Origin of the sequence: Amycolatopsis roodepoortensis (assembly GCF_014873915.1) — a bacterium.
Taxonomy (GTDB): domain Bacteria; phylum Actinomycetota; class Actinomycetes; order Mycobacteriales; family Pseudonocardiaceae; genus Amycolatopsis; species Amycolatopsis roodepoortensis.
In genome coordinates this window covers 226,070-280,851 of the sequence record NZ_JADBEJ010000004.1, presented here as the reverse complement: position 1 = coordinate 280,851, position 54,782 = coordinate 226,070, and the positions used below count along the sequence as shown (strand labels likewise).

The window sequence follows — 54,782 nt, the reverse complement described above, 5'->3', positions numbered from 1 at the left end:
CCGCGCTGGTCGTAGACGAGCATGCTGCGACCGTCGCCCAGTGAGTCGAAGTCGAACAGCTCCAAGCTTCGTACGGCTTTCCGGCTCAGCGGGACGCCATGGGCGTAACCGAGCGGAGGTCCTGATCCCTCGAACTGGTAGGCGATCGACGCTCCTGCGCGTTCGAAGTACTTGTCGGATGGCACAAGCACTCCTTCCTATACTTATAGGGGGTATGTGTACCGTAGCGTGCTGGGCGAGCTGTCGACAAGCGGTCCGAGCAGGAGGGAGTGGGGTTGGGGTCGTCTGGCGCCCGGTCTCATGGAAGGGTGTGGGCATGACCAGCAGTGCGACTCGGCTTCGTGACGGCGCCATCGGCGTCGGATACGAGGGACAGGAGATCTCCGAGTTCATTGACGGGCTCGTGCAGCGTGGTGTGACGCGTCTGGTCGATGTCCGGCTGACGCCGATTTCGCGCAAGAGGGGGTTCAGCAAGACGGCGTTACGTGCCGCGCTGGCCGAGGCCGGTATCGAGTACGACCACCGCCGCGAGCTCGGGAATCTCAAGACGAATCGTGCCGGCTTCGCCGGTGACGAGACCGAGCTCAAGCAGGCGAAGGATCGGTATGTCGAGCTGCTGGAGAACGCCGAGGCCCAAGCCAGCCTGGATGAACTCGCTCGCCTGTCTGTCGGCGAGCGAGTCGCTGTGCTGTGCTTCGAAGCTGATCAGCGGCGGTGTCATCGTGACGTCGTGCTGGCGGAGATCGCCGGCCGTCTACCTCGGAACTGACCGCGGCGGCCAGTAAACGCCGAGGACACTGAATGTCCGGGGATGCGCCGCGACGTTGCCGACGTAGAAGGCGACCTCGCGGTCAGAGCCGCAGACCTCGTGCAAAAATCGTTGCTTGAGCAGTTGGACGGCGTCGGCGTCGTTCATGCCGCGGAGGTTCCGGATCTGGAACGCGACGAACTCCCAGTCGATGAACCCCTGTTTGTGGCCGTTGCAATCGCGCTCTTCGCACTCGTAGTGGTAGGTGCCGGCGAACCGCGGCGCCCGTAGCGGCGTCCGGTCCTCGTTGCCGAACAGGTCGAGCTGGCCGACGTAGGTGTCGATCTTGACTTGCTGAGCCTTCGACCAGCCCTGATGCCGGGTAATCCGCAGTGCCGTGATCCTCTTCGGGCGGATGAGGGCCAGCGACTGCGTGCTCATGGTGGCGCCGCGAACGAGGCGGCACATCGTGATTTGTTCGCTGATCGCCGGATCGATCCATGGGCGGCGGTGCGACCACTTGGTCAGGTGTTTCCCGACCCTCAGGGTGGGCATCCGGGGCCGCCAGCTCTCCTGCCTGCTGTCCTGCCTGGCCGGTACAGCCTCGACCGACACGACGTCGTACTTCGCGAAGCTCGCGTCGGGGCCGAGCTCCCGAAAGTTGATCGGGTAGAGGCGGATCCAGCCTGGACGATCCGGGTCGAGACTGAGCCCGGCCACACAGACCGTTTCGCCGTACTTCTCGGACGGGTTGGGTGCCGCCTTCACTGTGACCAGGACCTGCAACGTGACCGCCTGGTCGCCCGCCGGTTTGGCGGTGGGTGTGTCCGGTGGCTGGCCGAACATCGGAAGCTGCGTCATCGGACCTCCCCGATCCGTCCACGTGAACTACCCAACGTAACTCCGGGGGTGGCACCGTGTGAGCGGCCAAAGGAGTGATCTGGTCACCGTTGCAGCCGGGCGCCGTGACGCGCTAGCGCGATTGCATCGTCACCTCGCGAGTGTCCGGCAGAGGCGGTCCAGGCGGGCGTTCTGTACCAGCGCCGGGGTGTCGATTGAGTCGAGCACCTCCTGGATGCCGGGCCGCACGGTCGGGCGGGCCGAGGCTTTCTTCGGTGGCCGGTCCTTTGCCGGAGAAGATCCCTGCCGCCGCCGACGGGATCACGTTCCTCATCCTTCGAAGACAAGACCGATACGGCCGCTTGCTCCTGGCCCCGGCCTGTTCATGAGGCCAACGCGAGAAGTGCTCCCTGCTGGTTCGCGCTGGACGAAATGGTGTGGCCTCAGGTTCAAAGACGCGGCTCCTCGGTCGGCTGGTCCTGAACGGGTCAGCATCTGGCGTCGCGTTCCGCAGTGGTGAGGCGGGCGGGCCGGTCGGCGAGCGGCCCACCCGCGCGGAGCAGGTCACTCAAGGTCTCGAGGGGCTCGGGGACGACGGAGTACCAGCTCCAGGTACCGCGTCGTTCCCGCTCGAGGATGCCGGCGGAGACCAGCACCCGTAGGTGATGGCTGAGCGAGGGCTGGGGCATGTCGAACTCCTCGGCGAGGTCGCAGAAACACGCCTCGCCGCCGGGGGAGTAGCGGACCAGTGACAGCAGGCGGATCCGCACCGGGTCGGACAGCGCCTTGAACAGCTTCGCGGCCGCTTCGGCCTTACCGGGGGCGACGACCGCGGCGGGTTCGGCCATGAGCAGCGTGACCGCGACCGGCTTCCGGGTGCGACTGTTCTCGCTCGCCACGTGCCCTCCTCCGCGTCAGATGCTTCTCGCGGTCCACCATACCGGCTGGATTGACAAAGCTCGATACAAGCTCTTCAATTGCATTGACAGAAGTCGATCCAGTGGCTGGTGAGGAGACGCCATGACCCATGCGACCGAGGGACTGCCCGGCCGTGAGGTGCTGGACCAGCTCGACCGGATCACCGACGAGCTGACCGACCGGTTTCACGGAACGTTCGGCCGCGAGACGGTCGAACGCTTCGTCGAGGAGACCTTCCGGCTGCTGGATCGCTCGGCGACGGTCAAGATCTACCTGCCCACGCTGACCGCCCATTTCGCTCGGGAACGGCTGGTCGACCTCGCCAAGGTCGACGGGCTCACGATGGTGACCGCGCCGCAGGTGCTGTTCGTGTGTGTGCACAACGTCGGCCGTTCCCAGCTGGCCGCGGCGCTGCTCAACCACCACGCGTTCGGGCATGTGATGGTCCGCTCCGCCGGATCACAGCCCCAGGGCGAGATCCCGCCGGTGATCACCGAGGCGCTGGGCGAGCTGGACATTCAGCTCGCGGGTGCCTTTCCGAAGCCGCTGACCGACGAGGTCGTCCGCGCCGCGGACGTCGTGGTCACGATGGGCTGCGGAGACGCCTGCCCGGTGTATCCGGGCAAGCGGTACCTGGACTGGGACGTGCCCGACCCGATGGGACAGCCGCTGAGCGTGGTCCGCGGCATCCGCGACGACATCGGCCGCCGCGTGCGGCGCCTGCTCGACGAACTCATCGACTGACATCCCTGCAAGGAAAGGAAACCGGGTCATGGCCCGCACGCCGGAAGTGTTGTTCGTCTGTGTCCACAACGCCGGCCGCTCCCAGATGGCTGCCGCGCTTTTGCAGCACTACTCGCTCGGCCGGATCGCCGTCCGCTCGGCGGGATCGGAGCCCGCCGAGAAGGTCAACCCGGCCGCCGCGGCCGCGCTCGCCGAATGGGGCCTGGACATCACCGCCGAGGTGCCCAGCAAACTGTCCACTGAGGACGTGGAGGCCTCCGATGTGGTGATCACCATGGGCTGCGGCGACACCTGCCCGGTCTTCCCGGGCAAGCGGTACCTCGACTGGCCGCTGGAGGACCCTGCCGGGCAGGGCGTGGACGCCGTGCGCCCGATCCGGGACGAGATCGACCGACGGGTCCGTGGCCTGGTCGCCGAAATCCTCGACGCCTGACCTTCACTCCCTGCCTTCCGCACTCCTGGAGACGCGCCCGTGACTGAAACCGCCGACAAGGCCGGTGTCCCGGCCGACACCGACGTCCTGCACAAACTGTCCTTTCTAGACCGCTTCCTTCCCGTCTGGATCATCGTCGCGATGGGCGCCGGTCTGCTGCTGGGCAGCGTCATTCCCGGTCTGCAAGGGGTTATGGACGCGGTGAAGATCGGCCAGGTCTCGCTGCCGATCGCGCTCGGTCTGCTGCTGATGATGTACCCGGTGCTGGCGAAGGTCCGCTACGACAAGCTCGACACCGTGACCAAGGACAAGCGCACGATGGTGCTTTCCCTGGTGCTGAACTGGATTCTCGGTCCGGCGCTGATGTTCGCGCTCGCCTGGCTGATGTTGCCCGATCTGCCGGAGTACCGGACAGGGCTGATCATCGTCGGCCTCGCCCGGTGCATCGCGATGGTGATCATCTGGAACGACCTCGCCTGCGGTGACCGCGAGGCCGCCGCGGTGCTGGTCGCGCTGAACTCCGTCTTCCAGGTGATCATGTTCGGCGTGCTCGGCTGGTTCTACCTCGATCTGCTACCCGGCTGGCTGGGCTTGGACACCACCAGCATCGACTTCTCCCCATGGGAGATCGCGCTCAGTGTGATCATCTTCCTCGGCATCCCGCTCGCCGCGGGCTACCTGTCCCGCCGCATCGGGGAGCGTAGCAAGGGCCGCGACTGGTACGAGGGCACGTTCCTGCCCAAGATCGGCCCGATCGCGCTCTACGGCTTGTTGTTCACCATCGTGATCCTGTTCGCCCTGCAGGGCGGCACCATCACCTCCCGGCCGCTGGACGTCGCCCGGATCGCGCTGCCGCTGCTGGCCTACTTCGCGATCATGTGGATCGGCGGCTACCTGCTGGGAAAGGTCTCCGGTCTGTCCTACGAGCGCACCACTACGCTGGCGTTCACCGCGGCGGGCAACAACTTCGAACTCGCGATCGCCGTCGCCATCGGCGTCTTCGGCGTGACGTCGGGCCAGGCGCTCGCCGGGGTCGTCGGCCCGCTGATCGAGGTCCCAGTGCTGGTCGCGCTGGTCTATGTCAGCTTGTGGCTGCGGAAACGCTGGACCGCGAAAGCGCCCGCGGAGTGACCGGAGCCGCGCGGGTAGTGGTCATCGGCGGTGGCCAGGCCGGTCTCGCCGCGGGCTACCGGCTGCGCCGCGCCGGGCTGGACTTCGTCATCCTCGACGCCCAGGCCCAGCCGGGCGGCGCCTGGATCCACGGCTGGGACTCGTTGCGCCTGTTCTCCCCGGCACAGCACAGTTCCCTGCCCGGGTGGCCGATGCCGCCCTACCCAGGGCCCGGGTATCCGACCGCCGAGCATGTCGTCGAGTACCTCGCGGCGTACGAGAAACGCTACGAACTCCCGGTCCGCCGAGGGGAGACGGTGACCGCCGTGTCCCGCGACGGCGACCGGTTCCAGGTGAGCACCGATACCGGGAACTGGTTCGCCGAGGCGGTCATCAGCGCCACCGGAACCTGGTGGCGCCGCTTCCTTCCGCTCATGCCCGGCGGTTTCACCGGGCGGCAGCTGCACACCGTCGACTACCGCGGCCCGGGCGAGTTCGCGGGCCAGGACGTCGTGGTGGTCGGCGGCGGGAACTCCGGCGCGCAGATCGCCGCCGATCTCGCCGGCACGGCGAACCTGACTTGGGTCACCCGCCGCCCGCCGCGGTATCTGCCCGACCACATCGACGGCAAGGCCCTCTTCGACGTCGCCACCCGCCGCCGTCAAGCGCTGCAGACCGGGAAGCCCGACACCGCGGGAGTCGCCGGGCTGGGCGACATCGTCGCCGTTCCACCGGTCCGCGAGGCCCGCGACGCGGGGCTGCTGCGGCCGCGCGAGATGTTCGCACGATTCGACAGCGACGGTCCTGTGTGGACCGACGGCACCCGTCGGCATGCCGACGCGATCATCTGGTGCACCGGCTTCCGCCCCGCGCTGAGCCATCTCGCCCCGCTGCGGCTGCGGACCACTCGCGGCCGGATTCCCACCGAGGGCACCCGCGCGGTGGCCGAGCCTCGGCTGCATCTCCTGGGCTATGGCGATTGGACCGGTCCGGCGTCGGCCACGCTCATCGGCGTCGGCATGACCGCGCGGGCCGCGGTCACCGACATCCAGACCACGCTGGACACCGGCGGCGGATGACCCCGTTCAGCCGGCGTTCGCGGCGATCGTTTTCAGCTGGTCGGCCAGTGCGGGCGAGCCGTAGGTCTTGAGTACCTCCGCGCGGGCCGGGCAGACGGCCAGATCGGGGCACACCAACGGAATCATCACTTTCAGTGTCGTGGCCAGATGCCCGTACGGGAGCGCGCCGAGGATCTGCTTGAGCCCGAACACCGCGGTGGAGCTCAGCACGTCGGCGAGGAACCGCGGAAACCGCAGCCGGAGCAGCCCGTCCCGGATCGGGGTCTGGGTGAGTTTGGCGTAGGTGCCCGGGTCGAGACCTGCCGCCAGCTCGGTGAGGCGGAGGCAGAGGAAGTGGCCTTTGCGGCGGGTCTTGTACAGCCACGGGAGGTTGTCGAGCGTGCGGTCGGCGACCCGGACGTAGAAACCGTCCTGATCGAACGCGTAGGTCACGACGTCGTCAGCGACGTGTGCCCGGAAACGGCCCAGCTCAGCCCGGGCGCGTCGGCGGCGCTCGACTTTCGGCGCCGGTTTCGGCGCGGCGACTCGGGGTGGCTGAGGTGCCCGCGCTGGAGGTGGGGAGGTCCTCGGTGGCGTATGCCGGACCGCCGAGGGCGGCGATGTCCAGCTCGGCCGGTGGACCGGGGAACGTCCCGATGTGGACCGGGACGACGAACCGCGCGCTGATCGCCTGCACTCCTCGCCGCGCTGGGATCCGTACACGTGGGCTTTCCCGCACGACGAACACTCGTATTGGTTGCGGGGAAGTCGTCGGTAGCCTGCCACCTCTTCCACGCTAGGAACGTGATCGCCGCTGGTCACTCGGCTGTTCCGGTCCTGCGGACGGCCCGAATCTCACCCCTCGCGTTGTAATTCGTCCTTGTGAGGCAACGCGATTAACCCTCGTGAGTGGACCGCCAGCCGGAGCACGGTCGCCACGACGAGCCGGGTCGCCGCGACCAGCGTCGCGGTCTCGACGCGGTCCGCGGTCTCGGCCGGGGTTTGGTAGCCGGGCATTCCCATGCCGATCCCGATCGCGGGCAGCCCGGCGGCGGCGTAGCGGCGGTTGTCCGACGGCATCGCCCCGGCCCGCAACGGGACCCCGGTCTCCCGTCCGGTTTGGTCGAGCGCGGCCAGCAGGTCATGCGCGGGCCCGCCCGCTTCGACCGCGGCGCCGTCGCCGAGCTGGGCGGCCCCGTCGACGTTGAGCACATACGTGCCGGACCGGACATTGGGTGCGTGGTGCGCCGCTCCGCGCGCCCCGGCTTCCTCACCGTCGAGCAGGCTCGCCGCCAGTCCGACGTGGTCCGGCAGTAGCGGCGCGAGCAGGCGGGCGGCTTCGAGGACGACGGCGACCCCGGAGGCGTTGTCCGCGGCGGCGGGCAGCCGCTGCTGCGGGTCGTCGCCCACGCCGTCGAAGTGCGCGGTCAGCAGCACACCTGGCGACCCGGCGGCGGGTTCGCGGAGCACGCCGTGCACGTTCGACCCGATCACCTCGACAGTTCGTAGCGGCATCGAGGCGGTCACTGTGCCCGACCCCGCCCGGGCCATCTCGTCGTGGAGACCGGTTCGCACGGCGATCACCGGCAGAGCGCCCACCGGTGGCCCGGCGATCATCTTCGGCATCCAGCCCTCGGCGTCGGTCCCGCGCGGCACCAGCAACCCCGCAGCGCCCTCAAACCGTGCCCGCGCCGCAACCCCCAGGTCCGGCGCAAGCACCCACTTAGCCCGCCACTCATCGGAATCGGCGACCGCGAGTTCGCCTGTACGGGGCGCGGGAAGGTCCGCCGAGACGAGGTGCTCGGCGAAGTTCCGGCGGTGCACCCCTCGCCGGTGCGTCGACCCTGCGCTCCAGGCGAACTCAGGCGTGCGATAAAGCTCCCGCACACCGGCCACGGGGAACTCGTCGGTGGTGACCGACGCGCCGATCGCCCGCAGCTGCCCGGCGAGCCAGCGACCGGCCGCACGGCCACCGGGCGTCCCCACCCGACGGCCCGCGAACCGGTCGGCGGCCAACGCGGCGACCGTGGACTTCAACCGCGAGCCGGACACCGTCGGCGTCATGAACAGCAACCGGCGCCGCTGGCCACCGCGTCGGCCTTCGCCGCCGGGTCGCAGCACGATCCTGCCACGGTCGCGGCCTCGGTGGTGCCGCAGCAGGTGCTGGTGGCCGTCGTCGAGGCGGTCGGGGTGGCCGGGGTGGTGCCGCAACAGCCGTTCGAAGCCGGCGGGGTGAACGCCTCGGCCGGGTCACCGGTGAAACCGCCGGTTGTGTTGGTGTTCATCACGGAACTCCTTGTGGTTGGAGGATTCAGAAGCGGGAGGGCAGCTGCAGGGCACGGTCGCGGGCGGCGTCGAGCAGGGTGTCGGCGCGGCACTGCCCGGTGCACACCTGCACGCACGAGTCGCAGAACTCGACGGTCGGCGTGCTGGTGAACAGGCGACGGAGAAGCGTGATCATCAGAACCTCTATCTAGATGAGTATCGAAACAGTGGAGTCAGTTTGCTCCCGGCTTAGATGAATGTCAATATAGACAGGTGTCGAAGTCAGATTCGGGTGTGAAGCTGCTGCCGGTGGTCGAGCAGGGCTGCTGCGCGCCGCTGGTGGCCGAGCCGTTGACGGCGGAGCAGTCGGTGGACCTGGCGAAGGCGTTCAAGGCGCTCGGCGACCCGGTGCGGCTGCGGCTGCTGTCGCTGATCACCTCCGCGCAGGGGGAGAGCTGCGTGTGTGATCTGACCGCGGCGTTCGACCTGACCGGGCCGACGATCTCTCATCACCTGAAGGTCTTGCGCGAGGCGGGGCTGGTCGGCAGCGAACGCCGGGGCACCTGGGTGTACTACTGGCCGCGCACCGAGACGCTGAGTCAGCTGTCGGGCTTGCTGTCCGCGCCGGGGCTCGTTCCGGGATCGTGATCCTCGTCCGCGGACGCTGCGCGTGACGCCGCTTCGTTGATGATGGCCCGCGCCTCCTCGATCACCTCGGGCGGCTGTCCCTGATCTCCCCAGAGGGCCGTTGTGCTGGTGTCCCACAGCCGTCCGGGCACTGCGGAGGGTGTGAGCATGACGCCCAGCGTGCAGTGCTCCCAGTCGCCGATGGCGGTGCTGTAGTCGTGGTGCAGGACCTGCAGCCGGATCATCAAGGCATCGCGCGCCTCCTCGGAAAGGCGTGAGGCGACCACGAACTGCAGGGGAGTGAAGTCGCCAGGGGACGGGATGACCGTGCGGCTGTGGATGAGGGTGCCGGGCTTGGTGTGCTGGGCCGCGGACTCGATGAACCTGATCAGAGTGCGGCCGAGTTCGGTCCGGTGCTCGACCGGCAGACCGTCCAGGGCGGCGAGCATGAGCAGCAGGTCCGCGTCTCGTCCTTCCGGAATCGGAGTCTCCGCCACGTCCTCCATGATCATGCGGAGCATGACGTGCGGTGCCTGTTCGTCGTGGTCGGCGGGATGCAGCGGAGCCCGGGCCACGGAGAGCGTCTCCCACGGCTTCGTATCCAGGAGCGAGGCCACCGCTGGATCCACGGCCCCGGGAATGGCGTCGATGTCGGCGAGGGCGTATTCGTGGTAACGGCGTGGCTCCTCGCCGAGTTCGACGGCGTCGCTGCCGGCCGCGCGCCTGAGGTAGGCCAGCACCGCGCGGGTGGAGCGCAGGTGATCGAACAGGAACTCCCAGTCCCGCCGGAGGATCACGATCGCCGGGACGTCGGTCGGTGCCGGAGGAGGAAGGTAACGGCGAGGAGGATCCGCGTGGTCGACCACCACGACCGTCAACCACGCGTAGTCCCCGCCTGCCACCTGGATGGTCCGCCCGCGGGCGTTGGTCATCGCCGCGGCGGCGAGCTTGAGGCGCCGCACGGTTCCTCTGCCCTGGCTGAGCGCCTTCGTCACGTTCTTGTTCAGCCAGGACAGTTCACGCTCCGGCTTGTCGGTGGGGCCGACCCGGCTCTTGGACTGAATCACCGCCGCCTGATCGCCGACCAGGAGCAGCCCGTCACCGAGTTCCCGTGTTCCCGAGGCGGTGCGTTGCTGCTCGGGCGGGAACACGAAGTCCGGCAAACCCCATGTCGCTGCCGCGTCGCGGACGGCGTCCTCGGCCGCGTATCCCTGGGTTGCGGCGTCCGGCAGCGGGGAGGCGTCCGGGATACGCCGGATCGCTGTCCCCGCCGCGGTCTTGATCACCAGAATGAGTGGCTCACCCACGGACCGGCCTCCTTTCGTTGGCGCCCAGGGATCGCATCATGTGTGATCCGTCGGCGCCAGAGGTGTCACCGCGCCGATGCGGATTGGCAGCACTTCGCTCGCGGTGAGGAGCCGGTGGGCAGAAGGCGTTTGGTCACGTAGTGGGCGTCGCGGCCGACGCCGCGCAGGGTGGCGGAGGCGAAGCTGCGTTGCCATTCCAGGCCGACGTAGGCCAGCCCGGGGTGGGTGGTGGACAGGCCGCGGTCGTGCAGCGGCCGGTCATCCGGTGCGAGTGCGCCGAGTCCGTCCAGGTAGGACAGTCCGGGGCGAAAGCCGGTGGCGAGCAGGATGGTGTCGACGTGTTCGCGTGTCCCGTCCGGCCAGACCACGGTGTCGCCGTCGATGGTGGTGAACATGCGGCGCTGGTCCGGTCTTCCTTGGCGGATCGCGGTTGTGTAGATGCCGGGATCGTTGACCGGTGAGGTGAGGGGCTTCTTCAGCAGGTGCCCGATCGGCAGGTGGTCGAACCCGACGGCGGCGGACCAGAAATGCACGTCCTTCCCGAACGGACGCTGCGGCGCGAACTTCACCGGTGCCCGGGTGGCGAGAGTGACGCGGGCGTGAGCGGCGAGTTCGGTGGCGATCTGGACGGCGGAGTTGCCCGCACCGACGACGACCACACGCTGCTCGGCGAAGGAGCCAGGGCTGCGGTAGTCGCTGCTGTGCAGGAGAGTTCCGGTGAAGGTGTCCATTCCGGACAGTGCTGGAAGGTATGGCCGGGAGAAGCCGCCGGACGCGGCGATGAGGATCGGCGCGGTGAGGGCGGGCTCGCCGGCAGTGTGCATGGTGAAGACGCCGTCGTCGTGGGTAACGGTCTCGGCGTGGTGGCCGGTCCGGATGTCGGTGTCCAGGCACGAGGCGTAGCGGCGGAGATAGTCCACGACCTCGTCGCGGTACGGGTAGCGCTCGGGATCGCCGGGGAAGGCCAGGCCGGGGAGGCTGCTGTAGCGGGCGGGGGAGAAGAGGGTCAGCGAGTCGTAGTAGCGGGGCCAGGACCCGACCGGTTCGGCACCCGCCTCGAGGATCACCGGGCGCAGGCCCCGGGTGCGCAGGGCGTGGGCGGCGGCGAGACCGGCCTGGCCGCCGCCGACGATGATCGCGTCGTGGTCGTTCATGAAGTCCTCCCAGGAAGAAGTCGGGGTGTGCTCGCGAGAGTGAGGGCCGCGGCGGCCACGGTGACCGCGGCGAGCACGAGGAAGGTCGGCGAGTAGCCGCCGATGCCGCTCGCGATCGCCGCCCCGGCCCAGGGGGCGAGGGCGACGGTGATGGTCAGCGGCGCTTGCAGCAGCGCGTTGAGGCGCCCGTAGTGGGTGGCGCCCCACCGGTCAGCCACCGCGGTGGCCTGCAGGAGCGTGAACACCCCGCGCGCCATCCCGGCCACGATCGCGGCGACGATCAGGCCGGTCGTGGTGGTGAGCAGACCGAGCACGGCCGTGGTCGCGGCGGCGGCGCCGAACACGATCGCCGTCCGGGTCCGGACCGTGGTCAGCCGGGTGAGCGTCGTGTACCCGAGCCGTCCCAGCACCTGACCGGCTCCGCCGAGACCGAGCGCGATCGCCGCTGTCGTGCCGCTGACGCCGCGTTCGGTGAGCAGCGGTACGAGGTTGATCACTCCGGCGTAGACGGCGAACGCCGCCAGGCTGAACGCGATCACCAAGGCCCGGAACGAGATGCTCCTCGCGATCCGCGCCGGATCGTGGTGATCCGGGTGTGTGCCGGGCGGCGGCTCGGCGGGCGGCCACGGCCCGCGTAACCCCCACAGGTGTGCCGGGATGGTGACGACGGCCAGCACTCCGGCGAGGACGAGGTAGGTGTTCCGCCAATCGAGGTGCGTGGTGAGCAATGCGGTCAGTGGCGCGAACACGGTGCTCGCCAAGCCTGCGGCAAGGGTGAGCACGGTCAGGGCGAACACGCGCCGCTGCCCGTACCAGCGGGTCAGAGCGGCGAACGCGGGCGGATACAGCACCGCGCCCATCGCGACCCCGGCCAGCAGCCACGCCACGGTGAACCACACCAGGTTCTGCGCCAGCGCGACGGCCACCACCGCCGGGACCGCCACGACCGATCCGGCCGTCATCACCGAGCGGGGACCCCGGGCGTCGAGCCACCGCCCGACCGGGATCCCCGTCAGTGCGGCGACGACCTGCCCGGCCGAGAACGCCGCGACCACCCACGTGGCCGACCAGCCCGTGGTCTGGCTGATTTCCGGTGCCAGCACAGGGAAGGCGTAGAACAGGATGCCCCAGCTGGTGATCTCGGTGACGCAGAGAACGGCCAGCACGCGGCGCAGCCCGGACGTGGTCAACCCGGGCGACGCCGCGGCGGTCGCGATCGGCATAGCGGTCAGCGCCCCGCGGCCGACGGTGCGGACAGCGTGAGGACTTCCGGCTCCGGTGTCGCGCAGCAACCGCCAGCGGCCGGTGCGTCGGCCGGTTCGTCGAACAGGCCGGCACCGCCGCAGACTCCCGTCTCGGCCATCCGCAGTTCGACCCGTCCGGCGGCTTCGTGGTCCCCGGCGAGCTGGGCAGCGATGCTGCGAACCTGCTCGTAACCGGTCATCGCCAGGAACGTCGGCGCCCGGCCGTAGCTCTTCATCCCGGCCAGGAAGAAGTCCTTCTCCGGATGCGCGAGTTCCTTGGCGCCGTGGGGATACACGGTTCCGCACGAGTGGACGTTCGGGTCGATCAGCGGCGCGAGCGCGACCGGTGCCTGCAACGTCGGGTCCAGCTCCAGGCGGATCTCCGACAGCCAGGTCAGATCGGGCCGGAAACCGGACAAGGTGACGACTTCGTCGACCTGCTCGATCCGCTGCCCGCCGGAGGAAATCAGGGTCAGCCGCCCGTCGATGTCGCGGTCGACCGCCTCGGTGCGGAACCCGGTCACCACCGTGATCAGTCCGGAGTCCACCGCTTCCTGTGCACGCAGCCCGAGCGCACCCCGCGCGGGAAGCTGATCCGCCTCGCCGCCGCCGAAGGTGTTGCCGACCGCACCGCGGCGCAGCACCCAGCTGATCCGCGTGTCTGGCGACTCCTTCGCGAGGCCGGACAACGCGACCAGTGCGGTCAGCGCCGAGTGCCCGCTGCCCGCGATCACCACGTGCTTGCCCGTGTACCGCGCCCGCACCACGTCGTCGCCCAAATTCGGGACCCGGTAAGCGATCCGGTCCACCGCCGCACGCTCACCAACGGCAGGAAGCCCTTCTCCGCCGAGCGGGTTGGGTGTCGACCACGTGCCGGACGCGTCGATCACGGCCCGCGCCGCGATCCGCTCCTCCGCGTCGTCGGCGGCGCGGACGTGCACGGTGAACGGTTCGTCGTCGCGGCCGCTGTCCACGACCCGGTCCCGACCCCGGCGGGCGACGCCGACCACTTCGGCGCCGAAGCGGACCCGGTCACCGAGCGCCGCCGCCAGCGGCCGCAGATACAGGCCGGCCCAGTCCGAACCCGTCGGGTACGCCTCGCCCTCCGGCCGGACCCAACCGCTCGTCTCCAGCAGCCGCCCGGCCGCCGGGGCGACGAGTTCGGACCACGGCGAGAACAACCGCACGTGATGCCACGCCGCCACGTCCGAACCCGCTTGCGCGCCACGCTCCAGAACCAGCGGCTCGAAACCCCGCTCCACCAGCTCGGCGGCGGCCGCCAGCCCCACCGGTCCGGCCCCGATCACCACGACAGGCAGCTCGTTCATCCCCATGCACCTTTCATCGATCCATCTCGATTGAAGCGATGCGAGGGACTGTATCGACGGGAGTCGATTGACGCAACCATCGATTCTCGCCGATACTGGGTGGCATGACGACGGTCGTTCCCGTGCCACTCACCGGTCTCCTGCCCGAACGCGAAGCCGCGACGTACGCCGGGTGGTTCGCCTGCCTGGCCGAGCCGATGCGGGTGAAACTGCTGCACGCAGTCGCGACCTCTCCCCGCGGCCTGACCGTGGGAGCGCTGACGGAGATCCTCGGCACCAGCCAGTCCACGTGCTCGCATCACGTGCGAAAACTGGCCGATGTCGGTTTCGTCCACTTGCGGAAAGAGGGCACGGCTACGGTCGTGACGATTAATCAGGCCTGCTGCAGTGGCCTCCCGCACGCGGCCGACGCCGTCATGGGCATGCTCGCGCCGCGGCCATGCTGCCCGGACAACGTGCCCGACGACGTCTCCGTCCGCGCCCTGGAACCCGGCGATTGGACCGCGGTCCGCCGGATCTACGGCGAAGGCATCGCAACCGGGCTCGCCACCTTCGAGACCGAGGTGCCCAGCCGCAAAGCGCTCGATGCCAAATGGCTACCCGGGCATCGGTGGGTCGCCGAGACCGACGGCGAAGTCGCCGGCTGGACCGCCGTCACTCCCGTCTCGGAGCGAGAGTGTTACCAGGGAGTCGCCGAGACGTCGGTCTACGTCGGCGAAAGCCACCGCGGTCACGGGGTCGGGAAAGCCTTGCTCTTCAAGCAAGTCACCGAGGCCGACGCGGCCGGACTCTGGACCCTGCAGACCTCGATCTTCACCGACAACCGCGCCAGCATCGCCCTGCACCACAGTGCCGGTTATCGCACCGTCGGCATCCGCGAACGCGTCGCCCAGCGCGACGGCGTCTGGCACGACACCGTTTTCCTCGAACGCCGCAGCCCTGTCAACTAGCCACGGGATCCACGCCCTATAGGTACGGCACGTGCTGGATTTAAGGGCGAAGCGGAGTCACATGTCAGGTGTCAGCTGCTTCCGCGAGTATCCGGCAGAACTGGTCGATCTCCTCGATCGTGTTGTAGTAGTGGACTGACGCGCGGACGACTTCGTCCAGCCCCCGCGCCTCCATGTCCCAGCGTGTCGACGCCACTCGCGAGATGCTCACGTTGATGCCCCGCCTCGCCATGAACGCCTTGATCTCCTCGCCGGACAGGCCGTCCGCGGTGAAGGACGTGATGCCGCACCGCTCCGAGCCGACGTCCCTGACCTCGACCCTGCGGATGGCGTCGAGGCGGTCACGCAGCTCTTCCGCCAAGCGGTAGACCCGGTCACGGATGCTCGTGAGCCCCCAGCCGAGGGCGTAATCGATCGCGGCACCGAGCCCGATCTTCGCCGCGTAGTTGCACTCCCATGATTCGAATCGCCGTGCCCCTGGGCGGACTTCGTAGCCGCCGCGGGTCACCCAGGTCGCGGCGTGCAGATCGAGCATCGGAGGGCACAGCTCGTCGAGCCGGTCGGCTCGGACGTACAGCAGACCGGTACCGCGCGGGCCGCGGAGGTACTTCCGCCCGGTCAAGGAAAGCATGTCGCAGCCGAGGACATCGACGTCGAGCGGCATCTGCCCGGCCGATTGACACGCGTCGAGCAGATACAGGACCCCCGCTTCGCGGGTCACGCTGCCGACCTCGGCCGCTGGGTTGACCAGGCCGCCGTTGGTCGGTACATGGGTCAACGACACGAGCCGGACTCTGTCGTCCATCAGCTCGCGAAGGCGCGTCACGGACAGCTGTCCAGACTCGTCGTTAGGTACGACCTCCACCTGAACGCCGTGTCGTTGCGCCACCTGCAGATAGGCGATGAAGTTGCTGGCGTACTCGGCTTCGCTGGTCAGGATCCGGTCACCACACTGGAACGGGATCGAGTAGAACGCGAGGTCCCACGCGCGGGTGGCGCTGTCGAGGACCGCGAGCTCCGGCGGCGTGCAGCAGAGCAGGCGTGCGGCCGAGGTGTACACCCCGCTTACGTTGTCGGCCGCCTCCGCCGCGGCCTCGTAACCGCCAATGCGGGATTCGAGGCGGAGATGATCGATCACAGCGTCAAGAACGGGCTGGGGCATCAGCGATGACCCTGCGTTATTGAGGTGGATCACCGAAGCGCAGCCCGGTGTCTCCTTGCGGGCCAACTCCACGTCGAACGTTTCCTGCGTCATACCGCCTCCTCCCCGCGACGCGGTGCCGGGGCCGAAATCACTGCCGAATGATCAACGAGACGGAGGAACGACCTGGCTCGCTCCTGCAACGGTCGCGTGAAGAAGACGTCCGGAGTGGCCTCCTCGACGATCACCCCGCCGTCCATGAACACGATCCGGTCGGCGACCTCCCGTGCGAAATGCGTCTCATGGGTCACGATCACCATCGTCATGCCCTCGCGAGCCAGACTCTGGATGACGTCCAGTACCTCGGCGTGGAGTTCAGGGTCGAGCGCGGAGGTCGGCTCGTCGAAGAGCACGACCTCCGGTTCCATGGCCAGCGCGCGGGCGATCGCGACGCGCTGCTTCTGCCCGCCGGAAAGCCGTGATGGGTACTCGCCGCTTTTGTCCGCCAGTCCCACGCGGTCCAGAAGTCTTTCCCCAAGTTCCTTCGCTTGGGCCTCGGACAGCTTCCGCACTTGACGTGGCCCCTCGATCACGTTGCCCAGCGCCGTCATATGCGGGAAGAGATTGAACTGCTGGAACACCATCCCCGCGTGCCTGCGAGCCTGTTGCTCCAGTCGCTTGCGTCCGCGGTCACGGCGCGTTCCGCACTCGAAGTCGCATCCGCAGATCCGTACTTGGCCGGCATCGGGCTCCTCCAGGAGGTTCATACACCGCACGAGTGTGGTCTTGCCCGAGCCGGACGGGCCCATCAGCACGATCACCTCACCTCGTTCCACGGCGAGGTTCACGCCGCGCAGTACGTCGAGTTCACCGAAGCTCTTCCGGATGTCCGTCAGCTCGATCGTGAAGTCGCTCATGCTCAATACGCCCTTCCCAGCCGCCTTTCGAGCATTCCCTGCCCGATGGACAACACCGTGTTGATCATCCAGTACATCAAGGCCGCGACCAGAAATGCTTCCATGTAGCGGAAACTGGCGTTGCCTACGCTTTCCGCGACCCGCGTCAGCTCGACCACGGTGACCGCGGATGCGAGCGATGTGTCCTTCATCAGTGCGATGAATCGGCTACCCACGGCTGGGGTCGCGATCCTGATCGCCTGTGGGAAGACGATTCGCCGGAACGTCCGCCAGTACGGCATGCCGATCGACGACGACGCTTCCCACTGTCCCTTGTCGACACCAAGGATCCCGCCGCGGAAGTTCTCACTCAGGTAGGCCGCGGAGAACAATGTCAATGCCAGGATTGCCGAGGGGATCGGTGCCAATTGGATCCCGAGCTGCGGAAGTCCGAAGTAGAGCAACATGATCTGGATCAGCAGAGGAGTTCCCCTGAACACCGAGACGTAGGAGATCGCCACAGCCCTAAGCGCCCGGAAACCGGAAATACGGGCGAGAGCGATCAGAGCACCAAGAATGGATCCGAAAACGAAAGATGCCACGCCGAGTAGGACAGTGACACCCAGCCCCTGCAACAACATCGGGAACGCGCCGGCCAGCAGGTCCACGATTTCCTCCTCACCACACGTGTTGACGAACTCCTCAACCTGCGGGCAGCGCCTTCAGTTCGGCCGCCATGTCCAAACCGCCCAGCCACTGCTGGGAAAACCGCGTGAGCGTCCCATCCGCGATCATCTCGTCGATCGCCTTGTCGACAGCCTGCTTCAGGGCAGTGGAATCCTTCCGGAAGGACATCCCGTTGACCTCGCTTTCGAGCAGAGGGCCGACCGGCTGGACGCTCAGACCGTTCTTGCCCGCCAGGTAGACACCCTGGAAGCGGGAGACCAGCATGGCGTCGGCGTTGCCACGGGACAGGTCCGTGAGGCCGAGCGTGGCGTTGTCGTAGGTCTTCACGCGTACGTCCTGGATCTTCTCCGTGGCGTACTTGTGTTGAGTGGTTCCCGCCGACACCGCGACCGCTTTCCCCGTCAGGTCGGCAAGTGAACTGATCGAAGTATTCCCAGTGGCGACGAAGATCGAGATGCCGTTGACCGCGTAGGGACGCGAGAAGTCGACTTGCTGTTTGCGTTCGGCGGTGATGGTCTGCCCGGAGATGACCATGTCGAACCGGTCGGCCTTCACGCCCTCGATGAAGGTCTGAAAGCTGGCCTGCACGAACTCGACGCCACTGGCGCCCAGCCGCCGAGCCACGTCGTGCGCCACGTCGACGTCGTACCCCGCCGGGGCACCCGATCCGTCGACGAAGTTCCATGGTGGATTCGCCTGTGTGAGTGCGACACGGATCTTGCCACCGCTTCGCAGCTTTTGGAGGACATCGCCAGACGCAGTACTTGAACACGCCGCCGCGGAGCCGACCGACGCGATGATGGCGGCGGACAGGAACGTCCTACGGGATAGATGGATTGGTGACTTTCGCATAGCGTCTCCCTCACGAACGAGGGCCTGCGGCGTTGCCGCACGGCTGCCGTCCGGCAGCGTCCGGAGATGCCGCCGAGCGTCAAGCGCGGCCCTGTGGTGGTGCACTTACGCGTCACTCGAGTGAGTGGGACTGTATGCCCCCATAGGGTATAGGTCAACACGGCCTGGGTAAGCGCACGGCTAAGTAACCTCCTCGCAATAAGCCAAGCTGCCGAAGGAAACTCGATCGATCATCGGGCAACGAAGTGTCTTAGTAGGACTCGCGGAAGCTGATTTATGCTGCTGTCAGGGGAATCGTGGTAAGCCCTGCACTGAGGAACGGCTGTCATGTCCGGTTGCGACACAAGGGTGGCTACTATCCAAGTTCGTAACTCGACTGAGACCGTGTGGTCGGCAGCGAAGGCTGTGACGGCCTTTGTTCGCCGCGTCGCGGACGGTCGCAGCTCCGGTCTCCGCTGTCGGGTATTCGGTCTCGGTGTGGTAACCGCCGTAACGGCGGGTAGTGGGCCGCCGACCACTGAGGGCGACGGTCTAGCGGTCGCCAGAGGTCACTCGAGGCCGGGCAGGGAGCGGGGTGTGAACCGTGAATGGAGACCCGTGGGGCGAAGGCGTCGACGCGACGACATACGCGCAGGGCAGGCTTCCCAGCAGGACCTATGCGTCGGCCAGCTTCCCGATCTTACGGCCGAACTCCGCAGACAACGGCCAACCCGCCCGGTTCGTGTACAAGGTGTTCGATCCCGAGGCGGAGACAACCGCGGAACTTGAGGGAGAGCAGTGGCTGGTCTCCGAGTCTCCGGCCGGCCGGTACCAAGTCAAGCTGTTGATCGCGCGGGAAGCTGGCAACGTCCGTGAGCTCTGGGTGCAGCGGGTGCCGGCCAAAGGTCAGGGAAAGGTGGAGACCAGGCTGAACCTGAGGCAGCCGGAAGCGGGACGGCTGGTGGAGCTGCTGCGCACCCTTGAGTGCATTCCGGTCGATGGCGAGCAGACCGTACGGGTTGATGACTCCCTGGTGCGGGAGCTGTTCGCCAATCCGGAGTCGTTGGCGAGAATCTATCGTGAAGACCCGTCGCGGCTGCGACAGTTGATCTCCGATGATGAGTCGGCACGCGATGTGATCGCGTTGACGCATCGCCGTGGGCAGCTGCAGAAGTTCCGGCGCCTGCTGAGTGATGACGCATATTTCGACGCCGAGGTCGAGCAAGCGCCCGGGAAGCGGCGGGAGGCAGTGTGGCAAAAGTTCTTCGAGGACAACCCGTGGATACTCGGAGTGCCGCTCACCGGCCAGTTGCTCACGTCATGGAGTGACCAGAAGCTGGAACAGGTCGTCGCCGGCGCATCGGTCGTCAGCGTGGGCAAGCGCGCCGACGCTCTCCTCCGTACCTCCGGCCGGATCAAGTCGATGGTGTTCGCCGAGATCAAGACCCATCGAACCGCACTGCTGGCCGCCAGCGAGTACAGGTCGGGTTGCTGGCCGCCCTCTGATGAGTTGGCCGGCGGAGTGGCACAGGTGCAGGGCACGGTGCATCGCGCGGTGAACGAGATCGGTGAACGCCTCCAAGACGTCGCTCCCGATGGCTCGGACGTGCCAGGCGGGTTCACCTACATGCTCAAGCCCCGGGCTTTCCTGGTCATCGGCTCCCTCGACCAACTTCTTGGACAAGACGGCGGGCATCATCGCGACCGCATCCGCTCCTTCGAGCTGTATCGGCGACAGCTCCACGAACCCGAAGTCGTGACCTTCGACGAGCTCCTCGCCCGCGCGGAATGGCACGTCACCATGGCTGAAGGCGACGTCGCTCCCCGGGAGACTTAGCGCCGGAGGGCCAGGCGCTGGGTGGCCCGCTCGGCCGGTGCTCTGGGCAGGTCGGCATCCGAGGCGTTCTTCGACGACCGACCGCCTGAAACTGGATGCGAACATGTGTTCTATTGTCGTGCTAGGTTCGTGGTCAAGCGCCGCGTGACGTGCAGGTCAAGGAGGTGGACGGGCTGGGCTGGCTGGTGCGGGAGCGTCTCACCGGGTGTGAGTGGCGCGTCGAGACAAGTGACATGGCGTGGGAAGCCGGAGGCTACGACCTCCGGCGTTTCGAAGTCCACGTCATCGATGAACGGGTGGTGGGCGCTCCGGACGGCTACCCAGACCTGACGTCCTCTGAGAGCTTCGAGCCCCTGGCAAGGTGAGGATCACGTTCTCGTGGGCCCAACCCGACCATTGCCACTTGCGAGCGGACGGCACTAACTGACCTGATCTTTGCGGTCATTCTGGTGGGTTTTCTGTCTGATTGTCGTCGTGCCCTCCTGGTGGTCATAGGCCGGGCTTCAGCGCGCGATTCGGCGAGGTTTCGTTGTGGAGCGTCGGCGTGTGGACGTTGGTTCTGCGATGTCGTCGTTTGGGCCTTGTGCGGCGTTTCGCGCTGACTATGTGGTTTCGGCTTCGGCTGGAGTGGTGTGCGGGAGCGTGCCTTCGTGGCGCCATTTTCGGAGGACGCGGCGTCCGTAGTTGTGTGTTCCGGCGATGCGGTCCAGATCGGCGCCGGTCGGTGTTCGGCCTTGGGCGTGCTCGCGCTGGTAATGGGCCCACATCAGTTGTTCGGCAGTGGGCTTGGCTAGGTGGTCTCTCTGATCTGGTGCCGTCGGCAGGGGGCTGACCGGTGCCGACGCGAGAGCATCGGTGGTTTCGGACTTCGCTTGAAAGCAGTCCCCGGGGGAGGGCATCGGCTCAGTGAGTTTGCTGCGGTGGCGTTTAAGGGCGCGGTTGAGAAGTTCGACGGCGAGCAGCAGGGCGAGTGGTGGGCAGGCGGCGACGGCGACACCGAAGCTGCTCGCCACCGGAGCAGAAGCGATGTTCGCGCAGAGGGACAGTGAGATGCCGAAGGCGAACGCGGACCACGCAGCCCGTCGGCTGGAGCCTTCAGGACTGGGTTTCCAGAGTTCGACGGTCGCAGTCGTGAGGAGGCCGTCGACGATGAGTGGCCAGATGGAGGAGGTCATCGTGTCGGCGCCGAATCGGAGCGCGAATTGGCGTCCGTGGATGTAGGAGGCGTAGGCGGCGCCGAGGGCGACGAGGGCGGTGCAGCCGCATTGGATCCAGAGTGAAAGGTCCCGGCGAGACGTGCTCATGCGGCGCCTCCGGAGCGGCGGCGGCCGAGCCGTGGCACCTCGACAGTGGCGGAAAGTTGCAGCTCAGGGGCTATGTCAGCCTGGGTGGAAGCTGCTCGTACCTCGTCGGGGGTACATACAGGCTTCACGCAAAGAGCGTCGATCATTTTGATCGGCGCTTTTTGCTATTTCGGTAGCCGACATGGCGTCTGTGATCCTTTCTCCTGCTTCCGTTATCGCGGGCACTTGATCTGCTGGCAGACTAACCCCGATCGTCACGACGTCGCCGATGCCGTTCAACTGGACGGTGAGTCGTGTCACCTCGAAGAGCGTCTGAAGCAGGGCCTGTGGAGCCCTGGCCAAGTTGACCCGCAATCAGGGGACGGCGTCCAGAAGGCTCAAGTTCGAGGGCGTGGGTGGTGCTGGAGTCTCGATGTCTTGCGCGTCCAGCTGAGCCACCTCGGCTTGAACGGTGTTCTTTGTTCGCCGCCAGCTCGTTGTAGCTCTGTCTGAGAGCCTTCGCAAAGGATCGTCGGGTGCGCCGTCTTGAGCTTGCCGGAGCAGGGCTTCTTGCTTGCGTTCGATCTCGGCGACCTGTCGTTGTAGACGCTCTCGGCCCTCAGCCCGTATTCGCGCGGCAGTGCCGTCCACAGTGGCCAGGTCGGCTTCCAGAATGGACGTACGGTCAGGGCCGAAGATGCGGTCGGCGAAGAAGTGCCCGACGGCGTCCAGGAGTTCGCCGTCGCGGATGCGGACCGCGGTCGGCAGATCGGTGTGCGGGGCAGCGACGCCGCGGTTGTTCTTGCGGGGCCGGCACAGGTCCTCGGTGGAGGTCCGGCCGAGGCTCCGGGCGCCGGAGGATCGTTCACTCTCAGGACTTGCCGGGCCGGACTGGTACTCGGCCCACTGGACTAGCTCGCTGATCGCGGCGTCGAGCCGCCTGCGAAGACGATCGTCCAGGAGACCCGAAACCGTTGTGACGTAACCAGAATAGCGGCGATCGCCAGATTCGCGGGTCTGCTTGCCGCGGGAGGCACGTCGGTCCAGGCGCTGGCGCTGCTGGATTTGCGGGAAGGCGACACGCTGGTTGTCCACGGCGCTTCCGGCATGGTCGGGTTCACCGCCGTGCAACTGATCGTCGCGGCCGGGGTCAAGGTCATCGGCACGCCGAGCGAAAGTTGCTCATTCTCCGTTCTTGGCACTCCACTCGACGAGAGGGTGCAGAACACGCATCAGGCTGGCGCCTCGCTCGGTCGGCCGGTAGGTGATCTGGACCGGCGTCGTCGGTACCACGACCCGCTCGATCAGTTGGTGGCTCTCGAGTTCGCGGAGACGCTGGGACAGCAGTTGGTTCGAGATTCCGGGGATCCGCGAGCGGTAGTCGACGAACCGGCGGGTGCCCCGCATGGCCGCCAGGAGCACTGCGGCGCTCCATTTTCTGCCCACGATCTCGACTGAGCGCTGGAAGCTGCGGCACACGTCGTCGTCGATGTGCTCGTAGTCGACGTCCGGGCGGTCCGGGGTGGCGGGGGACTCGTCGGTCGGTCGCAGGCTGGCCATGCGGTCATGATATCTGAGTGAGTCGTCTTTTGTGACCAGGTCAGGTCCCATTTGTCGCCCATGGACGTTGTCGTGCAGCCTGAGGTCATGAACGCCCGCCTGGCCCGTTACGACGTGCTGTGAACTACGGACACCGGCTGAGGTTCGGGCTGCGCCTGACCACTAACGCCGACCGCGGACCCGGCCAACTGGCCCAGCGGGCCGGACTGGCCGAGCAGTGGGGTCTGGACCTGCTCGTCATCCCGGCCGGAACCGAAGGCACCGACCTCGAGCCGTCGACCGTGTCGTCGTGGATCGCGGGGGTGACGGGCTCGCTCGGACTGGCGGTGGAGGCACAGCCGGCCTACCAGCCGGCGATGCTCGCGAGGGCGATCGCGAGTCTGGACCAGCTCGCCGAGGGCAGAGTGGAACTAGCTCTGCGCGCGGGTCCGCCGTCGGCCGGCACCGACACCGCACTCGGCGAAGCGATCGACGTCGTCCGGGAGCTGTGGAACGTCCTGGACCGCGGCCTGGGTCGATTCACTGGCCGCTTCCACCGCCTCGCCGGGGCGCAGAAGGCCGCGCCCGCACACGACGTGCCGATCACCGTGGATGGCCAGGGCCGGGACGTGCTGCGGCTGGTGGGACGGCAGGCCGACGGGTGGTCGACGGACGGCGACGTCGCCGCGCTGGCGGAGGGCAACCGGGTGATCGACGAGACAGCGCGCAGGGCGGGTCGCGATCCCCGCGAGATCCGCAGGCTGGTCACGATCCGGGGTGGTTTCGGCGAGCGCACGGGCAGGTTCACCGGAACCGCGGCGGACTGGGTGAGCGACCTGCTGCCACTCGTCGTCGACCACGGGGTGGGCACCGTCGTGCTCGACACCGACTCCGAGGACGTCGCGGCGCGGTTCGCGAACGACGTCGCCCCCGCGCTGCGGGCCGCCGTCGACGCGGCGCTGCCCTACGGTTGGTCGAGCGCACGGATTCGCCGCTCCGCGGCGCTCGCCAGGCGTCGTCCGGGGATCGACTACGAGGGCACTCCGCCGGGGATGGCCGAGGTCGTAGAGCCCGGGGATCTGGCCTACGCGCGGTTGCGGTCCGGATATCTGCGGGGCGGTGCGCCCGGGATCATCTTGCGTGCCACGACGAACGAGCAGGTGAGGCAGGCGCTGGCGTTCGCCCGCCGGCATCCCGGCGTGCCCCTGTCTCGCCGCAGCGCGGGGCACGGGGTCTCGGGACGCTCCACGAACGACGGCGGGATCGTCATCGACGTGTCGCTGATGAACACGATCGAGGTGCTCGACGAGAAGACGCGCCGGGTGCGTATCGGGCCGGGTGCGCGCTGGGCGGAGGTGGCGGTCGCGCTGGAACCCTACGGCTGGGCGTTGAGCTCGGGCGACTACGGCGGCGTCGGGGTCGGCGGCCTGGCCACCGCGGGTGGCGTCGGGTACCTCGCGCGTGAGCACGGTCTGACGATCGATCACCTGCGGGCCGTGGAGATGGTGCTCGCGGACGGGTCCATCGTCCGGGCCGGCGAAACGGAGAACACGGACCTGTTCTGGGCGGTCCGGGGCGCCGGCGCGAACTTCGGGATCGTCACCGCCTTCGAGTTCGAGGTCGACGAGGTCGGTGCGGTCGCGTTCGCCCAGCTCACCCAGGATGCGAGCGATCTCGAGCGCTACCTCGTCGAGTGGGGCCGGGTGGTCGAGGACTCGCCGCGTGACCTCACCAGCTTCGTGATCCTGCCGCCTCCGCGAGCCGGGCGACCGGCGCTGGCGCTGAGCCGCACCATGGTCGACGCCGCGGACCGGGAGACCGTGCTCGCTCGACTGGAGCCGCTGGCCGCGATCTCTCCGATATACGCCCAGGACGTCGTCATCTCGTCCTATGCGGCCGTGCTGGACAACGCGAGCGACGACGCACCGCTGTCCCGCGGCGAGCCGGTCTCCCGCAGTGGCCTCCTCCGGCATGTGACCCCGGAGTTCGCCGCGGCGGCCGCCCTCGTGATCCGGAGCGGCGCGATCGGCTGGTTCCAGCTTCGCTCGGTCGGCGGGGCCGTCGCCGACGTCCCCGCGGACGCCACCGCCTACGCCCACCGCGACGCGAACTTCTCGCTCGTGGTGATGGGCGGCGCCGACGAGGTGGTCGACGAGGCCTGGGCCCAGCTGCGTCCCTTCCTCGATGGCCTCTATCTCAGCTTCGAGTCCGGTCTCCGGCCCGAACGCCTCGCCGAGGCGTGGCCACCGGCGACTCTTTCGCGGCTGCGTGAGCTCAAGTCCCAGTACGACCCGGAGGGAGTGTTCGACGACAACTTCGCGCTCACTCCCGCCACGAATGATCCCGGAGGAAGCGAGAAATGACCGACTACGGCCACGACCTGTGGTTCGGCAGCTTCCTCACGCCCGCCGCCCGCCCGGCGCAGGCGCCGGTCGAGCTGGCACTGGTGTCGGAGCGGGCAGGGCTGGATCTCGTCAGCTTTCAGGACCACCCGTACCAGTCGGCGTTCCAGGACACCTGGACCCTGATGTCGTACGTCGCGGCACGCACCGAACGGATCCGGATCAGCGGCAACGTGCTGAGTCTTCCGTTGCGTCCCCCGGCGGTGCTGGCCCGCGCCGCCGCGAGCTTGGACCGGCTCGCCGGCGGCCGGGTCGAACTGGGCATCGGTGCGGGTGCGTTCTGGGACGGCATCGTCGCGATGGGCGGCCGCAGGCTCACTCCGGGCCAGGCCGTGCGGGCCTTGGAGGAGGCCGTCGCCGTGATCCGCGGGCTGTGGGCCACCGACGAGGAGGGGCCGCTCAAGGTCGACGGCGAGTTCCACTCCGTGACCGGCGCCAAGCGCGGGCCCGCGCCCGCACACCGGATCCCGATCCACATCGGCGCCTACAAGCCGCGCATGCTCCGGCTGACCGGCCGGATCGCCGACGGTTGGCTGCCCTCTCTCGGCTACCTGCCCGACGGCCCCGCGTCGCTCAGCACGATGAACGAGCAGATCGACGAGGCCGCCTCAGCCGTGGGCCGCGAACCCGCGGCGGTCAGCCGCCTGCTCAACCTGAGCGGCCGATTCACCACCGGCGGTGGCGGCCTGTTGCAGGGAACCCCTGCCGACTGGGCCGAGCAGCTCGCCGACCTCGCCCTGCAGTACGGCGTTTCCGGTTTCATCCTCGCCTCGGACGAGCCTGCCGACCTCAACCTCTTCGGCCACGAGGTCGCGCCGCGCGCCCGCGAGCTCGTCCAGTCCGAACGCACGGCGTGAGGCTGTTCGACTGGGAGCCGTCATCTGTGCGGGGCAGGGGGAACTGGTCGGACGCCACGAGGAGACCACGGTTCTCGACGGGGCCGGTGGCGCTCGTGCTGTGGGGTGAGCCGGGGATCGGCGAGTCAGCCCTGCTCGGCCACGTCCACGACCAGGCCCGATTCGCCGACGAGACCGCGCCTCGGGGCACGGAGATCCACACCGGACAACGGACAGACCAGGGAGAACAGCAGTCATGAGAGCAGCGGTCATCACATCCTTCGGCGCGGCCGATGTGCTCCACGAAGCCCAGGTGGACACCCCGGTGCCCGGACGCGGCCAGACGTTGGTCGAGGTCCGCGCAGCGGGACTGAACCCCGCCGAACTCATCGCGCGGTCCGGCGGCTTCGACCTGCCGGCCCCGGCGATCATCGGGTTCGAGTTCGCCGGCACCGTCGCGGCGATCGGCGCCGACGTCACCGGGGTCGAGCCCGGTGCGCGTATCGCCGGGTGGCCCGACAGCTTCAGCCAGGGCTCCTACGCCGAGTTCACTCTCAGCAGCAACTACACGACCATCCCCGACGGTGTGACCTTCGAGGATGCGGCCGCGACCGTCATCGGCGCGGACAACGCCGCGCGGGGTCTCGCGCTCCTGCGGCCGAACCCCGGTGAAACCATCGTGATCACCGGGGCGAGTGGAGCCCTCGGCGGCGCAGCCGTGCAGTTCGCACGCCTGCAGGGACTCACCGTGATCTGGATCTGCGGGCGTTCCAGCATCGAGTACGTGGAAAGCCTCGGCGCGACCGCCGTCGAGTACGGCGACAACCTCGCGGACCGCGTGCGTGCGGTCGCGCCCGGCCCGATCGACGCAGCCCTCGACACCGCGGGGAAGGGACTCGTGTCGACGCTCATCGACCTGCGTGGCGGAGCCGGGCGTGTCGTCACCCTGGCGGATCCGGCTGCGGCCGCCCGGGGCGTCACCTTCAGCGCGGGACACCCCGGCAACCGGGACAGCCGCCCCGTGCGGGAGGCGCTGGAGCGCATCGCGGCGGGTGAATGGCGTACCCGGATCGGCCGCACCTTCCCGCTGCACCGGGCGGCCGAGGCCCACCGGGCACTGGAAGCCGGGCACACCGGGGGGAAGTTGCTGCTGATCCCGTGACACCCCGGCTCAGGCGATGAACGACGTCCGCCAGCGTCGAGGGCGGCGCGGGGGAAGCGGTGGGTGAGCGACGCGGTCGGCGCCGCATTGAAGAAGAGGGATGGAGGGCGAGGTCCCGCTGGCCGGCAGGGTTCTTCGACACGGTGCGGGTCAGCTCTGTGTGATCAAGTCAGGGTCGGCTCGCGGATCGTCATCTCCTCGGGTCCTGCGGCAGTGCCTCTCCCGGGTTCAGATGCTGCCGATGACCTGTTTCAGCGGCCCGTGTGATCGCCTCGAGTACCCGGTGGCGATCGAGTGCGACCGCGAAATCCGGCGCATCGGCGGTTCCATCGCGGAGGTCGGCGGCGAACTGGGCGTACAGGCGGGCGACCCCCGCTGCGGGTGCGTCGAGTTGCAGGTCGGGCCCCGCATAAGCCGGGGGGACCTGTAGCACTTGGACAGGCTCGCTACCGCGGCGCAGCGTGATGGTGAAATCGGTGAAATGGATGTAGCCCGACGCCGACTCCACACGCACACCGCCCTCGGTGCCCTGGATCTCCCATACCATCGCCGGGCCGGCAGACCGCCCGGCACTGTAGTGCAGCGAAGTGACGATCCCGCCTTCGAGAACGCCGGCGACGACGATCTCATCCGGCGCGTCCTTCGGCAGCGACGCGCCATCGGAGAGGCGGACGCCGTCACCGCGCTGATTGGCGACGACGGCGGACAGACTCTCGAACGTGCCGAGCACGCGCGCAAGCGGTTCGAGTCCGTGGCCGAGCATGATGCTCAGAAGCGTGGCGCCATGCTTTGCGTGAGCCATGTACTCGACCGGCGGGTCATATCGGCCGACCCACATGTCGTCGGTCAAATGCGCTCGGATGCTCGTGCTGAGCGGCTTGCCGATCACGCCTTGCGCGATGAGGTCGCGAAGGAAGAGGATCGGCGGGTGCAGGCCACCCTGCAGCCCGACAACCGTCGGCAGCCGCCGCTCGCGGGCGAACCCCTCCAGCGCTTCGGCCTCCGATAGGTTTCTTGCGAGCGGCCATTCGCAATAAACCATCTTGCCCGCGGCCAGCGCGTCGGAAACAATCCGCTTGTGCTTCGGTACCTTGACCGCGACCACCACCAGGTCGACCTCCGGTCGCACGACCAGAGCCTCGTGTGTGTCGAAGGCGAGATCGGCGCCCAGCCGACGAGCGGTCGCGTTCGCGCTCTCCATTCGAGTTGTACTGACGGCGCGGATCTGGAACGCATCGAGCGCCTGCAGCGCCGGGACGTGAGCAATTCCCCCCCAGCCCCGATCGGCACTGGCCCCGACAAGGCCGACGCCGATCCGGGTATTTGCTGAATTCGTCATCAGGATGCTCCTGCCTTGTGCGGCCCCGGCAACGCTCTCCGGGCCGCGTCACGATGATTCGTTTCCGGGCAAATGCGTGGGCACTCGGGCTCACCATGGCGAGCGAGCAATTATCGCCGCTCGTGTAGCGGCCGCGGGGTTGAGCCCGAGTGACCCAAGCGCAGGTTTTACACGTGAGCCCAGTGGGCTTCGAGTTCGCGCGCGACATCGGCCGGACGCTCAATCATCGGCCAGTGCGAGCTGCGCAGCTTGAAGACGGCACGCGCACGTGTGGCATTACCGAGCTCGTCGGCGAAGCGGTGCGGAAGAAACGGATCGTCCAGGCCCCAGATCACCAGCGCTGGTGCGGTCACGTTGCTCAAACCCGGCTTCCACTCCGCCCCGACCTCGATCGCCGACCGGTAAAGGGCGAGAATGCTTGCTCTCATAGTGGCATCGAGATGCCGGACCGATTCGTTCGCCGCGTCGCGTGGCATCTGCGCCTCGTTGAGGCTTGCCGCGAACGCCTCGAGGTCGAGGTCCGCCATCCATTGCTCGCCCTCGCCTGGCGTTTGCCAGATCTTGGCAAGATAGTGCCACGGATACTCCGGATCGATTGGCCCGCTGATGCCAGTCCATGTCCGCACCAGATCCGGTCGGATGGACGCGAGACGGCCCGTGAGCAGAGACCCCCAATCATGGCCGACCAGGTCGACGGGTTCACCGATTTCTTCGATCTTCTTGATAAGCCAATCGAGATACTCTTCTTTCGTCGACGTGAATCCCGCCGGCAGGGGTACGCCGAACCCGGGGAGATCGATCGTCACGACATCTTCGCGTTGAAGATGGGAACGGACGGTGTCCCAAAGCCGGTGGGTGTCAGGTACACCATGGACGAGGACTGCGGGCATTTCGTATTCTCCAATTGATTGTCGTCGTGGTTGAATGGCCGGTCGGTCGAGCCGGCGGTGGCCGTGATCACCGTGACTCCTCCCCAGCCCGGCCGGTGCGTACGACGACGGTGACGGGCTCGGTGCTGATCACGGCGGTTGCTCGCTTTCCGGTCGCTCTGCTGTCGGGTTCCAGACTCGCGAGGACGGCGCCCTGGCCGCGTCGGTAGAAGTCCCTGATCCCGTCCTCGACGTCGGCGCGGGGAGGCCGGCATCTCGCCGACCCGGTCGCGTCCGTGCGCTTCGCGTAGGTGACAATTACCGTGATCGACCCCGTGCCGGCGCCAGGAGGGACCAGGCGATGCTCGTGGGACGGCGTGCCGAGCACGCGGCGCTCGAGCAGCTGCTGTCCCGGGCCCAGGGCGGCGACAGTGGCGTGCTCGTGGTGCGCGGGGAGGCCGGCATCGGCAAGACCGCCCTGGTACAGCACCTTCGGGCGACTGCTGCGGCGGCCGGGTTCAGGGTCGAGGACGCGGCCGGGGTGGAGGCCGAGGCGCAGTTCGCGTTCGCGGGCCTGCACCAGTTGTGCGCACCGATGCTGGCGCGGGCGGCGGAGCTGCCCGAGCCGCAGCAGGCCGCCCTCGGGGTGGCGTTCGGGATGCGCGAGGGTGCCGCACCGGACCGGTTCCTGGTCGGGCTGGCCGTGCTGAGCCTGCTGGCCGAGGTGGCCGAAGACGGGCCGTTGCTGTGTGTGGTGGATGACGCACAGTGGCTGGACCAGGCGTCCGCGCAGGTCCTGGCGTTCGTGGCCCGGCGGGTGGCGGCCGAGCGGGTGGTGATGGTGTTCGCGCTGCGCGACCCCGGTGAGACCGACATCGAGCCGTTCGCCGGATTGCCGGAGCTGCGCCTGGCGAGGCTGGGGGAGGCCGACGCCCGGACGCTCCTGGCCACCGCGGGCAGCGCACCGCTGGACGACACGGTGCGTGACCGGATCGTGGCCGAGGCGCGCGGCAATCCGCTGGCGCTGTTGGAGCTACCCCGGAGTGCGCCCGCGCTGCAGCTCGCGGGCGGCTACGAGCTGCCCGACGTGGTGAGCGTTGCCCGCCGGGTCGAGGACGGTTTCCGGCGCCGCGCGCGCAACCTGCCGCCCGATTCGCAGCTGCTGCTGGTGGTCGCCGCGGCCGAGCCGACCGGCGATGCGGCGCTGTTGTGGCGCGCGGCCGCAGAGCTGGGGATCGCCCATGAGGCGGCGGCGCCCGCGGAGTCCGCCGGGCTGCTGGAGCTCGACACCCGGGTGCGGTTCCGGCACCCGCTCGTGCGCTCGGCGGTCTACCGGGCGGCCACACCGCCCGACCATCGCCGAGCGCACGGGGCGTTGGCTGCCGCCACCGACCCGCGGGTCGACCCTGATCGGCGCGCCTGGCACCGGGCGCAGGCGGTGGTGGGCACGGACGAGGAGACCGCCGCGGAGCTGGAGCGTTCGGCGGGACGGGCCCGCGCCCGTGGCGGACCGGCCGCCGCGGCGGCGTTCCTGAAGCGTGCGGCCGAGCTGACCCCCGAGCCGGCCGTCCGGGCGAGGCGGGCCCTGGAGGCTGCGCACGCCAAGCACGAGGCCGGCGCGTCCGAGGCCTCCCTGGAGCTGCTGACGGTCGCGGCGACCGGACCACTGGACGCCGTGGCCCAGGCCCGCCTCGAGCTGCTGCGCGCCCAGATCGAGTTCCACCGGGCGAGAGGCGGCGAGGGGCCGCGGATGCTGCTGGACGCCGCCAGGAGCCTCGCCCCGCTGCACCCGGCGCTGTCCCGCGAGACCTACCTGGACGCGCTCGACGCAGCGATCGTCACCGGCGGCCTCGGCCCCGGCGGCGGCGTGCGAGTGGTGGCCGAAGCCGCCCGGGACGCGCCCGCACCACCGGAGCCGCCGAGGCCGGCGGATCTGCTGCTCGATGGGCTGGTGACGACGTTCACACAGGGCTATGCGGCAGGCGTGCCCGGGCTGCGGCGGGCGTTGGACGCCTTCGCCCGCCACGAGCGAGACGCTCGTGCCTCGGACGACAGCGGCAACCGCCGCTGGCTGTGGCTGGCCAGCCGAACCGCGATGTCGGTCTTCGACGACGAGATGGTCCACGCGCTCGCCACCAGTCATGTCCGGCTGGCCCGGGAGGCCGGCGCGCTGGCCACCCTCCCCGCAGCACTCCTCGTCCAATCCGTCATGCTGGTGCTCTCCGGTGAGTTCTCCCGGGCCGCCGAGCAGACCGCGATCGCGGCCGCGACCAGGACCGTGCCCTTGCTCCACGCCCAGCTCATCCTGGCTGCCTGGCGCGGTCACTCGGACGACAGCACCGAGATCCACGCGACCATGGTCCGGGAAGCCGCCGGACGTGGGCGCGGCACCGAGGACGCCCTGGCGCAGTACGCCATGGCGGTCCTGCACAACGGTCTGGGCGACTACCCAGCGGCTCTCGCCGCTGCGACACGGGCTTTCGAGTCCGACGAGCTGACCCACAGCAACCTGGCCCACTCCGAACTCATCGAAGCGGCATGCCGCACCGGCCAACCGGAGCGCGCGGCCGATGCGCTGGACCAGCTCAGCTCACGGGCCCTCGCCAGCGGCACACCGTGGGGACTCGGGCTGGCAGCGCGCTCACGGGCACTGGCCAGCACCGGCCCGGACGCCGAGGAACACTACCGCGAGGCGATCGAGCGGCTCCGAGAATGCCGGATGGCCACCCAGCTGGCCCGCGCTCACCTCGTCTACGGCGAGTGGCTACGCCGGCAGGGGCGCCGCCAGGCCGCCCGCCAGCAGCTCCACACCGCCCACCAGCTGCTGTCGGACATGGGCGCGGAAGCGTTCGCCGCCCGCGCCGCCCGCGAACTACGCGCCACCGGCGAGCACCCACGCAGCCGGTCCGCCCAACCCTCCGATGAGCTCACCGCGCAGGAGCTGACGATCGCGCGGCTGGTGGCCACCGGGGCGACCTCCCGGGAGGTCGGCGCGCAGCTGTTCCTGAGCCCACGCACCATCGAGGCCCACCTCCGCAGCATCTTCCGCAAGCTGAGCATCACCTCCCGTCGACAGCTGCGGCAACTGCGGCTTTCCTGACCGGCCGACAGCGGACCTGTCCTGCCGCGGTACGGCGAATGCGCCTGACGGGCGAGCCGTCTCGGTACCGAGGGAGTCGACGACGATCACGCTGGACGAGGAATGCCACGAAACCGAACCGGCCCAGCGGTGCCAGGGCGCCGAGGTTCTCCGTGCGGCCGCTCGTGTCGAGGACGTATTCCAGGCCGCGCGCCTCGTCGGGGCGAGGATCCTCTACCGCGCTCGCGGATCCGTCGCCGGATCAGTCACGGCCGGGTTTCCCTACTGCCGCAGACCGGTGAGCGAGGCCTGTTCGACTCGGGCGATCAGGCGGCTGTTGTGGACGGCGTGGCCGAATCCCGGGGTGTGGTGGGTCCCGTTCGCGATGTCGCGCGCCAGGCTGGCGTACACCTCGCCAACGTTGATGGACGCACCCGTCCAGATCTCGGCGGCGGTCGGGCCGGTGCCGGTGGCGACCGGGCTGTCCGGTGCGGTGAAGTCCACGCTCGAGGACAGCGCGAGGTCGCCGACCTGAACACCCGCGGGATGATTCCCGGTCAGTTTCAGCCAGCCGTCCGCGCCGCGAACTTCCAGGCTGAAGCAGGCGTCGGGGGCGGGCACGCCGGCCAGGATCTGCACTCCGACGGGTGCGCCCGACGTGGTTTTGGCGATGGCGTCGAGGTGATCCGGGACTTCCCGGACGGAGATCGCGCCGGTGTCCACGAGTTTCACCTGCGGCCAGAGGAGTTCCGTGCGCGCGTCGATTTCGGTGATGTCACCGAGAACGGCCTCGACCACGTCGAGAACGTGGCCCGCCGCGATGGTCAGGAAGCCGGCTCCCGCCGCCGCCTTGTCGAAGTACTCGTACGCGCTCACCGACTCCGGCCCGTTGCCGAATGTCGTCGCGGCGACTCGCGCCGAGAGTAAGCGCCCGAGCCGGCCTTGCGCGATGATCTCGGCAGCGCGGCGCACCGAGGGGTTGAGCCGTCCCTGCAGGCCGATCGCCGTGTGCAGCGAGCCGGCCGCGTCAGCCATCTCTTCCGTCTCCGCGACGGTCGCGCCGAGCGGAGACTCCGAGTACACGGCCTTGTTCGCGGCAAGGGCCGCCAGCACGAGTTCGCGGTGAGCCGGGACCTTGACGGCGACGGTGACGAGATCGATCGACGAATCGCGGATGAGCTCGTACGGATCGGCGAACCAGCGCTGTGCACCGAACGTTTCGGCAGCGCTGCGAGCACTCTCCTCTCGCCGTGTCGCCACGGCCGCCAGCCGGAACGCCGGCTGTGCCGCCAGCGCGGGGATGTGCGATGCCCCCGCCCAGCTCGCCTTCGTGTCCGCGCCGATGATGCCGACACGAATCGCATTGCTTGACATGATGTCCGGTTCCATTCGTCGATGTTCGATAGAGGTACGGCCATTCCGTACCTCTTTGGCTGGTTACTGGTCGATGGCGGCCATGTCGGGCTCGGCATGGCGTTCGCCGGATGCCGGCGTCAGGTTGTCCAGGCGGGTGATCTGGTCGCGGGTGAGCCGGATTCCGTCGGCGGCGCTGTTTTCCTCGAGCCGGCCGATGCGCTTGGTCCCCGGAATGGGCGCGATGCCGTCTCCCTGGGCGAGCAGCCAGGCCAGCGCGACCTGCGCGGGCGTGGCATCGACGTCTTCGGCGACCGCGCGGACCTCGTCGACGATGCGCAGGTTGCGAGCGAAGTTGTCGCCGGTGAACCGAGGATTGGTACGACGCCAGTCGGCGGCGTCCAGGCCGTCCAGGGTGCGGATGTCACCGGTGAGGAAGCCGTGTCCCAGCGGCGAATAAGGAACGAGGCCGATGCCGAGCGCTCGCAGGGTGGGCAGCACTTCGGCCTCGGGGTCGCGAGTCCACAGCGAGTACTCGGTCTGGACGGCGGCCACCGGATGGACCGCGTGAGCCCGGCGGATCGTCGTCGCGGACGCCTCCGACAGTCCGATGTGGAGGATCTTGCCCGCGGAGACCAGCTCGCTCAACGCCCCCACCGTCTCCTCGATGGGTGTGCCGGGGTCGACCCGGTGCTGGTAGTACAGGTCGATGTGGTCGGTACCGAGCCGTCGCAGCGATCCGTCGACAGCCGCGCGAACGTTGGCGGGAGTGCTGTCCGGACCCGCTCGGCCGGTGTGGGAGACGAGGCCGAACTTGGTGGCGACGACGACCTCGTCCCGGCGGCCCCTGACCGCACGGCCCACCAGTTCCTCGTTGACGTAGGGCCCGTACACCTCGGCGGTGTCCAGATGCGTGACCCCGAGGTCCAGGGCTCGCCGGATGGTGCGGATCGACTCGGCGTCGTCCCGGCCCGCGCCGGTGTAGAACGCCGACATCCCCATGGCCCCGAGTCCGATGCGCGAGACCTGGAGCCCGCCGAGTGAGGTGACCTGCATCCGGTTGTCCTTTCTGGATCCATTCGCCGGCTCGCAGCTCGAGACGGCGAACTTGACGCGTCAAGTTCTACAGGTCTCAACTTGACGCGTCAACAAGGGTGGCTAGGATGGGCTCATGGCGAGTACCGCAGCGGGCAGGAACGGGCAACGCTCCCGGCGTCCGCGGAACGGATCGGCATCGGTGGAGGTAGGGGAGTCCGCTGCTCCGGTTGCCGGAACGCGATGGCTGAACCCCGACGAACGCGCGGCGTGGCTGGCCAACTCCGCGATCATGATCAGCCTGCCTGCCGCCCTGGACGCGCGGATGCAGCGCGAGTCCCGGATGACCTTTTTCGAGTACATGGTGCTCTCGGTGCTGTCCGAGCAGCCGGATCACACGCTGCAGATGAGCGAGCTCGCCGCCCGGACGGCGGCATCGCTGTCACGGCTGTCGCACGTCGTCGGACGGCTGGAGAAGCGCGAACTGCTCACCCGGGCCCGGATCCCCGGCCCGGGCAGGCGGACCAACGCCACACTGACCGAGGCGGGCTACGAGACCGTGGTGGAAGCGGCGCCGGGGCATGTCGCGGCCGTCCGGGAGTACCTGATGGACGAGCTCGAGCCGCACGAGCTGGCGGCGCTGCGCCGGATCGGCACCGCAGTCGATACCGCCATCAAGCGCGGGCAACTCGACAGGGACTCGACGGTGTCCTCCCCGTACGAAACGTCGCCCTCGGAGTCGGCCCACTAGCGTCCTGCCGCGCGAGACCAGCTGCTCGCTCGGCGGGTCGCGCGGTGGTCGCGAATTGCCCGACGGTGTGGCGGATGTCGTTCCCGGTCGTGGGTCCGGGAATGGCGAAGAGCTTGGATAGCGAACCACCGGTCGATGCGGCTGGCCATCGAACAGTCGCACCATCGGGGTGTCCAGTACGCCGAGGTCGGTCTCGGTCTCGGTGCCCGAAGGCAGGGCAGGCTCGACGCGGCGGAGAAGCATCTGCGGAACTGGCTCGACTGGTGCCGCCGGTGGGACGGCGACGCCGGCGTCGCCCTCATCCTCGCCGAGCTCGGCTTCATCGCCGAGCAACGCGGTGACACCGCGCAAGCGCTCGCCCTGCACCTGAACGGTTTCCGCGCCTCCCGCTCCACAATGGACCCTCGCGCGATCGCGCTCGCGCTGGAAGGCCTGGCCGGCGCGCAAGCCCTCGCGGGACACCACGGCCACGCCGCGCATTTGCTCGGCATGGCCGCCGCGCTGAGAGGATCCGCGGGAGCTCCCCTGCCCCCTGCCGAACGAGGCGACGTCGAGCGGATCACGGCGGCCACCCGGCAAGCGCTGGGAGCGAAGGACTTCGCCGCCGCGTACGACCACGGCACCGGAACGACTTTCGACGAACTGTGACGCTTCCGGGAGCCTCCTCACATCCGGTGAGGGTGCCTCGTCGTACCACCGAACCGAACACCGTACCGGCGAGGAGCGACCAGACATGACCACGACCACGTTGAGCGAGCTGACCGGCGACTACGTCCTCGACACCGCGGGCACGCGGATCGGATTCGTCGCCCGGCACACGATGGGCACCAGGGTGCACGGCCGGTTCGACCTGTTCGAAGGAAGTGCGCACCTGGACGGTGACGACCCGTCGAAATCCAGTGCACGGCTCGTGATCCAGGCGAAGAGCATCCAGACCCGCAACGAACGGCGCGACGAACAACTGAGCGCCAAGTTCCTGGGTGCCGGCGACCACCCGGTCATCACGTTCACCTCGACCGCGGTGGACCAGGTCGGCGAGACCGGCTTCGACGTCGCCGGTGACCTGACCATCCGCGGCGTGACGAAGCCGGTGACAGTGGGCTTCGAGCTGACCGGCGCCGGGAACGACCGGCGGGTCGGCCTCCGGGGCGGCGTCACGATCAGCCGTGGGGACTGGGGCGTGAACTGGAACGCCGCGACCGGCGTCATGGTCGGCGCCAAGGTGCGGCTGGAGCTCGACGTCGTCCTGATCCGGCGGTGACCACCATGGCGTCGAGATCGGGCGGGACACGTGCTGCCCCGCCCGATCCGGCCTGGCGCCGCTCACGTCTCCGGCGGGAACCAGGCCTGCAGGGTCTCCATGTCGATCGGCAGTGAGATGTGTTCGTGCGTGATCAGCCACGCGCCCTCCGACCGGCGGCAACCGACGGTCGACCGCACCCAGATCGAGGTTTCCAGGCCGTTCGTGCGCTTCCCGGAATCCAGGTGGAGCATATGCGCGAACGCGACGTCGCCACTCGCCGCGACGGTCAGCTCGTGCGTCCGCAGGCCGATGGGCCCTTCGTAGCCGTCGAACCACCGCAGGAAGTTGCCGCGGACCTCGTCGGTTCCGGTGAACCGGAGCGGGGGAACGGCGTCGTAGTAGACGATGCCGGGCGAATAGTGGGACATGAGCCGGTCGATGTCCTTCGCTTCGGCGGCGGCGACCCGGCTCGCCAAGAATTCCCTGACATCGGAATCGAGTGAAGTCATCGTGTTCTCCCTTTCACCGTCCGGTTCGGGGCGGCGATCCCCGTGGTTTCGGTAGTCCGACGACGCGGCCCCGCGAATTGTCAGGCGGCCGGATAAGGGCTTCACCGTCGCCGCCCGAGTGTTAGTTTCTCGACCGTGAGCCTTGATCCGGCTGGTGACGTCGAGCAGCGCCCGTCCGATTCTCCGTACGTGGAGCGGGTTTACCGGGCCGGGACGGATGCCGTCGCGATGCCGGCGCGGATGCGGTCCATCGCGAACTCGAACTGGGAACTCGTGGTGTGGCGTGACCGGGGCGAGACGCATGTGGCGGTGCGCGGCCCCGAGACGAGCCCCACGGTGCTGGACCTGGAACCCGGCGAGGGTGAAACGGTCGGGATCATCTTCTCGCACGGTGCGTTCCTGGCGCCGCTGCCGGTGCCGAAACTGGTCGACACCGCCGTGACGAGCCCGCAGACCACGGCTCGCTCGTTCGTCCTGCAGGGCGAGGAGTGGGAAACGCCCTCTTACGACAACGCCGACGTCTTCGTGGATCGGCTGGTCCGTGCCGGACTGTTGGTGCGTGATCCGCTGGTCACCGACGTTCTTCGCGGCGACGTGGCCACGTTGGTCACGCCGAGGTCGGTGCAGCGGCGGGTGGCCGCGGCGACCGGGCTGACCCAGGGCGCGATCCGGCAGATCGAGCGGGCAAGGCAGGCCGTGATGCTGCTGGGGCAGGGGATACCCGCGATCGAGGTCGTGCAGCTGGCCGGGTACCACGACCAGCCGCACCTGGCACGCTCACTGACCCGGTTCACCGGGTGCACGGCCTCCCGGCTGCGGCGGGCCGACGGCGACGAGATGTTGTCGCTTCTGTACAAGACCGACGTCATGGTCCGCCCGTAGTTTCGTGGTGACGCCGGGAGTGCCCGGCACACGAGACACCCTGGAGGGCTTGTCATGGCGATCACCCAGATCTACGTCAACCTGCCGGTCACCGACCTGGAAGCGAGCACGAAGGTCTACCTGGCGATGGGCGGAACGGTCAATCCCGATTTCAGCGGGGACACCTCCGTCCAGGTGGCGTTCGCCGACACGATCCTGGTGCAGCTGATGACCCGCGAGACGTTCGCGACGTTCACCAAGCGGTCCACATCGGACGGTCCGATCGAGGTGATCAACGCACTGGCCGCCGGATCGCGCGAAGAAGTGGACCGGCTCGCCGAAGCGGCCCTGGCCGCCGGCGCCACCGAGCCACGCTCCGCCCAGGACATGGGCTGGCTGTACAACCGGGCGATCGACGACCCGGACGGCCACTCCTGGGAGCTGCTCGCCTACGACCCCAGCGCAATGTGACGGGGTTGACCTCCAGTTGGATCGAGGTCCGACCATGAGGCCATGACCCTCGAAGCCGACGAAATGCTCCTGTTCCGGAACACCATGCGGATCACCGACGGCCGGCTGGCGGAGTTCACCGCCGCCGTCCGGGACGCCATCGACTTCGTGGAGCGCCACGCGCCGCAGGTGATGGTGCAGACGTTCGTGGACGCCGAGCGGATGCTGGCCTACAGCTACCAGATGTACGCCGATTCCGACGCCGTCCTCGAACACTGGCGGATCTCCGAGAACCACATCAACGCCGTGTCGGCGCACTGCACGGTGGTGGACTTCCAGGTGCACGGCTCGCCGGACGAACGGGTGCTGGCGGGGATGCGCGAGATGATCGACGACGGCACCGCTGTCGTCACGCCCCGGATCGCGGGGTTCGTCCGCCCCCTGGCCTGAAGGCTTCCAGTACGGTGACACGGCGACGAAGAGGGGGAACGGGGGCACCGTGGCGGGAACGGCTCGTCGATGACAGCCGCTGACGCGGCCATCCCGCCGACGCTGCTGAGCGCGGTCGTGGCGATCGGACGGCGAGCCGGGCTGCCGGTCCCGGCCTGGTTCTCGGGGACCGGGCTCGAACCCGGTCTCCTCGACGACGTCGATGTCCGCGTGTCGTTGGAGCAAGCCAGGACGGTGCTCCGCAGGGCCGTCGCGGCGATGCCCGGCCGTCCTCTCGGCCTCGAGGTCGGAGCCCGCGACGCGTTGCTGTCCTTCGGCTTCGTCGGCGTGGCGATGAGATCCTCCGCGACCGTCGGCGACGCGTTCCGGGTGGTCGACGAACTGCACCGGGCTTCCGGCAGCCTCGCCGACTTCACCGCGGAGGGCTGGGACGGCGACGAGATCGAACTGTATCTCCGTGAGCGTTGGCCGGACCCCGTCCTGCTTCCGTTCCTCGCCGAGGAGGCGTTCGCCAGCACCATCGCGTTCCTGCGCTCCGTCCTCGGTGAGACCTGGACGCCCACCCGGGTGTTCCTCTCCTACCGCCCGCCGGTCCATGCCGCCCGATACCAGCGGTTCTTCCGTTGCCCGGTGCATTTCGACGCCGACGCCGATCGGCTGGTGATCGGTTCCGACGTCTTGCGAGTGCCGATCCCCACTCATCACGAACCGACGCTGCGGACGGCTCTCGCGGTGTGCCGGAGCCTGATCGCGCCGGAGCGGACCAGGCCCGGAGTCGTCGCCGCGGTGGAAGGACTGCTGAAGGCGCACCTGCACCGCCCGCTCACCATGGCCGACATCGCCGCGCAGATGCACATCAGCGAACGCACCTTGCGACGGCAGCTCGCCGAGGCGGGCGAGGGTTTCGCCGCCATCCGCGACCGTGTCCGCGAGCGGCACGCGACCGCGCTGCTCAGGCATTCCACCCTGGCGATCTCGGCCGTGGCCGCCGAGGTCGGCTTCAGCGATGGACGTGAGTTCCGCCGTGCTTACCGGCGCTGGACCGGCCGGACACCCCTTGCCGCCCGCACCTCGGGCGACGGATGTCCGGCCGGCGAGACCTGACCGCCGAGTCAACCGGCCTGGCACAGCCGATCCTCCGCGCTTGACGGCAGCGCGGTGGCGCCGTCCGCCAGACGCGTGCGGGCACGGTGGTGTCGCTTCTCGACGGGGACGGTCTTCGTCGCTTTGGGCAGCCCCATGGCGGGCGTCCCGACGAACATGCTTTCGGCACGCTCGACGACGAAGGTCTCGTGCCAGACTCCCACCGCCTCAGGGTGTTTCCTCGCCATCGCGTTGAACTTCGTCCATGCCGGCCGGTGGCTCAGCGACCCGGCGGACGCGTAGGCGTAGAGCTTGTCGACCGACGACCAGTACTGCACGGCGAACGGCCCTCTGCGGTTGAACAGGAACTCGTAGCCGAGCAGTCCCGAGTCCGGGTCTTCGGCGAGTTCGCGCATCATCGCCGGCATGGCGAAGAAGACCGGAAGCCAGAGATCGGGCCGCCACCACCGGTTGAACGTCATGCCGATGTGGAACACCACCAGCTCCTCGTCGTACTGATGCGTGACCCTGCCCGGGGTGATCTTCATCGGTTCTCCTTCGCCGCACCGTCGATTTCTTCCGGTGCCCAGTTCACCGCCCGGAGGGTCTTCGTGCGGAGGGCATCGACGGCCACCACGGGGGGCGAACCGGACACGTTCCGCATCGCGTCGAGGCGTCATCGCGTGTAGAGGCGATGCATGAGCAGTTCGAGCGGGCCGCGGTCGAACCGCCGGAGCCACAGGGCGGCGAAGGCGACGTTCACCAGCCCCACGAAGGCCCAGAGGCCGACGATCCACCATGGACGGACGTCCGCGAAACGTTCGGCGAGGCCGAGGCCCCAGCCGTAACACAGGGCACCGGCCAGCAGGTTCTGGAGGACGTAACAGGAGAGCGCGGTGCGGCCGACCGCGATCAGTCCACTTCGGACGGCTCCGGGCCGCTCGCGCATCCGGAGGCCGAGGTGAGTGACCAGGGCGAGCAGGCCCAGGGCGACGAGCGGGGGCAAGAGGTACCGGTCGACGAGCAGCCAGTCCGGGCCACCGAACCCGGTCAGCACGTTCAGCGGCAGGCCGACGGCGAAGCCGAGCACGAGCAGGCGCGACCGGAGCCGCGCCCCCTTGTCGGTGTCGTCGAAAACGCCTGCCCTGCGGAGGCGGGAACCGAGCAGGAACAGGACGACGGCGGAGGGCACGATCAGCACGATCTCCGCTCGCAGCAAGAAGAAATCGTCCAGCCGGGCGGCGACCTGGGCGGGCCAGCTCGCGGTCGCGGAGGGGTCGACCGGGACGGGTTCTCCGGCGGCCTCCGGGGTGGCGACGAGCAACGCGGTCGCGGCGAGCAGCAGCGCCACGTACACGCCGCCCACCACGACGACGACGTTCCGCACGACCCGATCGCTCCGGCCGACGAGGTACGCCACGAGCAGCGACGTGAGCCCGTAGGCCATGAGCACGTCGCCTTCGAACACGAGCAGGAAGTGCGCGACCCCTTCCAGGAACAGGATTCCCGCCCGGAGCGGATACCTGCCGGGCCAGGGAGCGCCGCGCCGGCGGGCGGACTGGTACTGCAATTCCAGGCCGACGCCGAACAGGATCGTCAGCAGCGCGAGGAATTTGCCGTTGGTCAGCACGCGTAAGCCGACTTCGGCGCGCTCCGCGAAGGTCGTCGCGGTGCCGACGAAGTCCTGGAAGAAATCGACGACTTGAGCGGGCTCCCGCCGGCGCTCGTGGTGGTGCCCACCCGTGACGCGCTCGCCGATCACGGCCGCCGCTACGCGCAACGGCTGCGTGAAGCCGGGACCGAGGTCCGGCTGTCCGAATATCCGGGAGCCAGGCACGGATTCCTGACGCTGCCCGGGGTGGAGCCGCAGGCCGGGGCCGCTCAGGCGGAGATATCCGAATTCCTGCGCGAGGCGCTCGCTTCGACCTCGATCTGATCGAGGTGCGCGGCGAGGATGTCCGCGTAGGCGTCCCGGCGGTCGGTGCCGAGCGGGCGGATCTCGCGGGCGAAATGGGCCACCGCGGGGAACTGTTCCGGGTCGGCTCCGAGCACGGCGACCCGGAACGATTCCAGGCCGTGCTCGCGATCCTCCGTGGCGAGGGTGCTGATCCCGCCGTCGGCGGAGATCAGCGCGGTCACCAGAACCGCGATCCGGTGACAGTGGACGGGAAGGCGCTCGTCGGGCAGGCCCGACGAGCGCAACGCCTGGAGCAGCGCTTCCAGTACAGCGCGCGACCCGCTGCCGCCCGAGGCGTAGCGCCCCCAGACGGTGGCGATCTGGGGCCGGCGGGCGAAGACGTCGCGGAGCCGGAACGCGATGTCGGTGACGCACTTTTTCCAGTCGCCTTCGGGGCTGTAGCCCTCCATCGCGGTGAGGAGGGCACGGTCCGCGACGGCGCGCAGAAGTTCGGCCTTGTTCCGGAAATGCCGGTACAGACTGGAGGAATCGGTGCCGAGCACCGCGGCGAGCTTGCGCACGCTGAACGCCTCCGCGTCGCCGCCCTCCAGGAGTTTTCCTGCCGCGTCGAGGATGTCGTCGCTGGTCCAGCGCCGTCGGCCTGTCATCACCGGTACTTCTTCCTGTCGCCGTCAGTGGCACAGTCTACGATCGCACGCGCCGGGTGCAACGCCGTCGGCTCGGATAAGGGGTGATCAACCATGGACGACTCCTACCGCCTGGAAGCGGGCTCGCCGCCGGTCGACGACTACCTGCGGTTGCGCCGCGAGGCGGGGCTCAGCGAACCGCCCCGGGAACAGGCCGAGCGTGGGGTCGGCGGTGCCTGGGCCTCGGTCAAGGTGATCCACCGGGCCACCGGTGAGACGGTCGGGATGGGCCGGGCGATCAGTGACGACGGGTGGTACTTCCACATCCTCGACATGGCGGTCCTCCCCGCGCATCAGCGGCGCGGTATCGGGGACGCCGTCCTCGCGGCTCTGCTCGCCGAGATCGACGCCGCGGCTCCGGGCGCGTACGTCAATCTGCTCGGCGACCCGCCCGGGTGGCGGCTGTACGAACGGCACGGGTTCGTCGAGACCGCTCCCGGGACAGTCGGTATGCGGCGGGTGCTCGACTCCTGACGTTGGCCGCCGCCTAGCTCACGCCCAGCACCCGCTCGACGAAAGCCCCTGCTGCCAACAGTTTCCGGTCTTCGCCTGCCGGACCGTCGAGGGCCAGCCCGGCGGGCAGGCCGTCGCGGTCGCGCCCCATCGGGACGGTCAAGCCCGGGAAGCCCGCGATGCTCCCGGGCTGGCAGTTGCGGATGAAGGTCGGGAAGGTCGGGACCGCGGTGGACGAATTCCTCGACGGCCGAGAAATCCCGGGCCGTCGCGGGTGTGGTGGGGAAGGCCAGCGCGTCGATCCCGTTGTCCGCGAAGATCTTCGCGTACGCGTCGCGCAACGCGGAGCGGCCGGCGAGGGCGGCCTCGTAGACGCCCGGCCCGACACCCGGCACGACCGCCTCGGCGAAGATCGCCCGGACGTCGGCGGCGGCGACCTCGGCGACGAGGCGCTCGAACGAGACGGCGGGCACGTATTCGGCGAGATAGGACCGGAGCGCGACGCCCGCTTCGTGGATCACCAGCGGCATTCCCTGGTCGGCGACCAGTTCGGCGAGGGGCGTGTCGTCGATCGGCACCAGGTCGGCGCCCGCCGAACGCAGGCGGGCGAGCGCGGCGTCCCACAGTTCTTCGACCTCTTCGGCCAGATCGCCGGTCAAGAAGCCGTGCGGAACGCCCAGCCGGATCGGTGAGCGCTCGATCAACGGTTCCGGGTCCTCGCCCGCGAGCACCGCGTCGAGAAGGGCGAGATCGGCGACCGTGCGGGCGATCGGCCCGGCCGTGTCCCGGGTGGTGCTCAACGGGGTCATGCCGCCGGACGGATAGCGGCCCGAGGTCGGCCGGAAACCGCAAACGCCGTTGAGCGCGGCGGGAACCCGCACCGAACCTCCGGTGTCGGTCGCCAGGCCCGCCGGAACGATGCCCGCCGCGACGGCGACCGCGGTCCCGCCGCTGCTGCCCCCGGCGAAGCGCGACGGGTCGCAGGCGTTGCGCACCGGGCCGAGCGGGGTCGTGTCGCAGGTGATGCCGAACGCGAGTTCGTGCATGGCCGCCTTGCCGACGATCACGGCGCCCGCGTCGACCAGGCGCCGGACCACCTCCGCGTGCTCGCGCGGAACGTGGTTCGCCAGCGCCGGGGTGCCCGCGGTGTTCGGCATGCCGGCGACGTGGATGTTGTCCTTGACCACCAACGGGACTCCGGTGAGCGGGCCACTCGCCTCCGGCGCGCCGTCTTCTCCCGCGAGATGGCTGATCGCGTTCAGATGCCGGACTTCTTCCGCGCGCGAACGGCTTTCCGAAGCGCTCCAAGGCCCATTCACGGTTGCCAGCTTAGCGTGACAAGTGCCACACTCAACGAAAAAGACAATCGTTTTCATTAAGCTGCGGCGCGCCACCTTCCCACGAGAAAGGTCGATCGTTCATGAGCTCCGGTCCCTCGCTGCACATTCTCACGCGCTCGGATCTGCACAACCTCGAACTCACCCCGGACGAGGCGATCACCATGGTCGAAGACGGCTACCTGGCCTACGCGTCGGGAGCCTCGCGGAACCCGGCGAAGCTGATGGTGCCGATGCCGGATCCCGCGCGGGACGCCGTCGCGTACTCGATGCTCGGCTACGACGGCTCCCTCGAGCAGGCCGCGTTCAAGACGAGTTACCGCCAGGGCAGCACGTCGGCCGAGAAGTACTACACGACGATCACCCTGTACGACGACACCACGGGCATGCCGTTCGCGCTCATGGACTGCCACCGCGTCGGCGCCACCCGCACGCCCGCCAGCACCGCGCTGATCGCGCGGTCCTGTGCCCGGCCCGGCGCGCGATCCGCGCTCATGGTCGGCACCGGCGCGCAGGGGATCCGGACGCTGCCGTACCTGCTCACCGCGCTGCCGGAACTGGAGCGGCTGCGGTTGTTCGGCACGCATCCCGACGGCCTGCGCGACAGCGTCGCCGCGGTGAAGGAGCGGTTCCCCGACCGCGAGGTCGAACTCGTCGACGACGTGGAGGCCGCGGCACGCGAGTCCGACATCGTGGTCGCGGCGTCCGGCCGCGCGGCCCACCCGAAGATCCGGCTCGGCTGGCTGCCGCCGGGCGGGCTGCTGATCTCGGTCGCCAGCAAGGGGGTCCAGGAGGGCACGCTCGCCGAGGCCGACTACACCGTGGCCACCAGCGGCGCGCAGGTCGAGGTGACCGGGCAGCGGATGGCCGGGCCGGACGGCGTGTTCCGGATCGACGCCGAACTGCCGGAGATCCTCGCCGGTCGGGCGCCCGGCCGGCGCGGCGACGAGGACCGGGTGTTCGCCTTCAGCAGCGGCATGATCATCACCGACATCCCGGTGGCGCACGCGCTGGCCGCCCGCGCCATCGCGGCGGGCCGTGGCCGCGAGGTGGCCCTGTGGACCTGATCGACACCCTTTCCTCGCCCCTGCCCGCGCTCGAACGCCCTTGGGCGCCGCGATTGCGTGAGTCGGAGACCCTGTGGGAGATCGCCCGCGCCGTCGGTGGCGGGCCGTTCCACGTGATCCATCCGGCGACTTTCGCCGAGAACCTCGGCGGAATGGTCGCGGCGCTCGCCGCCGAGCGCGTCGAAGGCACCGTCTACTACGGAAAGAAGGCCAACAAGGCGGCGGCATGGCTGCGGGAATGCGTCCGGCCCGGCACGGGCGTCGACGTCGCGAGCGTGCCCGAACTGGTGCACGCCTTGGGCAACGGCCTGCGCGGCGAGTCGATCGGGGTCACCGGCGCCGCCAAACCGGACGGCCTCCTCTGGCTCGCCCTGCGGCACCGCTGCCTGCTCGCGGTGGACGCGGCCGACGAACTGGAACGCGTCGCGCGCATGGCCGCCGAACTCGGGGAGACGGCCCAGGTGCTGCTGCGGGTGCGGCCGCCGTCCGCGCCGGAGAGCCGGTTCGGCTTCGCTCCCGGCGCCTTGAAGGCGGCCGTGCGGCAGTGCGCCGGATCGGTCGTCCTGCGCGGTTTCTCGTTCCATCTCGACGGCTACGATCCCGTGCCGCGGGCGGAACTGGCCGCGTACCTGATCGATCTGTGCCAGGACGCCCGCGCGTCCGGGCAGCCCGCGTCGAAGATCAGCATCGGCGGCGGGATCGCGGTGTCCTATGTGGACGCCGCCGACTGGGCGCGATTCGAATCCGGCAGGCACGACGGCTGGTTCCACGCCGGCCGCAATCCGTCGAAGACCTATCCGTACCACCAGGCGCCGGCCGGGGCGGCCATGGTGACCGCGATCCTGCGCCACGAGATCGCAGGGAAGCCGCTCGCGGAACGCCTGCGCGCGGCCGGGATCGAGCTGCTGCTCGAACCGGGGCGTGCCCTCGTCGACGGCGCCGGGTTCTCGGTCTTCCCGGTGCTGGGCTGCAAACCGGCCGAAGACCACCTGATCACCACGGTCGCCGGTCTGTCCATGAGCCTGTCCGAACAGTGGAAGGGCAGCGAGTTCCTGCCCGATCCGGTTCTCGTCCGCCGGGAAATCACGAATGGCGGGCCGGTGCGCACCGTCGTCGCCGGTTCGAGCTGCATGGAGTACGACGTGCTGACCTGGCGCGCGGTGGAGCTGCCCGCGCGGCCGAGGACCGGCGATCTGCTCGTGTACCCCAACACGGCCGGCTACCAGATGGACAAGAACGAGAGCGGCTTCCATCAGCTGCCCCTTCCCCCGAAGGTGGTGGCCGACGGCGACCGCTGGCACGTCGACACCGACTACCCGATCCAGGAGATCCGATGACGATCGTCCAGCGCGCGTCCGAGCTGATCGGGAACACGCCGCTGCTGGAGCTCGCGCGCACCGGCACCGGGACGCGCCTCCTGCTCAAACTCGACCACCTCAACCCGACCGGCTCGTGCAAGGTGCGCATGGCCAGGCAGATGATCGACGAGGCGGAACTCGAAGGGCGGCTGCGGCCGGGCGGGCATATCGTCGAACCCACCTCCGGCAACACCGGCAACGGGCTCGCCCTGGTGGCGCTGGAACGCGGCTACCGGTTCACGGCCGTGGTCGACCACCACGCCGCCAAGGAGAAACTCCGGATGCTGCGCGCGCTCGGCGCGGAACTGGTGTTCGTCGAGAACCCGCCGGACGGCGGGGTCAGCTCGGTCCAGCGGCGGCTGGTCGCGGCCCGGATCGCCGCGGAGAACGGGGCCTACCATCCCGATCAGCACAACCATCCCGGCAACGGCAACGGGTACGCCGGGCTGGCGCGGGAACTCATCGGGCAGCTCGGCGACGTCGACGTGCTCGTCGCGGCGATCGGCACCGGCGGCTCCCTGTGCGGGACGGCGCGTTCCCTGCGCGCGGCGGGAGCCGGCACCCGCGCGGTCGCGGTCGAACCGGTCGGCTCGATCATCTTCGGTGGCGCGCCGGGGATCTACCACCAGACCGGGGCGGGCAGCCCGGCCGGTTTCCCGGTCGGGGACAACGTCGACCGGTCGGTGATCGACGAAGCCCACCGGGTGTCCGACAGCGACGCCTTCGCCGGGGCCCGCGTCGTCGCCAGGCGCACGGGCGTCCTGGTCGGCGGGACCACCGGCGGCGCGATCCACGTCGCGCTCCGGCGGCTCTACGCGTATCCGGCGGGAAGCGTCGTCGTGGTGTTGTGCAACGACGCGGGGGAGAAGTACCTCGACTCGGTCTACGACGACGAATGGCTGCGGGCCAGGGGAGTGCTCGACGAACTGGCCCACCGCCGGATGGAGCGCTGGTTCGCCACCTACGCCGCGTCCGTGCGCGCGGCCACCCGCGACCGGACGGCTCGCCCGGCACCGGTGGCGGTGGGCGTATGAGCACGGCGGTGGAGACCCGCGGCTACCGCGCGCTCGTCGCGCTGGCCGCGCCGATCGCGGGAATCCAGCTGGCGCAGGTGGCGCTCACCAGCGTCGACCTGGCCATGCTCGGGCTGCTCGGCGTCACCGCGGTGGCGGCGGGCGGGCTGGCGATCCTGCTCTACAACCAGATCCGCACCATGTGCGTCGGCATGGTCACCGGCGTCGGGAATCTCGTGGCCACCGCGGCCGGGGCGGGGGAACTCCGCACCGGCACCGGGGAACTCGACGAGCGGGCACGGGACGAGATCCGGTCGCTCCTGCGGTCCGCGCTGCTCGTCGCGACCCTGACCGCGGCGGTCGGTGCGTCTGTCCTTTGTGGACTAGCGGCCGCGTTGCCGTTGCTCGGACAGAAACCGGAGATCGTGGCGCTCGCCAGGGCGATGATGCTCGCGCTGGCGGGCGGGCTGTTCCCCATGGTGTGGCTGAACGTGATACGCCAGTTCGCCGTCGGGCTGCGGCGTCCGGGTTCGCTGCTCACCGTGACGCTGGTGTCGATCGCGGTCAACGCCGCCCTCAACGCCGCTTTCATCTACGGCTGGGCGGGGTTGCCGGAGCTGGGCGTCGCCGGGATCGGACTGGCGACGACGCTGGTCCAGTTCTTCACGCTCGCCGTGTTCGCCTCGGCCGTCCGGCGGGATCCCTTGCTGCGCCCCATGGTGTCGCTCGCGCTCTGGCGCGCGGATCCGGTGGTGGTCCGGCGGATCGTCCGGCACGGGACGCCGATCTGTTTCACCTACGGGTCGGAGGCCGCGATCACCTCGATCGCGACCATGCTGATGGGCGCCTTCGGCCCGGGCATGCTCGCCGCGTCGAACGTCGCGAACCAGCTCGCGTACATCGTCTACCAGGCGAACATCGGGCTGTCGCAGGGATCGTCCATTTTGGTCAGTCGCGCGGTCGCCCACGGCGATCACGCGCGGGCGCCGGTGATCGCCCGCCAGGCGTTCACCCTTTCCTGGTCGCTGATGGCGGTGGTGAGCCTGGCGTACCTGGTGGTGCCGGAGGCGCTGTTGTGGCCGTTCCTGCACGACGAGGCCGACACAGTGGTGCTCGGCACGGCGTCGGTCCTGCTGGTGTTCGCCATCGCGCAGCAGTACAGCAAAGGAACCCAGAACATCCTCGTCGGTCTGCTGCGCGGGCTCGGCGACACCGTTTCCGGCCTCCGCTGCACTCTCGTGGGGTACTGGGCGGTGGGCGTGCCGTCGATGTTCTTGTGCGCCTACGTGTTCGGCTGGGGCGGCTGGGGTGTCTGGACCGGGCTGTGCCTCGGCTTCGCGGCGACCGCGGCGCTGCTCGCACGGCGGTTCGCCGCTCACGGGCCCGGTTCGGCGCGGTAGCGGTCGATCCGGTGGAGCAGATCGCGGGAGGCGGGGTCGGTCGCGTGCCCGCGCAGGAGCGCCGCCAGCGGCGCGAGCCGGTCCTTGGTCCGGGTGGAACCGAGGCCGCGTGCCAGGTCCAGCGCTTCGGCGCCGGTGCGGACGGCTTCGTCGAAATCGCCTTGGAGCGCGTGGTTCTGCGCGAGCATGATCAGGGTGAGCGCCAGGCTGCGGGACATTTCCGCGCCGTAGCCGTCGACGGCGTCGCGTAGCCGGGCGATCGCCTCGTCGCTGTGGCGCGAGGCGGCCGTCCTGGCCAGCTCGGTCAGGACGGTCCCTCGCATCGCGGCCATGTCCGTGGTGCCGAAGAAGGCTTCCCATGGATGCGCGGGAGCCCAGGTTTCCGCGCTCTCGAACTGGCATTCCGCCCGCGCGAGACACGCGAGGGTGGAGCGTTCGTCGCCGGTCTTGGCCAGCGCCCACGCCTCGTTGACGGTCAGGAGCGCCCGCGCCCGCCGGGATCCGGACCGCTCGGCCGCGGCCTGGCCGTGGCGGAGCTGGCTCAGCCCGTCCTCGACGTCGTCGTGGTGCAGCGCCAGCCTGCCGAGGCGGTACCGGATGTTGGCGACGAGATTGTCGTTCCCCGCTTCGGCGGCGAGACCGAGCGCGCGGTCGAACCGGATCCGCGCCGGGATCCGGCGGCCGATGTCGAATTCCGTCCAGCCGAGCAGATTGTGCAGATCGGCGAGCACGGTCAGCAGCCGCGGGCGCAGCGCGCCGGGCACCGAACCCCAATTGAGCAGCAGGCTGACCGATTTCACGACGTGCACCGCGTCGTGGGAAAAGGCGCCACCCTGCCGGTAGTCCAGCGCGCGCAGGACGTCGACGGCGTTTTCGAGACATTCGACGTCGGTGGTGCCGATGCGACCCGGCGGTCCGCCTTTTCCGGTCGTTGTCATGAACTCACCTCACGCAAGTCATGGCCTTCCTCCGGCTACCCGGAGCCGCCCCCTCCGAAACCGGCCGTCACTCCTCGGGGGGCCTTGATTTGACCCGTTCCAAAGACGCTCTTATGGTCCATGGTGATGTCCGACTTCGAGGCACAGCTGCGAGCGGTTTCGCTGCGCGTGACTCGGCCCCGGCTGGCCGTGCTCGCGGCGCTGCGCGATCATCCGCACGTCGACACCGAAACGGTGATAGCGCTGGTGCGGGCCGACCTTCCCACGGTCTCCCACCAGGCGGTCTACGACGTGTTGCGGGCGCTCACCGAAACCGGGCTGATCCGGCGGATCCAGCCGGCCGGCGCGCTCGCCCGCTACGAGACCCGGGTGGGGGACAACCACCACCACGTCGTGTGCCGGACCTGCGGTGCGATCGCGGACGTCGACTGCGCCGTCGGCCATGCCCCCTGTCTCACCGCCTCGGACGATCACGGGTTCGTGATCGACGAGGCGGAGGTCGTCTACTGGGGCCTGTGCCCCGGTTGCGCGGCCGAACCCGTCCAGCGATGAATTCGCCTGCCCGGAAGGAAAGAAATGAGTGACACCCCGGAGAAGGGCTGCCCCGTGGCCCACGACTCCGTGACCGCGCACGGTAGCGAGAGCGAGAACCCGGCGATCGATTCGCCGACGCCGAAGACGGGCGGGCGGCCGCGCACCAACAAGGACTGGTGGCCCAACCAGCTCGACCTGTCGGTGCTGCACGCCCACTCGCCCAAGGCCAACCCGCTCGGGGAGAACTTCAGCTACGCCAAGGAATTCGCCAAACTCGACGTCGAGGCCCTCAAACGGGACATCGTCGAGGTGCTCACCACCTCGCAGGACTGGTGGCCCGCCGACTTCGGCCACTACGGCGGCCTGATGATCCGGATGAGCTGGCACGCCGCGGGCACCTACCGCATCCACGACGGCCGCGGCGGCGCCGGAGACGGCGCGCAGCGCTTCGCCCCGCTCAACAGCTGGCCCGACAACGCCAACCTCGACAAGGCGCGGCGGCTGCTGTGGCCGGTCAAGGAGAAGTACGGCCAGCAGATCTCGTGGGCCGACCTGCTCGTGCTCGCCGGGAACGTCGCGCTGGAATCGATGGGGTTCAAGACCTTCGGCTTCGGCTTCGGCCGGGTGGACACCTGGGAGCCCGAGGAGATCTTCTGGGGTCCGGAAGACACCTGGCTGGGTGACGAGCGCTACTCCAGCGACTCGGAGATGGTGCCCGACGTCGGCGCCACCGAGATGGGTCTCATCTACGTCAACCCGGAGGGCCCCCGCGGCAACGCGGACCCGGCCGCGGCGGCGCATTTCATCCGGGAGACCTTCGCCAGGATGGCGATGAACGACGAGGAGACCGTCGCGCTCATCGCCGGCGGTCACACCTTCGGGAAGACCCACGGCGCGGGGATCGCCGACGACCACGTGGGCCCGGAGCCCGAAGCCGCCCCGCTCGAGACGCAGGGCCTCGGCTGGCTGAGCACCCACGGCAGCGGCAAGGGCGCCGACACGATCACCAGCGGTCTCGAAGTGACGTGGACCGACAAGCCGACGCAGTGGAGCAACCGGTTCTTCGAGATCCTCTTCGGCTACGAGTGGGAGCTCACCACGAGCCCCGGCGGCGCGAAGCAGTACGTCGCCAAGGACGCCGAGGCGATCATCCCGGACGCGCACGACCCGGCCAAGAAGCACAAGCCGACCATGCTCACGACGGATCTGGCGCTGCGCGTCGACCCGGCGTACGAGAAGATCTCGCGCCGCTTCCTGGAGAACCCGGACGAGTTCGCCCTCGCCTTCGCCAAGGCCTGGTACAAGCTGCTGCACCGCGACATGGGCCCGGTCAGCCGCTTCCTGGGGCCGTGGGTCCCCGAACCGCAGCTGTGGCAGGACCCGGTGCCGGAGGTCGACCACGAGCTCGTGGGTGACGCCGACATCGCCGCCCTCAAGGCGAAGGTGCTCGACTCCGGGCTCACGGTCGCCCAGCTGGTCGGCACGGCGTGGGCCTCCGCGGCGAGCTTCCGGTCCACCGACAAACGCGGTGGCGCGAACGGTGCCCGGATCCGGCTGGAACCCCAGCGTGACTGGGAGGTCAACCGGCCCGAGGAGCTCAGGAGCGTCCTCGAGACGCTGGAAGGCATCCAGCGCGAGTTCAACGACGCCGGTGGCGCCAAGATCTCGCTGGCGGACCTGATCGTGCTGGCGGGCACGGCCGCCGTCGAGAAGGCCGCGCGCGACGCCGGCACCGAGGTGAGCGTGGCGTTCCACCCCGGCCGCACCGACGCCACGCAGGAGGACACCGACGTCGAGTCGTTCAAGCTGCTCGAACCGCGTGCCGACGGGTTCCGCAACCACCTGCGTCCCGGGGAGAAGCTGCAGCCGGAGGTCCTGCTCGTCGAGCGCGCCTACATGCTCGACCTGACCGCCCCCGAGATGACCGTCCTCGTCGGCGGCCTGCGTTCGCTCGGGATCACCGCCGGCGACACCCGCCACGGGGTCTTCACCGACCGGCCGGGTGTGCTCACCAACGACTTCTTCACCAACCTCCTCTCGCCGGGGACCAAGTGGAAGGTGTCGGAGTCCGAGGAGAACGTCTACGAGATCCGTGACGTCACCACGGACGACGTGAAGTGGACGGCCACCGCGGTCGACCTGGTCTTCGGCTCCAACTCCCAGCTGAGGGCGCTGTCCGAGGTCTACGCGGGGCAGGCCGCGCGCGAGCGGTTCGCCGCCGACTTCGCCAAGGCCTGGACGAAGGTCATGGAACTGGACCGGTTCGACCTCGCCTGAGGTCGCCCGTTGCGCGTGAAGGCCCCCTTCCCTCGGCTCAGCCGAGGGAAGGGGGCCTTCACGCGCTTCACGGGACGTCGAGCTCGGTGTGCCGGGTGGCCAGGGTGCTGGCGAGTTCGGCGAGTTTGACGTTGAGGTCCTGGGAGGTGCGGCGCAGCAGGTCGAAGGCCTCGTCGGCGGTCAGGCCGCGGCGTTGCATGAGGATCCCCTTCGCCTGCCCGATGACGTCGCGCGATTCGACGGCCCGCCGGAGATGACTCGCTTCCAGCTCCGCACGACTCACGGCGCTGGTCGTCGCCAGCGCGAGCGAGCCGTGGGTCGCCAGCAGCAGCGCGGTGTCCTGGGCCTGTGAATCGAGCGCTCCGGGGCGGCGGCTGTAGATGTTCAGCGCGCCGGGCATCCTCGGGGGAGCGGCGTCGGGCACCAGCACGGTGGACAGGATCGCGGTGTAACCCTCCCGCACGGCGGCCCGGGAGAAGTCCGGCCACCTCTTCTCCGCCTTCAGGTCCTCACTGCGGATGTAACCGGGGCCTTCGCTGTCGGCGGCGTCGACACACGGCCCCGTACCCGCGCGGTACTGCACCTGGTCGAGCGCCAGCGCCACTTCACCGGTCCAGACGGGGGTGTGGAAGGTCCCGTCCGGGGCGCGCAGGGTGACCGACACCAGGTCCGCGCCAGGGACGACCCGGTACGCGGCGGCGACCACCTGTTCCAGTACCTGGGCGGGCGTCGAGGCGGCCAGCAGCAGGCGCGTGAGTTCGACGAACTGCTCGGCCAGTGGGCCGGCCGACGTGTCCTCGCCGGAGCCGAAACCGGCCTTGTCGCGCTGCCACAGTCGTTCGTCCGCCATCGCTGACCATCCAGTCGTGTTCGGTGTCCTCCGACGGGTACCCGGCGGAGTCATCCGGCAATCGAGTCCACTGTGGACAGTGGATCAGGGGTCGACCCGGGCCCGGAGGAGGCAGAACACGTTTCCCTCGGGGTCGGCGAGCACATGCCACGACTCTTCCCCCGTCTGGCCGACGTCGGCGGGCCGCGCCCCGGCGGCGAGCAGCCGCTCCAGTTCGGCGTCCTGATCGCGGTCGGTGGGGTTGACGTCGATGTGCAGGGGCAGCTTGCCCGGCTTCGGATCATCGCTGCGGCTCAGGATCAACGTCGGCTGCGGTCCGCCGAAGCCCACGCCGGGCGGCCCGATCTCGATGTCTTCGCCGTCCTTGCCGATTTCGACGTACCCGAGCACTTCGCACCAGAAGGCCGCCATCCGGACCGGGTCGGCGCAGTCGAGGATGAGTTCGGTGATACGGCAGGCCATGCGGCGAGGATAACCGCCTTCGTGCTGCCCGGTCCGTCCCGGTGCGACGGTTGCGGACCCGTCCACACCCTTCTACCTTCGATGGATGGCGATCGACACCGAAGCCGGGCAGGCCGCTCCTCTCGTC

Annotated in this window: 58 protein-coding genes and 1 pseudogene (1 of these 59 cut by a window edge); 29 read left to right on the top strand and 30 right to left on the bottom strand. The window is 69.1% G+C overall.

The window, feature by feature from the left end; all coding sequences use genetic code 11:
• The first annotated feature begins 316 nt into the window (after positions 1 to 316).
• Positions 317 to 769: a DUF488 domain-containing protein gene (locus H4W30_RS11815; protein WP_192744062.1), complete on the top strand. Its 453-nt coding sequence runs from the start codon at positions 317 to 319 to the stop codon at positions 767 to 769.
• On the opposite strand, the gene H4W30_RS11810 is transcribed toward H4W30_RS11815, so the two are convergent.
• Both H4W30_RS11810 and H4W30_RS11805 read right to left on the bottom strand, forming a co-directional pair.
• Entirely contained in the window at positions 755 to 1,609 is an 855-nt protein-coding gene (locus tag H4W30_RS11810; protein WP_225949287.1) for a hypothetical protein, read from the bottom strand. The genes H4W30_RS11815 and H4W30_RS11810 overlap by 15 nt on opposite strands.
• 467 nt (positions 1,610 to 2,076) lie before the next feature.
• A complete protein-coding gene (locus tag H4W30_RS11805) occupies positions 2,077 to 2,487 on the bottom strand; it encodes an ArsR/SmtB family transcription factor (RefSeq protein ID WP_192742886.1) in 411 nt (136 codons plus the stop codon).
• A gap of 121 nt (positions 2,488 to 2,608) precedes the next feature.
• Between H4W30_RS11805 and H4W30_RS11800 the strand changes: the two genes are divergently transcribed.
• Genes H4W30_RS11800 through H4W30_RS11785 form a run of 4 tightly spaced genes read left to right on the top strand, consistent with a single transcriptional unit; the run spans position 2,609 to position 5,872 of the window.
• Positions 2,609 to 3,250 carry an arsenate-mycothiol transferase ArsC gene (locus tag H4W30_RS11800; protein ID WP_192742885.1) on the top strand — a complete coding sequence of 214 codons (642 nt, stop codon included), beginning with the start codon at positions 2,609 to 2,611 and terminating at the stop codon, positions 3,248 to 3,250.
• A gap of 28 nt (positions 3,251 to 3,278) precedes the next feature.
• Positions 3,279 to 3,683: an arsenate reductase ArsC gene (locus tag H4W30_RS11795; protein WP_072026794.1), complete on the top strand. Its 405-nt coding sequence runs from the start codon at positions 3,279 to 3,281 to the stop codon at positions 3,681 to 3,683.
• Between the two features lie 39 nt (positions 3,684 to 3,722).
• Positions 3,723 to 4,814 (top strand): ACR3 family arsenite efflux transporter, encoded by a 1,092-nt coding sequence (gene arsB, locus H4W30_RS11790; RefSeq protein ID WP_318780588.1) that lies wholly within the window; start codon positions 3,723 to 3,725, stop codon positions 4,812 to 4,814.
• Complete coding sequence (locus tag H4W30_RS11785) at positions 4,772 to 5,872, top strand: ArsO family NAD(P)H-dependent flavin-containing monooxygenase (protein ID WP_318780587.1); 1,101 nt, start codon at positions 4,772 to 4,774, stop codon at positions 5,870 to 5,872. Before arsB ends, H4W30_RS11785 begins: the two co-directional genes overlap by 43 nt.
• Before the next feature lie 6 nt (positions 5,873 to 5,878).
• On the opposite strand, the gene H4W30_RS11780 is transcribed toward H4W30_RS11785, so the two are convergent.
• The 5 genes from H4W30_RS11780 to H4W30_RS11760 form a co-directional block, all read right to left on the bottom strand.
• Positions 5,879 to 6,304, bottom strand: a complete 426-nt coding sequence (locus H4W30_RS11780) for a hypothetical protein (RefSeq protein ID WP_192742884.1) — start codon at positions 6,302 to 6,304, stop codon at positions 5,879 to 5,881.
• A gap of 37 nt (positions 6,305 to 6,341) precedes the next feature.
• A complete protein-coding gene (locus tag H4W30_RS11775; RefSeq protein WP_192742883.1) occupies positions 6,342 to 6,548 on the bottom strand; it encodes a hypothetical protein in 207 nt (68 codons plus the stop codon).
• A gap of 158 nt (positions 6,549 to 6,706) precedes the next feature.
• Positions 6,707 to 7,915 (bottom strand): M28 family peptidase, encoded by a 1,209-nt coding sequence (locus tag H4W30_RS11770; protein ID WP_192742882.1) that lies wholly within the window; start codon positions 7,913 to 7,915, stop codon positions 6,707 to 6,709.
• On the bottom strand, positions 7,912 to 8,136 hold the full coding sequence (locus H4W30_RS11765) for a hypothetical protein (protein ID WP_192742881.1): 225 nt from the start codon (positions 8,134 to 8,136) through the stop codon (positions 7,912 to 7,914). The genes H4W30_RS11770 and H4W30_RS11765 overlap by 4 nt, the downstream gene beginning before the upstream one ends.
• A 26-nt stretch (positions 8,137 to 8,162) precedes the next feature.
• Positions 8,163 to 8,312: a hypothetical protein gene (locus H4W30_RS11760; RefSeq protein WP_157376242.1), complete on the bottom strand. Its 150-nt coding sequence runs from the start codon at positions 8,310 to 8,312 to the stop codon at positions 8,163 to 8,165.
• 77 nt (positions 8,313 to 8,389) lie between these two features.
• Here H4W30_RS11760 and H4W30_RS11755 point away from each other — a divergent pair, with 77 nt between their 5' ends.
• Positions 8,390 to 8,764, top strand: coding sequence for an ArsR/SmtB family transcription factor (locus H4W30_RS11755; RefSeq protein WP_318780586.1), 375 nt, complete (start codon positions 8,390 to 8,392; stop codon positions 8,762 to 8,764).
• Here the strand turns inward: H4W30_RS11755 and H4W30_RS11750 are convergent.
• The 4 genes from H4W30_RS11750 to H4W30_RS11735 all read right to left on the bottom strand — a co-directional run bounded on the left by H4W30_RS11750 (position 8,716) and on the right by H4W30_RS11735 (position 13,776).
• Positions 8,716 to 10,050, bottom strand: a complete 1,335-nt coding sequence (locus H4W30_RS11750) for a hypothetical protein (RefSeq protein ID WP_192742880.1) — start codon at positions 10,048 to 10,050, stop codon at positions 8,716 to 8,718. The two genes, H4W30_RS11755 and H4W30_RS11750, sit on opposite strands and share 49 nt — an antisense overlap.
• A gap of 65 nt (positions 10,051 to 10,115) precedes the next feature.
• Positions 10,116 to 11,204, bottom strand: a complete 1,089-nt coding sequence (locus H4W30_RS11745; protein WP_192742879.1) for a flavin-containing monooxygenase — start codon at positions 11,202 to 11,204, stop codon at positions 10,116 to 10,118.
• On the bottom strand, positions 11,201 to 12,427 hold the full coding sequence (locus H4W30_RS11740) for an MFS transporter (RefSeq protein WP_192742878.1): 1,227 nt from the start codon (positions 12,425 to 12,427) through the stop codon (positions 11,201 to 11,203). The genes H4W30_RS11745 and H4W30_RS11740 overlap by 4 nt, the downstream gene beginning before the upstream one ends.
• 5 nt (positions 12,428 to 12,432) lie before the next feature.
• The gene (locus H4W30_RS11735) at positions 12,433 to 13,776 is read right to left on the bottom strand and encodes an FAD-dependent oxidoreductase (protein ID WP_192742877.1); all 1,344 of its coding nucleotides are present in this window, start codon (positions 13,774 to 13,776) and stop codon (positions 12,433 to 12,435) included.
• A gap of 104 nt (positions 13,777 to 13,880) precedes the next feature.
• Here H4W30_RS11735 and H4W30_RS11730 point away from each other — a divergent pair, with 104 nt between their 5' ends.
• Positions 13,881 to 14,726 carry a helix-turn-helix domain-containing GNAT family N-acetyltransferase gene (locus H4W30_RS11730; RefSeq protein WP_192742876.1) on the top strand — a complete coding sequence of 282 codons (846 nt, stop codon included), beginning with the start codon at positions 13,881 to 13,883 and terminating at the stop codon, positions 14,724 to 14,726.
• A 64-nt stretch (positions 14,727 to 14,790) separates the two neighbouring features.
• On the opposite strand, the gene H4W30_RS11725 is transcribed toward H4W30_RS11730, so the two are convergent.
• Genes H4W30_RS11725 through H4W30_RS11710 form a run of 4 tightly spaced genes read right to left on the bottom strand, consistent with a single transcriptional unit; the run spans position 14,791 to position 18,407 of the window.
• A complete protein-coding gene (locus H4W30_RS11725; protein ID WP_192742875.1) occupies positions 14,791 to 15,981 on the bottom strand; it encodes an aminotransferase class V-fold PLP-dependent enzyme in 1,191 nt (396 codons plus the stop codon).
• A complete protein-coding gene (locus H4W30_RS11720) occupies positions 15,978 to 16,784 on the bottom strand; it encodes an amino acid ABC transporter ATP-binding protein (protein WP_192742874.1) in 807 nt (268 codons plus the stop codon). The genes H4W30_RS11725 and H4W30_RS11720 overlap by 4 nt, the downstream gene beginning before the upstream one ends.
• Positions 16,785 to 16,786: 2 nt before the next feature.
• Positions 16,787 to 17,431: an amino acid ABC transporter permease gene (locus H4W30_RS11715; protein ID WP_192742873.1), complete on the bottom strand. Its 645-nt coding sequence runs from the start codon at positions 17,429 to 17,431 to the stop codon at positions 16,787 to 16,789.
• A gap of 34 nt (positions 17,432 to 17,465) precedes the next feature.
• Positions 17,466 to 18,407 (bottom strand): transporter substrate-binding domain-containing protein, encoded by a 942-nt coding sequence (locus H4W30_RS11710; protein ID WP_318780585.1) that lies wholly within the window; start codon positions 18,405 to 18,407, stop codon positions 17,466 to 17,468.
• Positions 18,408 to 18,885: 478 nt separating this feature from the next.
• Between H4W30_RS11710 and H4W30_RS44510 the strand changes: the two genes are divergently transcribed.
• Positions 18,886 to 20,118, top strand: coding sequence for a Shedu immune nuclease family protein (locus tag H4W30_RS44510; RefSeq protein ID WP_192742872.1), 1,233 nt, complete (start codon positions 18,886 to 18,888; stop codon positions 20,116 to 20,118).
• Positions 20,119 to 20,720: 602 nt separating this feature from the next.
• Here the strand turns inward: H4W30_RS44510 and H4W30_RS11700 are convergent.
• The 3 genes from H4W30_RS11700 to H4W30_RS11690 all read right to left on the bottom strand — a co-directional run bounded on the left by H4W30_RS11700 (position 20,721) and on the right by H4W30_RS11690 (position 22,961).
• Positions 20,721 to 21,422, bottom strand: a complete 702-nt coding sequence (locus H4W30_RS11700) for a DUF2637 domain-containing protein (protein ID WP_192742871.1) — start codon at positions 21,420 to 21,422, stop codon at positions 20,721 to 20,723.
• Positions 21,423 to 21,776: 354 nt separating this feature from the next.
• Entirely contained in the window at positions 21,777 to 22,496 is a 720-nt protein-coding gene (locus H4W30_RS11695; protein WP_192742870.1) for a hypothetical protein, read from the bottom strand.
• Positions 22,497 to 22,583: 87 nt separating this feature from the next.
• Positions 22,584 to 22,961, bottom strand: a complete 378-nt coding sequence (locus H4W30_RS11690; protein WP_192742869.1) for a winged helix-turn-helix transcriptional regulator — start codon at positions 22,959 to 22,961, stop codon at positions 22,584 to 22,586.
• A gap of 119 nt (positions 22,962 to 23,080) precedes the next feature.
• Here H4W30_RS11690 and H4W30_RS11685 point away from each other — a divergent pair, with 119 nt between their 5' ends.
• Genes H4W30_RS11685 through H4W30_RS11670 form a run of 4 tightly spaced genes read left to right on the top strand, consistent with a single transcriptional unit; the run spans position 23,081 to position 27,340 of the window.
• Positions 23,081 to 25,303 (top strand): LLM class flavin-dependent oxidoreductase, encoded by a 2,223-nt coding sequence (locus H4W30_RS11685; protein ID WP_192742868.1) that lies wholly within the window; start codon positions 23,081 to 23,083, stop codon positions 25,301 to 25,303.
• Positions 25,300 to 26,199, top strand: coding sequence for an LLM class flavin-dependent oxidoreductase (locus H4W30_RS11680; protein ID WP_192742867.1), 900 nt, complete (start codon positions 25,300 to 25,302; stop codon positions 26,197 to 26,199). Before H4W30_RS11685 ends, H4W30_RS11680 begins: the two co-directional genes overlap by 4 nt.
• Positions 26,200 to 26,225: 26 nt before the next feature.
• Complete coding sequence (locus H4W30_RS11675; RefSeq protein WP_192742866.1) at positions 26,226 to 26,438, top strand: hypothetical protein; 213 nt, start codon at positions 26,226 to 26,228, stop codon at positions 26,436 to 26,438.
• Positions 26,435 to 27,340: an NADP-dependent oxidoreductase gene (locus tag H4W30_RS11670; protein WP_192742865.1), complete on the top strand. Its 906-nt coding sequence runs from the start codon at positions 26,435 to 26,437 to the stop codon at positions 27,338 to 27,340. The genes H4W30_RS11675 and H4W30_RS11670 overlap by 4 nt, the downstream gene beginning before the upstream one ends.
• Before the next feature lie 190 nt (positions 27,341 to 27,530).
• Here H4W30_RS11670 and H4W30_RS11665 read toward each other — a convergent pair whose 3' ends face one another.
• Together H4W30_RS11665 and H4W30_RS11660 are read right to left on the bottom strand one after the other, a co-directional pair.
• Positions 27,531 to 28,679, bottom strand: a complete 1,149-nt coding sequence (locus H4W30_RS11665) for a Gfo/Idh/MocA family protein (RefSeq protein WP_192742864.1) — start codon at positions 28,677 to 28,679, stop codon at positions 27,531 to 27,533.
• Between the two features lie 167 nt (positions 28,680 to 28,846).
• Entirely contained in the window at positions 28,847 to 29,569 is a 723-nt protein-coding gene (locus H4W30_RS11660) for an alpha/beta fold hydrolase (RefSeq protein ID WP_192742863.1), read from the bottom strand.
• 340 nt (positions 29,570 to 29,909) lie between these two features.
• Here H4W30_RS11660 and H4W30_RS11655 point away from each other — a divergent pair, with 340 nt between their 5' ends.
• Entirely contained in the window at positions 29,910 to 32,648 is a 2,739-nt protein-coding gene (locus H4W30_RS11655; protein WP_192742862.1) for an ATP-binding protein, read from the top strand.
• A 261-nt stretch (positions 32,649 to 32,909) separates the two neighbouring features.
• On the opposite strand, the gene H4W30_RS11650 is transcribed toward H4W30_RS11655, so the two are convergent.
• Positions 32,910 to 34,001, bottom strand: coding sequence for a Gfo/Idh/MocA family protein (locus H4W30_RS11650; protein ID WP_192742861.1), 1,092 nt, complete (start codon positions 33,999 to 34,001; stop codon positions 32,910 to 32,912).
• A 63-nt stretch (positions 34,002 to 34,064) separates the two neighbouring features.
• Entirely contained in the window at positions 34,065 to 35,036 is a 972-nt protein-coding gene (locus H4W30_RS11645; protein WP_192742860.1) for an aldo/keto reductase, read from the bottom strand.
• A 115-nt stretch (positions 35,037 to 35,151) separates the two neighbouring features.
• Between H4W30_RS11645 and H4W30_RS11640 the strand changes: the two genes are divergently transcribed.
• The 3 genes from H4W30_RS11640 (at position 35,152) to H4W30_RS11630 (ending at position 37,027) form a co-directional block, all read left to right on the top strand.
• Entirely contained in the window at positions 35,152 to 35,766 is a 615-nt protein-coding gene (locus H4W30_RS11640; RefSeq protein ID WP_192742859.1) for a MarR family winged helix-turn-helix transcriptional regulator, read from the top strand.
• A gap of 135 nt (positions 35,767 to 35,901) precedes the next feature.
• Positions 35,902 to 36,414: a tetratricopeptide repeat protein gene (locus tag H4W30_RS11635; protein ID WP_192742858.1), complete on the top strand. Its 513-nt coding sequence runs from the start codon at positions 35,902 to 35,904 to the stop codon at positions 36,412 to 36,414.
• Between the two features lie 85 nt (positions 36,415 to 36,499).
• Complete coding sequence (locus H4W30_RS11630; RefSeq protein WP_192742857.1) at positions 36,500 to 37,027, top strand: YceI family protein; 528 nt, start codon at positions 36,500 to 36,502, stop codon at positions 37,025 to 37,027.
• A gap of 62 nt (positions 37,028 to 37,089) precedes the next feature.
• Here H4W30_RS11630 and H4W30_RS11625 read toward each other — a convergent pair whose 3' ends face one another.
• Positions 37,090 to 37,518, bottom strand: a complete 429-nt coding sequence (locus H4W30_RS11625; protein ID WP_192742856.1) for a YybH family protein — start codon at positions 37,516 to 37,518, stop codon at positions 37,090 to 37,092.
• Positions 37,519 to 37,653: 135 nt separating this feature from the next.
• On the opposite strand from H4W30_RS11625, the gene H4W30_RS11620 reads away from it, so the two are divergent.
• The 4 genes from H4W30_RS11620 (at position 37,654) to H4W30_RS11605 (ending at position 40,383) form a co-directional block, all read left to right on the top strand.
• Positions 37,654 to 38,400, top strand: coding sequence for a helix-turn-helix domain-containing protein (locus H4W30_RS11620; RefSeq protein WP_192742855.1), 747 nt, complete (start codon positions 37,654 to 37,656; stop codon positions 38,398 to 38,400).
• A 54-nt stretch (positions 38,401 to 38,454) separates the two neighbouring features.
• Positions 38,455 to 38,850, top strand: a complete 396-nt coding sequence (locus H4W30_RS11615) for a VOC family protein (RefSeq protein ID WP_192742854.1) — start codon at positions 38,455 to 38,457, stop codon at positions 38,848 to 38,850.
• 42 nt (positions 38,851 to 38,892) lie between these two features.
• Positions 38,893 to 39,279, top strand: a complete 387-nt coding sequence (locus H4W30_RS11610) for a hypothetical protein (RefSeq protein WP_192742853.1) — start codon at positions 38,893 to 38,895, stop codon at positions 39,277 to 39,279.
• 69 nt (positions 39,280 to 39,348) lie between these two features.
• Positions 39,349 to 40,383, top strand: coding sequence for an AraC family transcriptional regulator (locus H4W30_RS11605; protein ID WP_192742852.1), 1,035 nt, complete (start codon positions 39,349 to 39,351; stop codon positions 40,381 to 40,383).
• A gap of 8 nt (positions 40,384 to 40,391) precedes the next feature.
• Here the strand turns inward: H4W30_RS11605 and H4W30_RS11600 are convergent, their stop codons facing one another.
• Entirely contained in the window at positions 40,392 to 40,910 is a 519-nt protein-coding gene (locus H4W30_RS11600; protein ID WP_192742851.1) for a DUF4188 domain-containing protein, read from the bottom strand.
• 128 nt (positions 40,911 to 41,038) lie between these two features.
• Entirely contained in the window at positions 41,039 to 42,142 is a 1,104-nt protein-coding gene (locus H4W30_RS11595) for a DUF418 domain-containing protein (RefSeq protein WP_225949286.1), read from the bottom strand.
• Between H4W30_RS11595 and H4W30_RS11590 the strand changes: the two genes are divergently transcribed.
• Complete coding sequence (locus H4W30_RS11590) at positions 42,089 to 42,298, top strand: alpha/beta hydrolase (RefSeq protein ID WP_318780584.1); 210 nt, start codon at positions 42,089 to 42,091, stop codon at positions 42,296 to 42,298. The genes H4W30_RS11595 and H4W30_RS11590 overlap by 54 nt on opposite strands.
• Here the strand turns inward: H4W30_RS11590 and H4W30_RS11585 are convergent.
• Positions 42,244 to 42,927 (bottom strand): TetR/AcrR family transcriptional regulator, encoded by a 684-nt coding sequence (locus tag H4W30_RS11585; protein WP_192742850.1) that lies wholly within the window; start codon positions 42,925 to 42,927, stop codon positions 42,244 to 42,246. The genes H4W30_RS11590 and H4W30_RS11585 overlap by 55 nt on opposite strands.
• A 93-nt stretch (positions 42,928 to 43,020) precedes the next feature.
• Between H4W30_RS11585 and H4W30_RS11580 the strand changes: the two genes are divergently transcribed.
• Entirely contained in the window at positions 43,021 to 43,440 is a 420-nt protein-coding gene (locus tag H4W30_RS11580; RefSeq protein WP_192742849.1) for a GNAT family N-acetyltransferase, read from the top strand.
• Between the two features lie 284 nt (positions 43,441 to 43,724).
• Here the strand turns inward: H4W30_RS11580 and H4W30_RS44505 are convergent.
• Positions 43,725 to 44,795, bottom strand: a pseudogene (locus H4W30_RS44505) (amidase family protein); the annotation flags it as partial.
• 44 nt (positions 44,796 to 44,839) lie between these two features.
• Here H4W30_RS44505 and H4W30_RS11570 point away from each other — a divergent pair.
• Genes H4W30_RS11570 through H4W30_RS11555 form a run of 4 tightly spaced genes read left to right on the top strand, consistent with a single transcriptional unit; the run spans position 44,840 to position 49,594 of the window.
• Positions 44,840 to 45,823, top strand: a complete 984-nt coding sequence (locus H4W30_RS11570; RefSeq protein ID WP_192742848.1) for an ornithine cyclodeaminase — start codon at positions 44,840 to 44,842, stop codon at positions 45,821 to 45,823.
• Positions 45,814 to 47,160, top strand: coding sequence for a type III PLP-dependent enzyme domain-containing protein (locus H4W30_RS11565; RefSeq protein WP_192742847.1), 1,347 nt, complete (start codon positions 45,814 to 45,816; stop codon positions 47,158 to 47,160). The genes H4W30_RS11570 and H4W30_RS11565 overlap by 10 nt, the downstream gene beginning before the upstream one ends.
• Entirely contained in the window at positions 47,157 to 48,215 is a 1,059-nt protein-coding gene (locus tag H4W30_RS11560; RefSeq protein ID WP_192742846.1) for a PLP-dependent cysteine synthase family protein, read from the top strand. The genes H4W30_RS11565 and H4W30_RS11560 overlap by 4 nt, the downstream gene beginning before the upstream one ends.
• A complete protein-coding gene (locus tag H4W30_RS11555; protein WP_192742845.1) occupies positions 48,212 to 49,594 on the top strand; it encodes an MATE family efflux transporter in 1,383 nt (460 codons plus the stop codon). Before H4W30_RS11560 ends, H4W30_RS11555 begins: the two co-directional genes overlap by 4 nt.
• Here the strand turns inward: H4W30_RS11555 and H4W30_RS11550 are convergent.
• Positions 49,570 to 50,532 (bottom strand): hypothetical protein, encoded by a 963-nt coding sequence (locus tag H4W30_RS11550; RefSeq protein WP_192742844.1) that lies wholly within the window; start codon positions 50,530 to 50,532, stop codon positions 49,570 to 49,572. The genes H4W30_RS11555 and H4W30_RS11550 overlap by 25 nt on opposite strands.
• Before the next feature lie 126 nt (positions 50,533 to 50,658).
• Here H4W30_RS11550 and H4W30_RS11545 point away from each other — a divergent pair, with 126 nt between their 5' ends.
• A complete protein-coding gene (locus H4W30_RS11545) occupies positions 50,659 to 51,084 on the top strand; it encodes a Fur family transcriptional regulator (RefSeq protein WP_192742843.1) in 426 nt (141 codons plus the stop codon).
• A 24-nt stretch (positions 51,085 to 51,108) separates the two neighbouring features.
• A complete protein-coding gene (gene katG / locus H4W30_RS11540; RefSeq protein WP_192742842.1) occupies positions 51,109 to 53,343 on the top strand; it encodes a catalase/peroxidase HPI in 2,235 nt (744 codons plus the stop codon).
• Positions 53,344 to 53,410: 67 nt separating this feature from the next.
• Here katG and H4W30_RS11535 read toward each other — a convergent pair whose 3' ends face one another.
• Positions 53,411 to 54,193 (bottom strand): GAF and ANTAR domain-containing protein, encoded by a 783-nt coding sequence (locus tag H4W30_RS11535; RefSeq protein WP_192742841.1) that lies wholly within the window; start codon positions 54,191 to 54,193, stop codon positions 53,411 to 53,413.
• 84 nt (positions 54,194 to 54,277) lie between these two features.
• A complete protein-coding gene (locus tag H4W30_RS11530) occupies positions 54,278 to 54,655 on the bottom strand; it encodes a VOC family protein (protein WP_126734427.1) in 378 nt (125 codons plus the stop codon).
• A gap of 85 nt (positions 54,656 to 54,740) precedes the next feature.
• Between H4W30_RS11530 and H4W30_RS11525 the strand changes: the two genes are divergently transcribed.
• Positions 54,741 to 54,782, top strand: partial view of an STAS domain-containing protein gene (locus H4W30_RS11525; protein WP_192742840.1) — the beginning only. It continues 303 nt past the right edge of the window; the window shows 42 of its 345 coding nt (coding positions 1–42); the start codon lies at positions 54,741 to 54,743; its stop codon lies beyond the right edge, outside the window.

Bases quoted from the DNA above. Each gene is read 5' to 3' on its own strand.
- H4W30_RS11815 (WP_192744062.1), top strand. From the start codon at position 317: ATGACCAGCAGTGCGACTCGGCTTCGTGACGGCGCCATCGGCGTCGGA.
- H4W30_RS11810 (WP_225949287.1), bottom strand. From the start codon at position 1,609: ATGACGCAGCTTCCGATGTTCGGCCAGCCACCGGACACACCCACCGCC.
- H4W30_RS11800 (WP_192742885.1), top strand. From the start codon at position 2,609: ATGACCCATGCGACCGAGGGACTGCCCGGCCGTGAGGTGCTGGACCAG.
- H4W30_RS11795 (WP_072026794.1), top strand. From the start codon at position 3,279: ATGGCCCGCACGCCGGAAGTGTTGTTCGTCTGTGTCCACAACGCCGGC.
- H4W30_RS11770 (WP_192742882.1), bottom strand. From the start codon at position 7,915: ATGACGCCGACGGTGTCCGGCTCGCGGTTGAAGTCCACGGTCGCCGCG.
- H4W30_RS11765 (WP_192742881.1), bottom strand. From the start codon at position 8,136: ATGAACACCAACACAACCGGCGGTTTCACCGGTGACCCGGCCGAGGCG.
- H4W30_RS11760 (WP_157376242.1), bottom strand. From the start codon at position 8,312: ATGATCACGCTTCTCCGTCGCCTGTTCACCAGCACGCCGACCGTCGAG.
- H4W30_RS11745 (WP_192742879.1), bottom strand. From the start codon at position 11,204: ATGAACGACCACGACGCGATCATCGTCGGCGGCGGCCAGGCCGGTCTC.
- H4W30_RS11740 (WP_192742878.1), bottom strand. From the start codon at position 12,427: ATGCCGATCGCGACCGCCGCGGCGTCGCCCGGGTTGACCACGTCCGGG.
- H4W30_RS11735 (WP_192742877.1), bottom strand. From the start codon at position 13,776: ATGAACGAGCTGCCTGTCGTGGTGATCGGGGCCGGACCGGTGGGGCTG.
- H4W30_RS11730 (WP_192742876.1), top strand. From the start codon at position 13,881: ATGACGACGGTCGTTCCCGTGCCACTCACCGGTCTCCTGCCCGAACGC.
- H4W30_RS11725 (WP_192742875.1), bottom strand. From the start codon at position 15,981: ATGACGCAGGAAACGTTCGACGTGGAGTTGGCCCGCAAGGAGACACCG.
- H4W30_RS11720 (WP_192742874.1), bottom strand. From the start codon at position 16,784: ATGAGCGACTTCACGATCGAGCTGACGGACATCCGGAAGAGCTTCGGT.
- H4W30_RS11700 (WP_192742871.1), bottom strand. From the start codon at position 21,422: ATGAGCACGTCTCGCCGGGACCTTTCACTCTGGATCCAATGCGGCTGC.
- H4W30_RS11690 (WP_192742869.1), bottom strand. From the start codon at position 22,961: ATGGCCAGCCTGCGACCGACCGACGAGTCCCCCGCCACCCCGGACCGC.
- H4W30_RS11680 (WP_192742867.1), top strand. From the start codon at position 25,300: ATGACCGACTACGGCCACGACCTGTGGTTCGGCAGCTTCCTCACGCCC.
- H4W30_RS11670 (WP_192742865.1), top strand. From the start codon at position 26,435: ATGAGAGCAGCGGTCATCACATCCTTCGGCGCGGCCGATGTGCTCCAC.
- H4W30_RS11665 (WP_192742864.1), bottom strand. From the start codon at position 28,679: ATGACGAATTCAGCAAATACCCGGATCGGCGTCGGCCTTGTCGGGGCC.
- H4W30_RS11660 (WP_192742863.1), bottom strand. From the start codon at position 29,569: ATGCCCGCAGTCCTCGTCCATGGTGTACCTGACACCCACCGGCTTTGG.
- H4W30_RS11655 (WP_192742862.1), top strand. From the start codon at position 29,910: ATGCTCGTGGGACGGCGTGCCGAGCACGCGGCGCTCGAGCAGCTGCTG.
- H4W30_RS11650 (WP_192742861.1), bottom strand. From the start codon at position 34,001: ATGTCAAGCAATGCGATTCGTGTCGGCATCATCGGCGCGGACACGAAG.
- H4W30_RS11645 (WP_192742860.1), bottom strand. From the start codon at position 35,036: ATGCAGGTCACCTCACTCGGCGGGCTCCAGGTCTCGCGCATCGGACTC.
- H4W30_RS11640 (WP_192742859.1), top strand. From the start codon at position 35,152: ATGGCGAGTACCGCAGCGGGCAGGAACGGGCAACGCTCCCGGCGTCCG.
- H4W30_RS11635 (WP_192742858.1), top strand. From the start codon at position 35,902: ATGCGGCTGGCCATCGAACAGTCGCACCATCGGGGTGTCCAGTACGCC.
- H4W30_RS11630 (WP_192742857.1), top strand. From the start codon at position 36,500: ATGACCACGACCACGTTGAGCGAGCTGACCGGCGACTACGTCCTCGAC.
- H4W30_RS11625 (WP_192742856.1), bottom strand. From the start codon at position 37,518: ATGACTTCACTCGATTCCGATGTCAGGGAATTCTTGGCGAGCCGGGTC.
- H4W30_RS11615 (WP_192742854.1), top strand. From the start codon at position 38,455: ATGGCGATCACCCAGATCTACGTCAACCTGCCGGTCACCGACCTGGAA.
- H4W30_RS11610 (WP_192742853.1), top strand. From the start codon at position 38,893: ATGACCCTCGAAGCCGACGAAATGCTCCTGTTCCGGAACACCATGCGG.
- H4W30_RS11605 (WP_192742852.1), top strand. From the start codon at position 39,349: ATGACAGCCGCTGACGCGGCCATCCCGCCGACGCTGCTGAGCGCGGTC.
- H4W30_RS11600 (WP_192742851.1), bottom strand. From the start codon at position 40,910: ATGAAGATCACCCCGGGCAGGGTCACGCATCAGTACGACGAGGAGCTG.
- H4W30_RS11585 (WP_192742850.1), bottom strand. From the start codon at position 42,927: ATGACAGGCCGACGGCGCTGGACCAGCGACGACATCCTCGACGCGGCA.
- H4W30_RS11580 (WP_192742849.1), top strand. From the start codon at position 43,021: ATGGACGACTCCTACCGCCTGGAAGCGGGCTCGCCGCCGGTCGACGAC.
- H4W30_RS11570 (WP_192742848.1), top strand. From the start codon at position 44,840: ATGAGCTCCGGTCCCTCGCTGCACATTCTCACGCGCTCGGATCTGCAC.
- H4W30_RS11560 (WP_192742846.1), top strand. From the start codon at position 47,157: ATGACGATCGTCCAGCGCGCGTCCGAGCTGATCGGGAACACGCCGCTG.
- H4W30_RS11555 (WP_192742845.1), top strand. From the start codon at position 48,212: ATGAGCACGGCGGTGGAGACCCGCGGCTACCGCGCGCTCGTCGCGCTG.
- H4W30_RS11550 (WP_192742844.1), bottom strand. From the start codon at position 50,532: ATGACAACGACCGGAAAAGGCGGACCGCCGGGTCGCATCGGCACCACC.
- H4W30_RS11545 (WP_192742843.1), top strand. From the start codon at position 50,659: ATGTCCGACTTCGAGGCACAGCTGCGAGCGGTTTCGCTGCGCGTGACT.
- katG (WP_192742842.1), top strand. From the start codon at position 51,109: ATGAGTGACACCCCGGAGAAGGGCTGCCCCGTGGCCCACGACTCCGTG.
- H4W30_RS11535 (WP_192742841.1), bottom strand. From the start codon at position 54,193: ATGGCGGACGAACGACTGTGGCAGCGCGACAAGGCCGGTTTCGGCTCC.
- H4W30_RS11530 (WP_126734427.1), bottom strand. From the start codon at position 54,655: ATGGCCTGCCGTATCACCGAACTCATCCTCGACTGCGCCGACCCGGTC.